Origin of the sequence: Brachyspira hampsonii 30446 (assembly GCF_000316195.1) — a bacterium.
GTDB classification, from domain to species: Bacteria; Spirochaetota; Brachyspiria; order Brachyspirales; family Brachyspiraceae; genus Brachyspira; species Brachyspira hampsonii_C.
The window spans coordinates 851,631-909,301 of sequence record NZ_JH994110.1 but is presented as its reverse complement, the minus strand read 5'-3'; the positions used below and the strand labels follow the sequence as shown (position 1 = coordinate 909,301).

Here is a 57,671-nt window from a genome sequence, read left to right as displayed (position 1 = left end):
ATTAATACCATTATAGTTGTTAAACATTCTAATTCACTGTTTGATTTTATATTATTAACATATTCAGAAGATAATTTAATAGCATTATCAATATTATCTAATTCACTTTCTATTTTTTTACTTATTATTGTTTTATAAACTTCATCACATAAAACATTATAATCTTTTATATCATAATAAAGCATATATTCATTAATTTTTTTATTTACGATCTCTATATCATGAGAATATGGACCATATTTATATGCTTTAAAATCAAAATAATCCTTTCTATAAAAATGATTAAAAAAATAACAACTCTTCTGAAGTCTAATATATGTTTTATCTTTAACATTGTAATATTTTAATAAAGACTCTATTTTACTAACTACATAATGAGATAGTGATAATTTAGGAGCTTTTTTAGGTTTTAAATTAGTTTGTATATTTCCAGCAGGTTCATAAACAACTACTTCAATTTCTTCTGATAAATCATAAAAAGATGACTCTATTTCCTTTCTTACATCTTCCCAATTAAGCCCACCATTTCCAGAACCTAAAGGCGGAATCGCAATAGAATATATTTGTCTTACTATTATTTTATTAATCAAATCTAATAAACCTAATTTAATATATTCCATTTTTGAAGGAAGTCGCCATTTATCTTTTGTAGGAAAATTTGCAATTATTTTATTATCTTCTTCAAATAAAAAGACTTTTCCTATAGCAATCTCACCTGTTTTACATGCTTTTATATATGCTTTTTCATTTGCAGGATATGCTTTTTTAAATTGGTAAGCTAAACCCTTACCCATATAGCCTTCACAATTAACAGTATTAACGATACATTGAGAATCTGTATCTAATATATTGCCTGTTTTATATATAATCATAACTTTAAAACCAACTAGGACTAATATCGACAAAAAAGCTATATTTTTTTAAATTTTTAGTATGAAAACTATATTGATTATCTTTTTTGATAAATCCATATTTTAATAAAATTCCACCTATTTTATTAAAACTTTCATTATTTTTTACTGTAATGGAAGTAATTTCTATTATTGGTATTTTACCATAAAATAGACATTCTGCCATACATGCATTTTTTATATCTTGATTATTATAATCTCTGTTATCACTATCTATTATATCCCATTCTATTAAATCAAATCCATCATCATAATTAAATAAAATATTATCATAATTAGCAAGTTTATTAGATAATGGATGGCATGGTATTATTTTAAAATTATGATTCCTAGCTATTGTTCTTTTTATACATATATAAATAAAATCAGTAGTTTTATATTTCTTTTTTATAGCCCCATCAAATGGTGTATTAATAAAAAAGTGAAATGGTACATAATCTAATAAATTATATTTATTTCTTCCGTTTAATATTTCATTATCAGCAACATCAATATTAGGCTTTATTTTACTTCTAGGAAGTAATCCATTTTTTACTATAGACTCAAAATTATCTATAGCTGTTAAATGATATATAAGTTGTCCTGTTTTAGCACTCATATATAAATAACCTTTCATTCTGTAGATTATATGCAATTATACTATAAATAAAATATATTAAAACTTTATATAATTCATATTATAAAATTTTAATTAAAATTACTCAATATATAGTTCCTATTCTAATAAAAAGGACAGCCATTATTCATAGCCGCCCTTTTAATATTTAAAAATTATGTTATTTTTTATTTAACCGCTTCAGCACATCTAGAACATAACTCTTTATGCTCGCTATCTTCGCCTACACTCTCATAATGTCCCCAGCAGCGAACACATTTTTCATGGCTTGCTTTCTCTGTCTTAACAAATGAAACGCCGCCTTCTATAAATGTATCGTCCTTGCTGTCTGAAATTGTTACTTTACTTACAATAAATACTTCGTTTAAATATTTTTGGTATTTTGTAAGTAAGTCTTTTGATGATGATTCTTTAGTGCATATTGTTATATAAGCCTCTAAAGATTTACCTATAGTATTGTTGTCTCTGGCTCTTTCAAGAGATAATAATACATCATCGCGTACTTTAAGAAGTGAAGTCCATTCTTGTTCTAATTCTAAATCAATCAAACTATCATCAGCTTTAGGATATAATTCCAAATGTACAGAAGAAGCATTTTCTCCTTTGTAGTATCCCCAAACCTCATCAGTTGTGAAAGGAAGTACAGGAGCTATAAGTTTAACTAATACATCTAATATTTTAGCAAGTACAGTCTGAGCACTTCTTCTTGAAATAGAATCTTTTCTGTCGCAGTATAATCTGTCTTTTATAATGTCAAAGTAAGTAGCAGAAAGCTCAACTACACAGTAATTTATAAGTCTTTGATAGAATAAATGAAACTCATAACCCTCGCAGGCCTTATCAGCAACTTTTATAAAGCTATGAAGTCTTGATAATGCATATCTGTCTACAGGAAGTAAATCTTTAACTTCAATCTTTTCTTTGCTGTAATCAAAATCAGAAATATTTCCAAGCAAATATCTGAAAGTGTTTCTTATTTTTCTGTAGTTATCGGCAATAGCTTTCATCATGTTATCTCCAACACGTGCATTGTGAGTAAAGTCTTCACTTATACACCAAAGCCTTAATATATCAGCACCGTATTTATCAATAACTTCTAAAGGCGAAACAACATTACCAGCACTTTTATGCATAGCTCTGCCCTGCTCGTCCAAAGTCCAGCCATGTGTAACAAGCTCTTTGTATGGGGGAATTCCTCTTATAGCCATAGAAGGCCAAATTGCAGCTTGGAACCAGCCTCTGTATTGATCGCCTCCCTCCAAATATATATCAACAGGGAAAACTCCGTCCAAATCTCTATTGGTTTTCTGTGCAGCAAAAGATGATACACCAGAATCAAACCAAACATCCAAAATATCCTCTTCTTTACCAAAGTCAGAAGAACCGCATTCGCATTTAGTACCTTCAGGAAGTAAATCTTTAGGCTCTAATTCAAACCATACATCCATTCCTTTAGTTTTTACTATTTCAGCAAAGTGCTTAGTAGACTCTGCAGTAAGTAAAGTTTTTCCGCAGTTTTTACAGTAGAATGCAGGTATAGGAACACCCCAAGAACGCTGCCTTGATAAACACCAGTCTGGACGATTCTCAAGCATCTTTCTCATTCTGTCATGTCCCCAAGTAGGATACCATTTAATATTATCTAAAGATTTAACAGTTCTCTCATCTATATGATCATGCTTCATATCCATAAACCACTGAGAAGTAGCTCTGAATATCAAAGGATTTTTACATCTCCAACATATAGGATAACTGTGTGTAACTTTCTCTTTATAGAATAATGAGCCGTTATTTTCAAGTATTTCAATTACTTTAGGGTTAGCATCTCTTACTTTCATGCCCTGCATTTCTGGAAACTCACTTGTATATCTTCCAGCTTTATCTACAGGACAATATATATCAAGTCCGTAATTAACACCTGTCTGATAGTCTTCCATACCATGACCTGGAGCAGTGTGAACAACACCTGTACCAGCAGTAGCCTCAACATAATCAGCAAATACAACAGCAGATTTTCTGTCTTTGATAAATGGGTGTGCTATCTCAAGTTTTTCAATCTCTTCTATAGATATAGGAATAATATCTCTGCCTTCTGCTTTCATGTCTTTTTTGCCAAGAACAGTATCAACTAGGCTTTTAGTCATTATTGCATATCTTCCATCTATTTCAACAGCAACATAATCTAAATCTCTATTAAAAGCACAAGCCATATTTGAAGGTAATGTCCAAGGAGTAGTAGTCCATATCATAACATCAACATTGCCGTCTAATTTATCATTGATTTTATTTAATACAGGAAATCTCACATAAACACTTGTAGAAGTATGATTATCATCGTATTCTATTTCAGCAGCAGCCAATGCAGTTTCACAGTCCATACACCAGTGAATAGTTCTAAGTCCTTTATATATATATCCTTTCTCTACAAGTTTAGCAAATACTTCAACTATTTCAGATTCATATTCAGGCGACATAGTAAGGTAAGGATTTTCCCAATCGCCCATAACACCAAGTCTTTTAAACTCTTTTCTTTGAATATCAATATATTTCTGAGCATAAGCACGGCATTTCTTTCTCATTATGAATTTAGAAGTTTCTTTATATTTATCTCCCAAACTCTCCTGCACCTTTAATTCTATAGGCATACCATGACAGTCCCAGCCAGGAACATAAGGAGAATCAAAGCCTTTAGCAGATTTATATCTTACAATAATATCTTTAATAATTTTATTCAATGATGTTCCAATATGAATGTCTCCATTCGCATAAGGCGGTCCATCATGTAAAATACATTTAGGAGCACCTTTTCTTAATTCTCTAAGCTGTTGATAAAGTTTTTCTTCGTCCCATTTTTTTATTATTTTGGGCTCTTTTTCCTTCAAACCTGCTTTCATAGGAAAAGAGGTTTTAGGTAAATTGATAGTAGAACTATAATCCATCTTAATTTTTGCTCCATTAATTAAATTTTCTTAAATAAAATTTTTGTTATTTTATAAAGATATATAATTTTATACTATAAGAAAGAATTTTACAAGTTTTATTTTATTGAATGCGTATATTACAGATTTCTTCTATTGTATATGTATTTAATATATCTATTAGTATTATTTTAGACTTGCACTTTTTGCAGCGGGAAAAAGTTGAATAAAAAAATTACTGACAAAGAATTTTCAGTATTATTGAAAACTTAAAACGCTTCAAAGCCTTGTTTTTGATAGAGGAAATATTAATAAAATAAGTATATAAATGTTTGACAAAGTTTTTATTTAATGAATATATTATCAACTTTTTTTTCGTCACACACACTCTGTGGACTTCGTCAAAGCTGCCAAAAAAGACTTGGGTCTTGAAGGTTTATAATTAATAAAAATTTAGCAGCTTATTCTTATTCATGCAATTTAATTTATTAGCAACTAAAATCTATAACTACAAAATATAAAACTTATATAAACATCAATTATATTTAGAGCTTTATTTATATATTTTGCAAACGCTTCAAAGCCTTGTAATTGGGTAGAAATATTTTTTATAAAATAGTATGAAACAATACTAATATTTAAAACGCTTCAATTCCTTGTATTTGAGGGTGAATATGTTTATAAAAATTAGTATAAAATATTATTTAATATTACATATTCAATAATATTTTATACGCAAAAATATAACAAAAATTACAAAAATCAAATATTATACTTGCTATTTGTTTAAAATAATTTATAATATAATAAATTTAAATATAAATTTAATTTCGTATTATAAATTTAATAATACATTTAAAAATATTTAAACTAAACAGGATATAAATGTCTTTAATGATATTTATAATTAAAAGGAGTTTTACTATGAGTAAAAAAATTTCAGCAATCTTTCTAAGCCTATTTTTAGTAGGAGTTTTATCAGTAAGCTGTTCCAACAAGGACAAAACAGCACCAGATACAAGTACACCAAAAACTATAAACATAAAATATGCTGGTATATGGGAATCTAATAATGGTGATAGTGTAGAAATAGATATGAACGGTAATATATACGAATATCAAAATTCGTCACGCGGAGCAAAAGGTGAAATCATAGAAGCTAATGATCCTAATTACAAAATAAAAATTTATGGTGATGAGTTTACAATAACATTTTCAGATACAAAGAATGCAGCTGTAAATATTAATGGACAAGAGGTTACATATACTAAAACTTCAAAAGACATAGAAGATTATAACGGCAATAAATATGTATCAGAAAATATGGGAGGTAATTATTTGTGGATATCTATAGAAAATGGTCTGGTTGCTATGACTCCTAATACAGATGCTAATACCCCACCTACTTTTTATGGATATATGTCTGGAATGGCTGGTTATGGTACAGATTATAATTTTTGGTCTAGCGATCGTTCTTCAGAAGGTACTTTAAAATTCTCAACTGATGGAAATTCTGTAACAGTTACACTTACAAGAAATGATCCTGCACCTGAAGCAGTAGGACAAGATTTTGTATGTTATAAAAAATAATTAAAAGGAGTTTTACTATGAGTAAAAAAATTTCAACAATCTTTCTAACCCTATTTTTGGTAGGTATCCTATCAGTAAGCTGTTCTAATAAGGACACAACAGACCCAAAAGGCATAGAACAGTATAACGGTAATACTTATGTATCTACAGAAACTTATGACGCTTCAAGTGTATTTCCAAATTTACAAACAGCATATTTATGGGTATCTATAAAAGACGGTCAAGTAGCAACTTTACCTAATGATAATAATAATACTGCACCTACATTTCCTTCAGAGAATTATTTTACTGTAACAGGTTCTGGCACTGATTATAGCTTTTCTGTATACCAGGGACAAGTTGTGGGCACTTTCAAATTTTCTTCTGATGGTTCTTCTGTAACAATTAGATATACAAAAAATACAGTAATGCCTAGTATTGAAAATACAGACATAGTTTGCAATAAAAAATAATAATCAATCATATTTTTAGTTAAAAGGCTTTGCTTGTATTTTCAGGTGAAGCCTTTTATTTTTGTATGGCTTTTTATATTTATACAAAAAATAAAATTCTTAAAAATTATGACAGTTTTTGTCGCAAATATAATATATAATTAAAACATAACGAAATTAAAGGAGGCTTTTTATGGCTCAAAACTTTTACTGCGAATACTGCGGTGCTAAATATTCTTCAATAGCTTCTCTTACTAGCGGTTATTGTCTCAAACACCCTAATGGTCCTAACAAGGGTAAGCATAAACTTTATGAAGGCGGTGAAAAGTCTGAATATTTTTGTAAGTATTGCGGAGCTAAAAACAAATCTTTACAGTCATTAGTAAATGGTTATTGTCTCAAACATCCTAATGGCCCTAACAAAGGAAAGCATGCACCTGCTTTATAATTAGGAGCTATAATGAACTATAAAATAAAAGAATTAAAAAATACTTGGCAATTTCCATTTAATAGATCTAAAGAAATCATAAAAGATACTTTTTCTATAGTACAAAAATATGCTAATAATGATTCACTTCAAAAGTATCATAATTATATCAAGAAAAATACTTTTAATGAAGATTATCCTTTTAATATATTTGAACTTATTTCTGATACATATTATAAAGAAAATTTTCATTCTGATATAATAGCAAAACTTTTAGAGCATGAAACAGTATTAAAACATTTTCTTGATTTTATAAAGATTGATGCTTCTAAATATTTAAATAATGATTATTCGGTTGTAAGAGAAAAAAATAAAATTGATATTTTAATAAAAACTAATACTGATACAAACTGTATAATAATAGAAAATAAACTTAGATGGGCTAAAGATATGAATGAACAATTATCAAGATATTATAATAATTGCCTAGAAAATAATTTAGAAGTTGATAAAATAGTATATTTATCTCCTGATATATTAAAACAGCCTGAATCTCAGTCTATAAAAGATATACCAAAAGAAAAAATCGAAATCATATATGGATATGATGGAGAAAATGAAGACTTTTATACTAAAGTAATAGAAAATAGTTTAAATGATTTTATAGAAAATAATGAAGCTAAAGAATGGATATTATTAGCAGATCATTATTTAAAAATATTAAGAGAAACAGGAGTAACTAAAATGGATAAATTAACACAAGATTTTTATAATGAGATAATAAATAATACTGATGAATACGAAAAAATAAAATTAATAGTAGATATGTATAATAATTTGATTGTAACTCGTATCAATAACTTAGTTTCAAAATTTCAAGGTGCTAATTGTGACAATGAATGTTTTTACAGAGATTTTGAAAGTAAGAAAAGAGGACTCAATTATGCTATAGATATATATATCTATAATGATTATAGTTGTTTTAACTTATTTTCAAGAGGAGAAAATACTGGAGATGATCCAAAATTAATAAAAAAATGGAAGCAGGATAATAAAGATATAGAGGCTTGGCTTAAAAAACATAATTTATTTGATGATACTTTTTATTTTGAAGACAGATGGAAAAAGAAATTTAAGTTTCCTCAGCAGGAAAAGGAGTTGTATGATTTTACTGAAAAAGTTATAAGGCTATTAAAAGAAGATGTTGAAAGCATATGCAGCAAATAATTTATCGCATGGTAAACAAAACTTTAAAATAAAATTAAATGATATTTTATTTTTGTACTAAAATAATTATACTTGTTTCAAAACTAAATTTATAAATTTTTAATTTAATATTTTTAAATTTAGTTGGGGCTTTGCCCTTACGAAGTACACAGCGTGACCGCTCTGCGTGCTTCGCAAAACCCCAGTTCTTTTATGACGTCTGTCCGCCCGCGACCGAAGGAAGTACCGTTAGGTATGGCGTGGTATAAGACACAGCCCTCCGAACTGCATTTTGTAACTTAAACATACAATTTACACAACAAGTAAAACATTTAATTAAACTATAATTAATATTATTTAATTTAACATAAAACAATAAACTTATTAAATTATTTGTCAAGTACTTTTGAAACAAGTCTATTATACAAAATTAATCGTGGTTTAAACAAATTTCTTCAATATAATCGGAACTTGGACGGGTGTGCTTTTACAGTGAGAATATTATAAAAAATAGGCATTAATAAATTATAGTAACGCAATAAAATCTTAGAGAGGGAGTGTAAGTAATTTTTTTGAATTTTATTTTCACTGCACTCATTAGATTTTGTAATTAAATATAAATTATTTAATCTATAATTCTATTTTTTATATATAAAGTTGTTTCAAAAGTACTTGACAAGATTATATATACGAATTTAGTAATTTATCAATTATAAAAATAATGTTTTATATGTTACATAAATTATTATTTTAGTATATAAATATGCAGTCTTTCGCGAAGCGTATCTGAGCTTGTCGAGGATATAGCTTCTCCGCAGAGTGATGCGTACTTTGTATGTGTTACACCGAATGCGGACAGCATCACAAAAGAGGTGCGGTGTGGGCTAGTCCCCACAATTAATAAATAAAATTAGTTTTGAAACAAGTCTAATTAATTAAAAATCAATCATAAAATCATCTCACACAAAATAAAAGCAGATAAAAGATTTATATTCTTCTATCTGCTTTTATCATATTTTAATCAAGTATTTTATTTTGTATTTGAAGCATCAGGCTTAGGCTGTATTATAGCAGAGAGAACTAAAAATACTATTAAGCTTGCAGCTATACCGGGTATTATAGGGTCAACTCCGAATAAATTGATATTTTTATTATATTGGAAGAATATTGTAACAACACTTCCTGCTATCAATGAGCCCATACTAGCAGCTGCAGAAAGTTTTTTATTTGTATAGTTTCCAAATAAATATGGAATGAATACTCCAGCAGCTCTCAAACTAAAAGAGAACATAAGTATTGTTATTAAGTTTGAAGCCTTAAAAGCTATAAACATAGATATAAGTCCGACTGCCACCATGCATACTCTTCCCAAAAAAAGAAGCTGTTTATCAGTAGCATTTTTATTTATATACTTTTTATATATGTCATTTGTTGCTATTACTGACACTGCAAGCATATCAGAGTCAGCTGATGACATAGTAGCAGATATTAATGCAGAAAATAATAATCCCACTATAACAGGAGGCATTGTATTCATAGCAAGCACAGGAAGTATATATCTAGTTCCTTCAGAAGTTAAAAGTTCGGAGGTAAGAAGTCCGTCTTTTACTACGCTTGAAGCTATGAGTCCTAAAAATGCTGGAAATAATGAATATAATATACATACTAATCCGCCTGCTAAAGAACCTAGCATAAGAGATTTAGCATCTCTTGCCGAAAAGAATCTCTGACTTATTTCAGGTCCGACAGAATATGAAGCTATATACATTATAGTAAGTGATATAATTGTAGGCCAACCCATACCTGCAGTAAAAGATTTTTGTGCAGGTGTTAAATTAGATACAACATGTTCAAAACCTCCAGCATAATGCAAAGCAAAAGGTATAGCTGCTAAACTACCTATAAAAACTAAAGAACCTTGAATTAAATCGGTAAAAGCAACGCCCCAAAGTCCTCCCATAGAAGAATATGCTGTAACTACTATCGTTACTATTACTACAGACAATTTATAATTCCATCCTGTCATAACAGTTAAAATACTTGCTGAAGCTATTATCTGAGCTGCAGTTATACCTATCATAGGAAGCCCCATTATTATAGAAGTTACTAAAGCATTAGCCTTTCCGTATCTTTTATAAAAATATTCTGATACTGTTGTAACCATAGCATTTCTAAATCTCTGGGCTAAAAATGCAAGAACCAAATATGCAATAGAAGCTGTTATTACATACCAAACAGCTGAAAGTCCCCATTTACCGTACGCCTGTTCTGCCAAACCTAAAGAAGTACCGCCTCCAATATTTGTAGCAGCTAAAGTTCCTGCCAAAAGTACAGGTCCTAAATTTCTTCCTGCCAATGCAAAATCGTTACTATTATTAACTTTTTTGCTTGAGTATACACCTATAAGAAGCATAGCAGCTAGGTATACAATTACTATAATTATTACTATAGTTCCTCCCATATACAAAACTCCTTAAATATTTTTTGTTTTTTATAAAAAATATGAATAAGTCATTATAATATTTTTTTGATTTAAAAAAGCCATTTCTTTGTAAAAATTAAAAAAAATTATATAGACTAACTAAATTTAATAATATTTGTATCAATTTTTTAATACTATAATAATTAAAAATTGTTTATATATTATTTATTGACATATAATATAATATAATATAATATAATATAATATAATATAATATAATATTATATTATATTAGTATGATGGGAGATATTATGGAATTAAATGATAATGAGAAAGAATATTATTATGATTTGCTTGATGCAATGAAATTAGGTGTTATAGATAGTAATATGAAAGAACATCTTAAAGAATCGAAAATTGACAATAAAATATCTGATGAAAGAGCAAAAGAGCTTGAAAAACTTGCAAGAGATGAACAAATATCTGCTATGGAAGAATTGAAAAATGATTCGGAAAGAAGATATTATAAAGAATATATAAAAATGATGGATGACGGAATAATATCCGAGAGTGAAAGAACTAATTTAAATAATAAAAAAAGTAGATTATCTATAAGCGATAGCAGAGCAAAAGAGATAGAAGAGTTATATAACAACAATAATAAAATAGCAAAATCTGAAAATACTTTAACTACAGTAAATGAAAAAAATATTATTAGTGATAATAAAAATAGTCAGGAAGTTAAAGAAGCTGAAATAGTTGAAAAAGATAAACAAATTGGAATATTAAAAAGATGGAAATACCTAAATAAAACTAAGTTTATTAATTTTCATATATTTAATATACTTATTATATTAGCATTTGAAATATACTTTTTCATAAGATTAAAAGACACATTTAATAATCCTAAACCAGCACCTACAACATCTTTTGAAAAGTTTGCTGATATGATAAAATCAGGAGCTTCGACTATATATGAAGCTATAGTACCAGACAGCATAGTAACAGGAATAGAAATGGCTAACAATATTATATTTAATGTCATTATTGTTGTACTTCTGCTTGTTCTTTTAATTGTACTATTTATTTTATACACTTATTCAGCTAGAATACTTTCTGTTATGATAGCAAAAACATGCAAGCAAGTTGACTTTTTCTATAGAACTATGGCTATATTAATACCAGTATCTATATCTATAACTATGGTTATTTTTACAGAATGGGATCATATGACTGACAGAAGAGCTATAGCAGCATTCAAAAAAGAAAATACTGCTTTGATAAATAAAGAAGATTATTTGAGAGTATTTGATAGGAATAACAATATAGAGAACAATTTGGCACTTATATATGAAAGCAGATATCAGACTACAAAAACTGCAGAGTTTGACAGATTAATAAGCAGTATGATTAATTCATTTGAAAAAAGAAATAAATTAGAAATGAATAATACTAATTTTTCTTATATAATAGGAAATTTAGTTCCCGCTTATAATCAATCTATAAAAAATATTCCGCAGTATGCACAGAGCTATAATAAAATTATAGGAAACGCTGTATCAAATTCATTTAAAAATCGTATAAATTATTTAATAGATAATACAAATTATATAGGTGCTTATATCACAATTTCAAGCATACCTAACATTAATATGATAAGTGAAAAAGAATATTTAAATAATTTTAAACAGTCCGAATATCAAAAACTTTTAGAAAATATAATGAATAATTTTGAAGTTATGATAAATGAAGAAATGAATATTGATAATTATAATTTAATATATAAAGAATTTGTTTTTGTATTTGATAAAACTTTAGGAATAAATCAAAATTTTTGGTATAAAGTAAAAAATACAGATATTAAAGAAGGTATTGAAAATTTTGGTACTAAAGCTGGAGAATTAGTACATTCTATAATACAATCAGTTAAAAATTTTATTGGTGCTTCTAAAGGAGAGGAAAGAAATCTTTATGAAGATAAAGATATATTTGTATTTGATACAAAAGATATTTATTTTGATGAAGTTGGTAAAAACTTTATGATTCAAAGAATGAATGAATTAAGAAAAAGACTCGATATAAAGAGGGATAAATATTTACTTGATTTGGATCACAGATTAATAAATGCATCAATGACTATAGAAGAAATGGAAAAAGCAATTCCTACAATAGTTCATTATTCTGAAGCAAAAAAAGATGATGTTGCAAATTATTATCAATATTGGAATTATATGCGCCATAAACGTGAGCTTGGATTGGATCAGCTTAAATTTGAACTTCCTTATAGAGAAAAATTAAATGCTTTGAAATCAGAATATGATGATTTACTTAAAAAAGATATTGATTACACTAATTATATGTATATAATGGATTATTTAGAAAATGAAATAGTTTATTATTATACCAATTTAAGTGATACTCAATATCGTAGGGATTTACAGAAAGATATAATACTTAATATTGATGAACGTGACAAGAAAAGACATGAATATTTAAAAACATTATCTCAGAATCTTACAAACTCAATTGAAAATAAAACTATAGGAAGAAAAGAAGCTTTAGAGATAGCTAATCAAATAGTTCATTATTCTGATGAGAAAATAGATAAAGATGGGTTAGTTGGTCTTTTACCATCTTTTTTAGGCGGTGATACAACATATTACAAATATTGGAATGATATAAGAAATGATTTAATAAACAAGATAAACCGCAAATTAAATTAACTAATTTTATTCTATGGGCTTTATATAATTTAAAGCTCATAGAAATATTTTTATAATGTTATATTAGAATTCTTCTGCCATTTGTTAGATTTTAAATAATACATACTAAAGAAAGTATTAATTATATAACATATACCCATAGAAATCCATATACCAACAAGTTCAAAATGAGGCGATAAAGCATAAGCTAAAATTGTTCTTAAAATTAATGTTGTTGAAGTGGTGAAAGCCATTATCACAATGGTTTTTCCTGCTCCGTTTATAACACCATTACATACAAACATCACAGAATAAAAAATAAATATTGGCATTATAGTATAAATATAGCTTTTAGCGTATTCAAATACAGAAGCATCATCAGTAAACATTCTTATAAGGAGATAAGGATTAGTAATAGAAAAAATACTCATAACAGAAGAAATTATAAGTCCTATTATGATACCGCTTTTAAAAATCTCTTTTACTCTATCTAATTTTTTAGCTCCAATATTCTGTGCTGACATTGTCATAACGGCATTACCCAAAGCACCTATAGGCATAATAAATAATGATTCAACTCTATTAACAATAGCAACGGTTGCACTTGCTGCCTCTCCAAAACTGCTTATAAGCCTAGTTATAACAAGCCAGCCGAAAGCAACTATAAATTGATTAAATGAAATTGGTATACCTAATTTCATTATTTTTTTAGTCATTTTCAAATCGAATGTGAATATAAAAGGATTAATTTTTATAAAGCTGTTTTTTATTCTAAGGTATGTTGTACTTATCAATACAGAAGTAAATTGTGATATTACTGTAGCAATTGCAGCACCTTTAAGTCCCATTGCCGGTATTATCCAAAAACCTTTTATGAAAATAGGATCTAATATTATATTAAGAACAGAAGATATAATTAAAAATATTAATGGTCTTACAGTGTCGCCTACTGCTCTAAGTATTGAAGATATAAAAAAGTAAGCATAAGCGAATGGAAGTCCTATTATAGATATTCTTAAATAAATAAGTGCCATATCCATAGCATTTTGAGGAGTATTCATTATAGTTAATATAGTTCTTGAAAATATAAGCATAAGGGCTCCAACAGTAAAAAGTATTATAACTCCTAATGTAGTAGATACTTTTATAACATGACTTACAGTATCATAATCTTTAGCCCCATAATATTGAGATACTATAACCCCGTTTGCCATATTAATACCGAAAGCAAAAGAGCCTATTAAAAGCATTATTGGAAAACTCACAGCAACTGCAGAAAGTCCAAGCGGTCCTATAATATTTCCTATCCATATACTATCTACTATATTATATACAACATTAAGAATATTAGATAGAAGTATTGGTATAAGAAGTTTTATTAATGTTGGAACAACTTTTGCTTCTGTGAGATCTGTCCCTATATGATTACCCATTTTTATCATAGCCTTCAAATTAAATTCTAATTAATTATTATAAACTAAATAATAATTAATTGAATAGCAAAAAGGGAAATTATTTTTATATGCTATTTTTTATCAAACGCACGGTTAATAAATTATTTTTTATACTAAAAGTTATAATGATTAATAGACTTTAAAAAGAAAAAACATTTTTCGTGCGTAGTGTAATTTATTAAATTAAAAAAATATAGGGCGGACTTTATAATAACAGTATAAGTTATAAAGAAGTATAATATAAAAATTGCAAATGCTATTGTAAAGCCTAGAGGGCGGGCAATTAGAATAAATTTATTAAATATAAGTCTATTAATTTTTATAATTTTTAAAAAAACTATATATTAACAAAAAGAAAAACATTAATAGATTCTTTAATATCTAATTCTTCTATAATATAAGACTGAGTAAAACCTACATTTATATCATATAATCTAGCATAATAAAAATAACTTTCAAAATTATAAAGTTTTATATTTTTATAAAAAACAATATATTACAGCTTCATTTCAAACCATATTCTTCTTTAAGATATTTTATATTTTCTTTAGCATATTCATTATTAGGATCTAATTTCAAAGCCTTTTTATAATCTTTTAATGCATCTTTATAAAGACCTAAATTTTCTTTAGAATAGCCTCTATTATTATAAGCATCAGCATAATCAGGTTTTAATTCTATAGCCTTGTCAAAATCTTTTATAGCCTCTTCATAAAGACCTAAACTATCCTTAGCATTTCCCCTATTATTATAAGCTGATGCATAATAAGGATTTAATTTTATAGCTTTATCATAATCTTTAATAGATTCTTCATAAAGCTCTAAATTATATTTTGAGTTGCCTCTGTTGTTGTAAATAACCGCATCATCATCTGCTATCTTTATAGCTTTGTTAAAATCTTTTATAGCCTCTTTAAAAAGTCCAAGCTCATTTTCTAATACTCCTTTATTATTATAAGCATCAAACAAATTAGGATCTATTGATAAAGCTTTGTCAAAATCTTTTATAGCTTCCTCTAAAAATCCTAAATCGCTTTTAATAAGTCCTCTGTTATAATAAGCATCTGCATAATCGGGTTTTAATTTTATAGCCTTATCATATTCCTCTATAGCTTCTTTTAAAAGTCCAAGTTTAGCTTTGGAAATACCTTTATTATAATAAGCATCTGCCATATTAGGATTTAACTTTATAGCCTCATCATAATATTTTATAGCTTCTGCATATTCTCCATTGGCACTTTTATGAATACCTTTAGAATTATAATCATGGTAATCAGTAAGATTGTTTAAACTATCAATATCAACTTTTTTATTATTGTCAGCTATATTTGTGAAACTGCCTATAAAATATGTTTTATCTGAAATTATTTTATTTAATTCTTCATTAAAAGTTTTTGCTCTTTCATTAAAATCATCAAAATCAGAATAGTTTTCTGGATCAATATTATTTAAAAAATTATTAAATTCATCTATACATTTGTTTAGTTCTTTTTTGAAATCTGTTAATTTATTTTTACATTCTTTTACATGTTGTATAAATAAAAAATTAGTCATTGTAGCCATATATAAATCCTATGCTTATTTATTTATTAATTATAATACAAAAATAATTTAATACTATTAAAAATTCTAATTAATAAATTTGCTTGTTTTATTTTTTATATTTAGTATTATTGATGTGCAATTATTATTAGTTTAATTATATCGGAGGATTTTTATGACTTATAAAGAGATTATAGAAACAGCAAAAGATTGCATGGGTTTCTGTAAAGCATGCATTATATGTAATGGTAAGGTTTGTAAAAATAGTATGCCAGGACCTGGTGCAAAAGGAATAGGAGATGTTGCCATTAGAAATTATGATAAATGGAGAGAGATAAGACTCAATATGGATACAATATGTTCTAATGAAGATATTGACACTTCTTTTGAACTTTTCGGCAAAAAATTTAAATACCCTATATTTTCAGGTCCTGTTGGTGCAGTTCAGCTTCACTATGGTGATAAATATACAGAAGAAGAATATAATGATATATTGGTAAAATCATGTCATGAAGCAGGCATTACTGCTTTCACAGGAGACGGAACTAATCCTAATGTAATGATTGCTGCTACTGCCATGATAAAAAAACAAAACGGAATAGGAATACCTACTGTTAAGCCTTGGAATATGGATGTTATAAAAGAAAAAATGAAATTAGTTGCCGATTCAAATGCTTTTGCTGTTGCTATGGATGTTGATGCTGCGGGGCTTCCTTTTTTAAAAAATCTTACCCCAAAGGCTGGAAGTAAAACAGTTGATGAATTAAGACAAATAAAAGAGATTGCCCAAAGACCATTTATAATAAAAGGAATAATGACTGCAAAAGGAGCTAAAAAGGCGGTTGAAGCTGGAGCCGATGCTATAATAGTATCAAATCATGGAGGACGCGTACTTGATCAATGTGCATCTACTGCTGAGGTATTGCCTGAAATTGTTGATTCAGTTAAAGGAAAAATAAAAATATTGGTAGACGGCGGAATAAGAAGCGGTGCTGATATATTAAAAGCTCTTGCTATAGGAGCTGACGGAGTTGTTATTGCTAGAACTTTTGTAATAGCTGCATACGGTGGTGGAGAAGAAGGAGTTAAATCTTACGCTGCACAATTAGGGGCTGAACTTGAAGATGCTATGACTATGTGCGGAGTTCACAGCTTAAAAGAAATAACTAGAGAAATTGTAAGACTTTAATTTATTAGACCTGTTGCAATTTTGTATTTTTATACAGTTAAGATTAAAAATATATAGTATAAATTTTATTTATATTAATTTTACATATTGTTTTTTTTGTTTTAAATGTAACATAATCTTATCTAAATAATATATAAATATGCAGTCCTTTTGCTTCTTTGGGTCACCACCGAGTAGGTGCCTATTCGGCAAAAGAAGTGGGGTTTTACGAAGTACGCAGAGCGGGGCACGAATGTGTACTTCGTAGGCAAAGCCCCAATTATTAAAACTATAAATATTATTTTTAAATTTATTATATACTAATATCACTATATGTATGTAAAAAATTGCAACATGTCTATTTAATTTTTGTTAATTTTATTTTTAAAACTCAATATATAATAGTAATTAAAAACTATCTTTATATTGAGTTTATTTTTTATAAATAGACTTAAATAGTTTCATATATTTATTATATTTAGTCTTTTTATTAAAATAATAATAATTCTAAACTTCATTCATTTATAAAAGTTATTAAATAAATAAACAATTAAAGCAGATATTAGAGATATAAATGCACATATAATAATACCTATAAAAAAACCCTTTATATGATGCATGGGATTTTTATATTCTTTAATCATATCTTCAGTGCCCTTTATTATAAAAATATTTGTATTACAAAAAATGATTATATCAAGAATAATCAAATCATATAAATTTACTGCCGAAGTTAAAGCAAATACATATATAAATACAGACTTAAAACTATTATATGATGATAAATATGCTATTATAGAAAATATAACTTGTATAAAAAACATAACTAATAATTTTAATATAATATGATTTTTTTATAATTATTTATACTTCACGAATATAATTTTTCTGCTCTTTCTATTATTTTAGGAGGATAAGACATTATAAGAGTTAATGGATTTTTTATTCCTTTAGCTAATATTAAAATACTAAATATTATACATATAAAAGATGATTGAACCATAAATACATCATATTATTTTTTTCCTATAACAGAATATATAAAACCTTTTAATTGCTTTTTCTCTATTACTTCAAATCCGTTTTTAATCATTCTTTTTGATATACCTTCCTTATTTTCAGTATGACAATCTCCGCTTTTCATTAAGGGAAATAAAATATTATTATCTATCCAAGCAGCTATTCCGCCTACTCCAGTATCTGATAATATGTAAAGTCCTCCTTTTCTCAAAATACGGTACGCTTCTTTCATAGCTTCATCTGGATATGGATAATGATGAAAACTTTGTATGCATACTGCTATATCAAAAGTATTATCATCAAATGGAAGTTTATCTGCTGTGCCTAAAATAAAATGAGAATTTTTTATATTTTTAGATTTAGCAATTTTTAGCATTTCCTCTGATAAATCAAGTCCGTAAAATGAGGCATTATTTTTATTTTTAAGTAAATTTATTAAATAACCAGTTCCGCAGCCTATATCCAGAAGATTATTATAATCAATATCTTTTAAATATTCTGATACATAATTGCAGCTTATTTTTCCAAATTTTGAATAATATACAGTATCTTTTTCATCGTAAATACTTGCCTGTTTATTAAAATGTTCTTTAGATAACTTTTCATAATCTTTCATAATAATATCCTTTATCAAGTATTAATAAAATGTTAGTATATTCTAACATTTAAAAATTTAAAATCAATAGACTTGTTTCAAAAGTAGTTGACAAATAATTTAACAAGTTTATTATTTTATGCTAAATTAAATAATATTAATTATAGTTTAATTAAATATTTTACTTGTTGTGTAAATTGTATGTTTGAGCTAAAAAATGCAGTTCTTTTGGTTCTTTTATACCAATAAAAGAACTGGGGTTTGGAACGAATGTGTGCTTCGCAGCAAATCCCCAACTAAATTTAAAAATATTAAATTAAAAATTTATAAATTTAGTTTTGAAACAAGTCTAATATATTACAATAAATAAAATTAACGATTTTTAGTTCTATTAATTAGAAATAATAGGCCTGTTGTAATTTTGTACATACATATAGTTATATTATTATATAATAAATTTAAAAATAATATTTATAGTTTTAATAATTGTGGATTTGCTGCGAAGCACATATTCGTACTTCTAGAGGACGGCAAAAGAAAGTGGGATGTGAGGCAAATCCCCAACTGTAATGAAAAAAATATTAAATTAAAAAACTACAAGTATTAACAAATTTAGTTCTGAAACAAGTATATTATTTATTATATTACTGTTTTCTTATATAAGTAAAAGCTCCGCCTAAGAAAGTTTTCCAAGCCGGATCTGTTTCATCTAATGCATTAGGTATTATCAATGTCTTAAGTTTATCGCATCCATAAAATATATTTTGACCTATAGTGGTTATATCACTAGGAGTTTTTCCTAAATAAATAAATGTAGTTAATTTCTGAGAAAATGCAAATACCTGCATCCCTATAGACTTTACTGAAGCTGGTATTGTGAGTTCTGTGATATAAATAGTGTCAAAGGCAGCATCTCCTATTGATTCCAATGAAGAAGATAACTTTAATGTTTCTATCGGTGCTCCGCTGAATGCTCCCATTCCTATTGATGTTACAGAATCTGGTATCACTACTTCTTTCAATGAATTATTATATAAAAAAGACATATCTCCTATAGTTTTAAGTCCATTACCTAATGTTAATTTATCTATATTTTGGCAATTATTAAATGCATCATTTTCTATTGAAGTTACAGAATCTGGTAATATTATTTTTCTTATGTTATATAAATTATCAAAAGACATACTTGCTATTATTTTTATCTTATCTTCTGGAAATATAAAATTAAGATTTATAGTATCATCAATAGTTTCACCAGAAAACATACCTGTTTTTATGGTATTATCCTGAAAATCAATATTTCGTATATCAATATCTATATTTTTAGCATTATTAACTTTCATAGCTGATTTTAATGTTAAAATAGAAAGCGATTCTGCTGTGCTTTGAGTATAATCTTTAGGAACACCTGTAAATATTAATCTATATGAACCCATCTCTTCATAATAGGCTTTTAGATTTTCTTCTATCTTTTGCCTTATTACAGCATCGTCCAAACCTATATCTATGCTGTATTTGCTATTAATTCTTCTTCTGCGGGTAATGAAGGCATAGTCGTATCTGCATTATCATTATTAGGTGATACAATTTCTGATGAACAAGATACAAGTACTAATGTCAATATCAATAAAATATTTTTAATCATTATTTATCCTATAAATTAAAGCTACTTATATAATAACAAAAATTATAAAAAAAATACTTTGTTTTAAAAAAATAAAAAAATATAAATTATGATATTATAGATAATTTTATATAATTTATTTTTTGTATTATAAAAAACTACATAAAACCTTATTGTATATATTTTTTTGAATAAACTTTATCTTTTATTTGAAAGAGAACTATCAATTACAAAATAATAAAAAAAACTTATACTGTTTAATTTGCTTAAACAGTATAAGTTACATTATATTTGTTAGTATGGTAATTATAATATATCTTTTATTTCTACGACTTTAGCTTCATCTATAAAGAGATTTATAACTGCTAATTTAATACTTTTTGTTTTATGTTCTAAACTTTCAGCTTCAGCAATATAATAATAATTACAGCCATGATGTATTTGATGACCCAAATAAAGTTCAGCCTCATAGTCAAGACCTAAAACCTTATGCATACCTTTGTCAAATAATTTAAGCAGATTATTAGCTTCTGTAGAATTAATTATTCTTATAGGAGCTTCATCTTCTTTGGAACAGATTATACCTCCGATTGCAGATTCTGAAGCTTTTAATATAGTTTCTCTTCTTACAATACAAGTTTTTCCTGTTTCATTAATATTTATTATTATTAATTCATAATAAGGTAAAGGATTAAGAGTAGCAGGTACGCTTCTAGATATAAATGCATAATTCATGCCATGAACTACTTGTTTTCCTAAATAAAGCATTAATTCTCTGCGAACTCCTAATAAATGAGTTCCTTTCTCAAAAATATCTTTAATCTCCTCAGATATATTATTTTTTTGTTTTACATTGATTTCAAAACCGCCGTATATAGGTATCATAAAAAAACTCCTTAAAAATTTATTCTTTATAAACAATTTCTATATTATGTAAACTAAAATATAGAACTATTAAAATATGTCTTATTTGTTATTATATTAATTTTTTTAATATAATAAGTTTACTGCAATAATTATAATACATCTTTTATTTGTACAACTTTAACTTTATCCATAAAAAGATTAATCACTACTAATTTAATACTTTTTGTTTCAGGTTCTAAACTTTTAGCCTCAGCAAGATAATAATAATTCATTCCTTTAACTGTTTGGTGTCCCAAATAAAGTTCAGCCTCATAGTCAATACCTAAAACCTTATGCATACCTTTATCAAATAATTTAAGAAGATTATTAGCTTCTGTAGAATTAATTATTCTTATAGGAGCTTCATCTTCTTTAGAACATATTATGCCTCCAATTGTAGACGCTGAAGCTTTTAATATAGTTTCTCTTCTTACAATACAAGTTTTTCCTTCTTCATTAACATTTATTATTATTAATTCATAATAAGGTCTAGGATTAGGAATAATAACTTCGCTTCTAGCTACAAATGCATAATTTATACCATGAACTACTTGTTTTCCTAAATAAAGCATTAATTCTCTGCGAACTCCTAATAGATGAGTTCCATTTCTAAAAATATATTCAAGCTCTTTAGATATTTCATTTTTTTGTTTTACATCGATTTCAAAACCGCCGTATGTATGTATCATAAAAAAACTCCTTAAAAATTTATTCTTTATATATCAGTAAAATATGTATGATTTATTGTCATCAAAAACTTATATTTATTAATTACTATTTAATAGTACAATTATAATATATCTTTTATTTCTACAACCTGAACTTTATCCATAAAAAGATTAATTACTACTAATTTAATGCTTTTTGTTTTATTTTCTACACTTTTAGCCTCGGCAAGGTAATAATAATTTCCTCCCCTAACTATTTTTTGTCCCAAATAAAGCTCAGCTTCATAGTCAAGACCTAAAACATTATGCATACCTTTGTCAAATAATTCAATTAAATTACGAGCCTCTGCAGAATCAATTATTCTTATAGCAGCTTCATCTTCTTTAGAGCATGTTACCCCTCCGATTGGAAACTCTGAGGCTTTTAAGATAGTTTCTGTTTCTAAAAGACAAGTTCTTCCTTCTCCATCAACATTTATTATTACTAATTCATAATAGGGTCTAGGATTAGGAATAATAACTTCGCTTCTAGCTACAAATGCATGATTTATACCATTAACTACTTGTTCTCCTAAATAAAGCATTAATTCCCTATGAACTCCTAATAAATTAGTTCCTTCATCAAAAATATCTTTTAATTCCTTAGATATCTTATTTTTTTGTATTACATTTATTTGAAAACTTCCTAGCATTATAAAAACTCCTTAAATTTATTCTTGATTAATTATTATAAGATTATAAAGAGTATATATGTTATGTAAACTATATATAGTTGGTATTAAAAGGAAATATGCAACCGATAACATAAATATGTTTTATATGTAGAAATTGATTTACTAAATATTAGGCTGGATTTAACAGATTTGTTTAAAAACTACTTGACAAGTTTATATAAAAATTTAGTAATTTATCAATTATAAAAACAATTTTTCATAAACTTTTAATAATAAGTATACTATCCTTAGCCTGCTGAAACCTGCCATGTCAAAAAAGAGTTAGGCGGACATGATGTACAATTAATAAATGAAATTAATTTTTAAACAAGTTTAATATAATGAACTAGATGCTGAGTTTTAGATTATAAAAAAACTTATACTGCATTATTTAATTAATACAGTATAAGTTCATTATTTTTGTAGTATTATAATTATAATATATCTTTTATTTCTACAACTTTAGTTCCGCTTGGAGGATTATTAACTGTTACTAATTGAATACCTTTTACTTTAGTTTCTATATTTTGAACTTTTGCTATATAATAATAATCAATACCTGTAACAGGTTTATCTCCTAAGTATAGTTCAACTTCATAATCATATTCTTTAACTTTTTTAACCAATTCCATTTCTTCTTCTGTTCCTTCTTTTATATTTTTAGTATTACCTACAGCAATATTAAATAAGCTTATTAATTCATTAGCATATACTGAATCAATTATTCTTATAATAGCTTCATCAGATTTAGAGCATGTTATTCCTCCAAACATGCCTTTCTCCGCGTTTTTAATTATAGTAGTTGCTTTTAAATCATTGATTTTTCTACTTTCATTATCATAAGTAACATTTACTATTATTAATTCATAATATGCTACAGAATCAGGTACAACAATTTCGCTTCTTGAAATATAAGCATAATTATACCCATGAACCAACTGTCTTCCTAAATAAAGCATTAATTCTCTGCGTACACCTTGCATATTTGTAGCTTCATTAAATATGGATTGTATTTCTTCACTTACTGCATTTTTTTGAAGAACATCTATTTCAAAACTTCCTGCCATCATAAAAAACTCCTTAAATTTATTTTAATATAAAATTATAAAGACTTTTATTTTATAATAAAAAAACTTATGCTATTTAATAAAGTTAAATAACATAAGTTCAATATTTTTTAAATAATAATTATAATATATCTTTTGTTCCTGAAACTTTAATTTTGTCCATAAAAGAATATATTTCTAGTAATTTAATACTATTTTCTCCTTTTTTATCTTTAGCCTCTGCAAGATAATAATATTTACAGCCTTGAACTACTTTATGACCCAAATAAAGATCAGCTTTATAATAAAAATCTGAAACGTTAGAAACAGCTTTCTCAAATAAATCAAGTAAATGTTTAGACTCAGCAGATTCATTTTCTTGTATAGAGGCTTCATATGAACTAGAACAAATTATTCCTCCTACAGTACCAATTTGAGAACTTTCAATTATAGTTTCCCTTCTTCCAATAGAAGCTCTTCCTTCTCTATCAACATATATTATAATTAGTTCATAATAAGGTACAGGATGAAGAGTAGCAGGTGTACATCTTGTTATATATGCATAATTTTTTCCATTAACTAATTGTTCTCCTAAATAAAGCATTAATTCTCTGCCTGCTCCATAGAATCCCTTAATTCCTCTTTCAAAAATACCTACTAATTCATCAGGTATTTCATTTTTTTGTTTTACATTTATTTCAAAACTTCCTTCCATCATAAAAAACTCCTTAAATTTATTCTTGATTAATTATTTAATATTATAAGGAGTAAATATGTTATGTAAACTATATATAGTTGGCATTAAAGCTATATATACAACCGATAATATAAATATGTTTTATTTGTAGAAATTAATTTACTAAATATTAAGATGGATTTAATTAATAATCTCTTTCTATTGTCTCAATCAATTTATTATTAGTATAATCCAAACCAAAGAAATCAACTACTTCAGAGGTTATATTATCATACACTATTATATTAACCCCATTAGTAGTTTTTCTTAAATTGCTCCTGCTTATCATTATTCTGTTTCCGCTATCAACTACTAAATCATTGTATTTATTAAGCTCTTTATGATAAAGATAATTAGTTTTACCCATTGAAGAAAATACTAATTTATTTTTGTCTATGACATAAGAAATATTATTAGTATACATTTCATTAGTAATATTAAAATTGGAATAAATACCTTTTACTACGCTATCATTTGTACTGTATTCTCCAAGCATGTTTATTACTATAGTATAATTATTAAGATTAGTTATTTTTGTTATATAATTATGTATATTGTTTATGTCTCTAAGATTCATGTCATAAACTCTATTGTATTCGTATAAAGCATTTTTCTCCCAAGTATTATAATTACTGTCTCCTCTTCTGTCTGGCAAATCAAAATTGTCTTTTAAATATTTTCCTAAAAATGAAGTATATTTTTCTACGCCTTTATAATTTAAATGTCCTGCATCATTATAATCAGTCCAAAAATCTAAATCATAATCATCATAATAATGATTAAAATTCATAAAAGGAACATCATACTCTTTTGCAATATCACCTACCATATTAAAATGTCTAGCCTCATCATCAGTCATAGGAAAAGGAGAAGCTATCACTACTATAGGTATATTATTAGTTTTTGCAAGCTCTAGTATTTTTCTATAATAAGTTTCCTGCTGTTCTAATAAAGGCAGAGTATCTTTTATATTTTTTATATTAGGCTCTTTAACAGGAAATGTTTTATTATGAAAAGAATAACCTTTAAAATATTTATAATGATTATAATTATTAGCATAAGGAACAAAATCTTCATCTTTTAAATCTTTGTATCTGTTATGATATCTATACATTGGGTTAATAAACTCATCAAATCTATCTGCAGCGGTAATTTTTAAAGAGTTTATTCTGTTTTGAGACCATCTTAATGCATAAGTAGCTGCTACTATCTGATAATCTACAACATTGGTTCTGCTTGCTGCTATGATATAAGACTCTAATGCAATTAATTTTGGCTTTTGATATTTTAATGCTTCAACTAAATAATGATAAGTGCTCCATATAGGCTGGCTTCCAGATGTAAAGTTATAAGCTGCAATTCCGTACTTATTATACAAAGCAGCTGGATTAATATTATAGTGTACATGACTGCTGCCAAGAATAAGTAAATCTATGGTGTTAGTTTTCTGTTCATAAAAACTGTCGCCCTGATATATACCATTCTCATTTTTAAATCTTAATACTCTGCTGGAAGTCCAGAGTAATATAATAAATATAGCTATAAAGCAAATAATTTTTAATGTGTTTTTTATCATATTATAAACAGCCTATTATTTTTATATTTAATCCCAATATATACATAAATCTAATTTGTCAAATATCTGCATGGATTCACAGTCGTGCCACGCTCTGCGTGATTCACAAAACTAAAGTATTTTACAACTGTATTAAGTCCTATGAATTGCCATAAAAAAGTATGCACATTCAGTAATCTCTAACTCTTATATTTTATACTAAATTTAATAGTTTATCATACATATAAAAATAATTAGTACGATTTGATAATAATTTTAATACTTGCACTTTCGCTAAGCGTGCCTCTGGCAGCAACTTTGACGAAGTCCGCCTCGCGAAGCGTGCGGCGGGAAAAAGTTGAACAAAAAATTTATAAACTTAAAATTTTTTTAGTATAAAATATAATTAATAAAACTCTTATATTATACAATACCTCCTAAAACTGAAAATATATAAATTGCTTAGGATCAAAGCCTGCACCGTATTTGCCGTATATGATTATAAAAAATAACAAGAAAAATATTACAGCCCATCTGAAATACAAGCATTGATTTTTTAAAAACTCATAAATAGTTTCTTTCTTTATATATTTTATAATATCTGCCAAAAATAACACTATCAAAGATATTATAAGTATATTCATTTCAAAACTGTCTAATCCCAATTTATATAAAGATCCGTCAAATAAACGCCATAAATCTATTTTAGTAAACATTCTCTCTATATAATAAAAAGCATCATGTATAGTTTCTGCCCTAAAAAATATCCAAGCTAAATCTACTATTATAAATGTGATAATCACCTCAAGAAGTTTAAAGCTGAAACTTTTCACCTTTACACCAAATTTATTTAAAACATTATTTCTAAACTTTGAAGTAATATCTTCTATTAGATAGCATATTCCATGAATAGCACCCCAAGCTATGAAAGTAAAATTAGCTCCATGCCAAAGTCCGCTTACTAAAAATGTCAATAATATATTAAAACTTCTTCTTAATTTTGAGCATCTGTTTCCGCCTAAAGGTATATAAAGATAATCTCTAAACCAAGTAGATAATGATATATGCCATCTGCCCCAAAACTCTTTTATGCTTCTGGAAAAATACGGAGTGTTAAAATTCTCCATTAAATCTATTCCCATAACTTTAGCAGTTCCTATTGCTATAAGTGAGTAGCTAGCAAAATCACAGTATATCTGCACCGCAAAAAGTAATGCTGATAATAATAATTCTGATGAGTTATAAATATAATATCTATTAAAAACAGTATCTACTAGTATTGCCGCTCTGTCTGCTATTACCATTTTCTGAAAATAACCGAAAAGCATTAAAATAAGTCCTTCAGTTATTCTTTGATAATCGAATCTTTTTATTTTATCCATATTCTGAATCTGTCCAAGCAAATGCTTTGAACGCTCTATAGGACCTGCCACTAACTGCGGGAAAAATGATACAAACAATGCATACTTAATAATATTTTTTTCAGATTTTATTTCACCTCTATAAACATCTATAGTGTAGCTTAATGCCTGAAATGTATAAAAAGATATCCCTACAGGTAAAATTATATCAAAAGGTTTTTCTATCAACTCTATATTAAATGCTGATAAAATCATATTTATATTTAATAGTAAAAAGTCAAAATACTTAAAAAATACTAGTATTGCAATATTTATTATAAAACTGAAAGCTACAACTATTCTTTTATATTTTAATTTTTCTATTAATATACCGCTTAAAAAAGTTACTACAGTAGATGTTCCCATTAACAATGCATACTTTGGATTCCAAAACATATAAAATATATAACTAGCTATAAAAAGACATATATATCTTAATTTTTTTGGAAATATCCAATATAAAATAAGCATTATAGGAAAAAATATCAAAAAATCAGTAGAATTAAAAAGCATTTATATAACTCATAATAATATACTAAATTATACAATTATAACTTATAAAACTCTCTATTGTAATATGAATTATATAAAAAACCGATTTTAATTTTACATTTTCATATAAAAAATCAATATTATCTATTAATTGTAGGGTTAATAGCATTACTTTGATACTCTAAATATATATTATCAACTATTTGTTCAGTAAACTTATCATATATAACCATGTTTATGCCATTAGTTGCTTCTATATAATTTGTTCTATTAATAGAGAGCTTTTGACCATTTTGAACAGCCAAATCAGTATAGTTTCCTATCTCTTTATAAAATAAATAATTATTAGAGCCAGAAGATGAATACATAAGTTTATTATTATCTATAACATAAGAAGCATTTTGTAAGTATATATTATTAATATTAAAATTTGTTGCTATACTTTGAACTACAGCATCATTCTTTTGATAATTACCAAGCATAGTAATACCTATAATATAATCATCAGCATTTTTTACTTTTTCTATATATTCATTAAAATTTGTATACTGCTTTAATTCAAAATTATAAATCTCTTTATACTGATATTTAGCATTCATATTCCAAGAATAGTATTTAGGGTCTCCTCTTCTATCTGGCAAATCATAATTCTCTTTTAAATATTTACCTAAATATCTATTAAATTTCATAACTCCTTTATAATTTAAATGTCCTGGATCAACAAAATCTTCATTAAAATTTAAATTATAATTATCATAGTACAAATTAAAATTAATGAAAGGAACATTATATTCTTCTGCTATATCTTTAGCCATATTAAATTTTTTATTATCATCATCCCCAAATGAATATGGTGATATAATAACAATAATAGGAATATCGTTTTCTTTTGATAATAATATTGACTTTCTATAATATTCTTCAACAATTCCCATCAATGGCAGTCTTTCTTCTGTAAAACTATTATTTCTTACAACTTTTTTTACTCCGTATTGAATATATAATCCTTTATAAAATTTAATATAATCAGGTTGAATAAAATCTGACATTAATAAGGATGAATATCTATTATGATAATGATAAAAAGGATTAAAAAATTCATTCAATCTAGTTTTTGGAATATGTAATTTCATTAAATTAATTTTATCTAATGAAAATTTTATACCTAATGTACCCATTAAAAAACTATAATCACTAAAAAAAAGATTATCAAATATCAGCATATATCCTTCTAATATAATTAATTTTGGTTTTTGTATTTTTAATATTTCTTTTAAACGAAGATATGAAAGTAATAAAGTTTGCTCAGATGAAGAGAAGTTATACGATGATATGCCATACTCTTTATATAAAATTGCTGGATCTATATCGCAATAAACATGACTGCTACCTATAAATAATGCATCTATTGAATTTTTAGGTTGCTCATAAAACATATAAGTTTGACTTAAACCTCCATCATTTTTTAATCTCAATACTCTGCTTACAGAATAAAGCAAAATACAAAATATTAATACAAAAGAAATTATCTTTATAACTCTTATTTTCATAAAATACCCACACTATTAGAATTGGAAATATATAAATTGTTTAGGGTCAAAACCTGCTCCATACTTGCCGTAAACAATTATGTAAAAAATCAAAAATAACATCACAAACCATCTGAAGTATAGATTTTGTTTATTTAGAAATTCAAATATACTTTCTTTTCTTATATACTTTACTAAATCAAAAGATATAAGTATAAATAAAGCTATTATTAAAATATTCATCTCAAATATGTTTAAGCCTAAATTATATAAAGTGCCGTCAAACAATGTCCATAAATCTATTCTAGTAAATATTCTTTTTATACAATGTATTGCATCATGTATAGTCTCTGACCTGAAAAATATCCAAGCCAAATCTACTATGATAAAAGTAATTATTATTTCTATGAGGGCAAAACTAAAAGCATTTGTTTTTATTTTGAATCTATTTAAATATTTTTCTTTGATAGGTTTTAGTTGTTCTTCTATTATATGAAATATTCCATGAATAGCACCCCAAGCTATAAATGTAAAATTAGCTCCATGGCATAAACCGCTTACAAGAAAAGTTACTAATATATTAAAACTCTTTCTTATGTTGGAGCATCTGTTTCCGCCTAATGGAATATAAAGATAATCTCTAAACCAAGTGGATAATGATATATGCCATCTGCTCCAAAACTCTTTTACACTTCTGGCAAAATATGGAGTATTGAAATTCTCCATCAAATTAATACCCATAACTTTAGCTGTACCTATAGCTATGAGTGAATAGCTTCCAAAGTCGCAGTATATTTGTACTGCAAAAAATACAGCTGCCAAAATTAAAGCCATGCTGTTATATTCATAGTATCCATTAAAAACTGTGTCTACTAATATAGCCGCCCTGTCTGCTATTACCATTTTCTGAAAATAACCAAAAAGCATTAAAGTAAGTCCTTCGGTTATTCTATCATAGTCGAACCTTTTTACTTTTTCTAAATTCTATATTTGAATAAGCAAATTTTTAGAACGCTCTATTGGACCAGCTACCAATTGAGGAAAAAATGATACAAACAAAGCATATTTGATGATATTTTTTTCTGACTTTATCTCGCCTCTGTAAACATCTATAGTATAACTTAATGCCTGAAAAGTATAAAAAGATATTCCTACTGGAAGTATTATATCAAAAGGCTTATTTATTAATTGAATATTTAGTGCTGATAAAACTATATTAATATTCTGGAGCAGAAAATCAAAATATTTGAAAAATACGAGTATTGCAAGATTTATTGTAAAACTAAGTGATACAACAGTCCTTTTATATTTTAATTTTTCTATTAGTATGCCGCTTAAAAAAGTTACTACAGTGGAAGTACCCATTAGCAATGCGTACTTAAGATTCCAAAACATATAAAATGTATAACTTGCTATAAATAAACATATATATCTATATTTTTTTGGGAATATCCAATATAAGATTAATGTTATTGGAAAAAATATCATAAACTCTGTGGAATTAAATAACATTATTTAACTCCCAGAAAAAATGCAAAAGTATTCTATTTGGTTTGGTTTGGTTTGGTTTGGTTTGGTTTGGTTTGGTTTGGTTTGGTTTGGTTTGGTTTAAATAAACAAATACTTATCATAAAAAAGTATTATATAGCATAACAAATAAAAATCAATAATTAATAACATGAAAAATATAAAAATATATATAATCAATTAAAAACACTTGATTTTTTTTATTTATTATGTACATTATGATTTAATACTTTCAAGGACTTATTTATGAAAAATAAAAAAAAATTTTTATTTTTATATTACCTCTGATTTTTATGATAATATTACTATTAGCTTTAATAATAATAGGAAATATTAATAGAATAGGATATTTAAACAATATATCATTAATTGAAGATAATACTTATAGTTTTAGAATAAGCTATTATGATAAAGTTTTTAGAAATAGCGATATTTATGGTGTATATTTAGACATAGAAAAAACTATTAATGATTATGATTTTATAAAAGATATTAAAATGGGTAAATATGGAAGTCCATACGGTGATTTAATAACAGATAAAGCTATAGATATAGAAAAAATTTATAATATAAAATATACTCTAAAAATAAAGAGTATAATATATTTTTATGCTTTTATAATATATATTTTAATTGTTATCTTTTTGTATTTTTTTAAAGAAATAAAAAATGTAATAAATATACCTATGCTAATTAACTTTCTCATAATAAATAAAAAAACATCAGTGCCTATATTATCAATATTATTTATATTTATAATCTTATTATTATCTATAATTGTACTAGGCAATATTCCTAGAACAGGATATTTAGATAATATATCATTGATTGCTGATAATACTTACCGTTTTAGAATAAACTATTATGATAAAGTTTTTAGAAATAGTGATATTTATGATGTATATTTAGATATTCAAAAAACAATTAATGATAACAACTTTATCAAAGATATTAGAATAGATAAGAAGGGAAGTCCTTTTGGTACTTTAATAACTGATAAAGCTATAGAGACAGAAAAAATTGACAATATAAAATATTATCTAAAAATAAAAAATATTGTATATTTATACGCACTTATAATATATTTATTTTCCATATTTTTATTTTATTGTATTTCAATAGTAAAAGAAAATAAACTTATCTTAGTATCAGCATCTTTATTAATTATAATACAAATATTTATATATTTCTCACTATATAATTATTTTAGATTAATTTAACAAATTATTATTATATAAGTATTGATAAAAAAACAAAAATACTGTATCATTTTTACATAACTTGGGGAGCTTAAAAAGGCTGAGAGGAAGTTTACATAATTTCATTTTCAAAAACTTCGACCCTTATAACCTGTTTGGGTAATGCCAGCGTAGGGAATTATCTCTTTTTTTTAATTTCTTAAAATTAATAAAATGAGACCTTTTCTAAAGTTGGTCTTGTTTTATTAAAAAATATCAAGCAAGACTAAAATTTCAATAAAACAAAACAAACGGTGTTATAAAAATCTCTATTTTTTAATACAAGGAGCTTTTTATGACTTCAATACAAAAATTTATTATTATATTATTAATATTTGTTTCATTCATATCTTGTAAAAAACAAACGAAAAACTCCATAAGAGATGAAATCACTGTAAATTTGGGCTATGAACTAAATACCATAGACCCAACTTTAAATGATGAAACTTACGGATATATTTATATTAATCATGCATTTGAGGGACTTCTTAATAAAGATATAAACGGTAATATAATAGGAGGCACTGCCGAAAAATGGGATATAAGCGATGACAAACTAACATATACATTTCATTTAAGAGATAATGCTAAATGGAGCGACGGAAAAAAAGTAACAGCTGATGATTTTGTTTATTCCTATAGAAGAGCAGCAACCCCAAAAACAGCTTCACCATTGAGCTATTTAATAGAATATATAAAAAATGCAAAAGATATAATAAGAGGAAAACAAAGCGTAGAAAATCTAGGAGTTAGGGCAATAAATGAAAATACATTAGTGATAGAACTTGAAGAGCCTACAATATATTTTATGGATTTACTTGCTTCAGGCGGAGTGTATATGCCTGTAAGAAAAGATATAATAGAAAAATACGGTGATGATTGGACTTGGAAACCTGATACCTATATAGGTAACGGTGCTTATAAAATGACAGAAAGAAAACCTGATGAGAAAATAGTTTTTGAAATTAATACTAATTATTGGAATTATACAAATCAAATTGCTAAAAAAATTAACTTTGTTTTGATAGCCGATGAATATATTTCACTTAATGCTGTAAGAACAGGAGATGTTGACTTTTCTATAAATGCCCCTCCTATTGGAGAGATAGAAAAACTTATAAAAGAAAATCTAATGGCAGTAAGCGATATCATAGGCACTTATTATATAGACTTAAATACTAAAGATAAAACACTATCTGATAAAAGAGTTAGAAAAGCATTATCACTAGCAATAGACAGAAACTATATAGTATCAAATATAGGATATGGAAAATTAATAGCAGCAGAGGCATTCGTACCTCCAGCAGTAAAAGGACTTGAAAAATCATTCAGAGAAGAAAGCAGTAATTATATAATAGCAAATAATTATAATAAAAATGTTGAAGAGGCAAGAAAATTATTAGCTGAGGCAGGATACCCAAACGGAGAAAACTTTCCTATATTGGAATTAAAAGTATCATCAGGTTTTTATACTACAGTTATGGAAGCAGTTCAGCAAATGTGGAAAGAAGCACTTAATATAGAAGCAGCTGTAAGAACAGAAGAATCAAAAATAACTCTGCCTTTTAGAGAATCTGGAAATTATCAAATGGCTAGAACAAGCTGGACAGGCGATTATAATGATCCTCTTACTATGCTTCAAATTATGACAAGCGACAGTGATATCAATTACGGAGGCTTTTCAAATGAAAGATACGATTCTTTAATAGATTTTGCCATTACAGCAACAAATGCTAAAGAGAGAATGGAGGCATTAAAAGAAGCAGAATCTATACTTTTTGAAGAAGTACCTATTATACCTTTTATATATAGGACTGATTTTTTGGTAGTTAATCCTAAATTAAAAAATTATATTGATGAGCCTTTGGGCAGATACAAATTTAATTATGCATATATAGAAGAATAGCATAATAAGATAAGAATAATATTATTTAAATAAAAAATTTAATAATTAATAATTTATCACAAAAGGAGAATAAAATGAAATTTTCAGAAATGGTTTGGAAAAAAAATGAAGAGCTATATAAAAAAATAATTGATATGCCCTTTAATAAAGAGCTTATGGAAGGTACTTTAGATAAAGAAAAATTTGCCTACTATATAGAACAAGACAGCTTGTATCTAAAATACTATTCTAAAGTATTAGCCACAATATCTTCAAAAATAAATAATAATGCAGATTATGCTATTGCTTTTTTAAAATCATCTATGAATGCATATATAGTAGAAGAAGAAATTGTACATAAATATTTCAGAGACACTTTTCAATTAAAAAATACAAATAAAATTACAACTGCCAATTTAGGTTATACAAGTTTTTTAATAAACACAGCTCATACTGAGGCTTTTGAGGCTTCTGCTGCTTCTATACTCCCATGCTTTTGGATATATAATGAAATAGGAAAATACATAAAAGAAAATGCAAAAATAGAAAATAATCCATACAAAACTTGGATTGATGCTTATGCTGATGAAGAGTTTTCAAAATCAACAGAAAATATGATTAAAATTATTGATGATTTATATAATAATGCTTCTGATTATGTTAAAGAAAAAATGATAATTGCTTTTGACATAGCATTTGTTTGGGAGTACAGATTTTGGAATGATGCTTATAATTTAGATGATTTCTATAATGTGTGAAATTTATTTAAATAAATTAAGCTAACTAATTGAAATTTACTTCCCCGTATGTTATAATACTATTATACATACAGGGGGTATATAATGAATAATACTTTAACTCTAATAATAGGATTAATAATAACATTTATAGTATTAAGCTTTGTGAGAAAAATTATATTTAATATAATGAGCAAGGGTAAGTTTAAAAATATCAATATAAATGAAGCAGCATCATTATACAAAAATAATAAAAATATAGGCTTAATAGATGTAAGAAGCTACGCAGAAGTACAGCAAAGCGGATATATAAAAAACAGTGTAAACATACCATTAGATGACAGCAAATTTAATGAAAAAATGTCAAAACTCGATAAAAACAAAGAATATATAGTGTACTGTGCAAGCGGCAGCCGTTCTGGAATGGCTTCTATGCGTATGTATAAATTAGGTTTTACTAATATTAATAATCTTAGAGGGGCTGGATATTTTCAGCTTTCATCATATTTAAAATGAATTTTAATTTGTAAAAAATCTTCCCTTTATTAAAAATTTTAATATATAAAAAAGCGAAGCTAATGAAAATTAACTTCGCTTTTGAATATTATAAATATTAAGATATTAGTGTTTAAAATGTCTTATTCCTGTAAATACCATAGCAATACCATGTTCATTACAAGCATCTATTGATTCCTGATCTCTCATAGATCCGCCTGGCTGAATTATAGCTTTGATATTATATTTAGCACAAGCATCTACAACATCTCTGAATGGGAAAAACGCATCAGACGCCATTACAACTCCGTCTACGGCACGTTCCAAAGCATCTTCGCAAGCCCATATTCTATTAGTTTGTCCGCTTCCTATACCTTTAGCCATAAAGTCTTTTATTACAACTATAGCATTTGATTTAGCATATTTTACAACCTTCATACCAAATATTAAATTTTTCATCTCTTCTTCAGTAGGTTTTTTATCAGTTACAACTTTATAATCTTCAACTAAAACACTGTCCTCATCCTGTACAAGTAATCCTCCGTCAACTTTAACAAGATTAATTTTATCGCTTGTATTAGTTTTATATTTTATAACTCTTAAATTCTTTTTACTTTTTAATACTTCCAAAGCCTCTTTAGTAAAGTCTTTAGCAATAACAATTTCTAAAAATATTTTAACAAGTTCTTTTGCTGTTTCATCATCTACTGTACTATTAAAAGCAACAATACCTCCGAATATAGAAGTAGGATCACAATTATAAGTTCTAGTATAAGCCTCAAGTACATTAGAACCCAAAGCAGCACCGCAAGGAGTAGAGTGTTTTATTGCTGAACAAGCATATTCATTTTTAGCTTCATCAAACTCTAATACTATTTTTAAAGCTATATCCATATCTCTGATATTATTAAATGAAAGCTCTTTTCCGTTTAACTGTTCAAAATCTTTCATAGAACCTTTATCTGTAGTTGATACATAGTAGCTTGCTCCCTGATGAGGATTCTCTCCGTATCTTAATTTCTCCTCTAATGCATAAGACATATTCAAATAATTAAGTTTTTTATCTTCCTTATTTTCTAATGAATTAAACATAAACTCTGACACTGCCGCATCATAAGCAGAAGTTAAATTAAATACTTTAGAAGCTAAATATTTTTTAGTTTCAAAACTCACTTCTCCTTTTTCCATCTCATTTTTAACTAAATCATAATCTTTAACATCACTTATAACAACAACATCTTTGAAAGATTTAGCAGCAGAACGAAGCATTGTAGGTCCGCCTATATCTATAAACTCTATTTTTTCTTCAAACTTCAAATTGTCATCTTGTACCTTTTCAAAGAAAGGATAAAGATTAACTATCACCATATCAATAGGAGTAATTCCTCTCTCTTTAATAGTTTCCATATGAGTTGGATTATCTCTTATAGCAAGTATTGCTCCATGTATTTTAGGGTCTAAAGTTTTAACTCTGCCGTCAAGCATTTCTTTAGCACCTGTAACTTCAGCAACCTCTATAACATTTATGCCATTCTCTTTTAAATATTTATAAGTTCCTCCTGTAGAAACTATTTCCACATTTTTTGAAGCTAAAAACTTAGCGAACTCCAATATTCCGTCTTTATAAAATACGGATATCAATGCTCTTTTAATCATTACAGCAACTCCTAATAATAGTTTTTTAATAATTTTTATTATTTTGAAAAATAAAAACAATAATACATTATAATACAAAATGTGTTATTGTAAAGGTTATTCATTGAAAGTCTATTAATTTTATAATAAATAACTTTTAATCGCAAGCACCAATACTGAATCCAACCCGCCCGCCCCAATTTTTTTTCTGCGTAAGCATTTATATATAGTTATCATAATTGTAATTTTATGTTAACTATGATATAATAAATTCCTATATATATTATTAATCTTAATATAATATTCCATTAAAAGTAAGGGTTAGTTTATGAAACATTTCTTATATTTTTCTTTTGTCTCTGTTATTCTCATAAGTAATGCATATGCCGATGTTACAGTAGATTTCAGATTATTTACAAGTTCTTATGCCTATAATGCTGAAAACACATTGTGGCAGGATACTAGAACAACATTAACATACTTTGAAAACTTCACAGAAGGAGCATTTGATATAAAATTTAATGATTTTATTAGCTTAAGAGTTGGGGCTTCAATATTTTTTCCATTTACATTTGAATTTCCTCAGGGTATAAGAGTTTTTCCTGTAGTTACAACACAATTATCTAATGAATATATTTCTCTTAGAATAGGCACAATGACAGGAGGACATAATTTACCCTCACCTATAAGAGATCCTCTAATGGATATGACACCTGTTGTGAGATCTACTCCAGATAATACATTAATAGCAAAGGGACCTGAAGAATATAAATATAATGAACCTTTCACTCATGGTTATTATGAATACGGAGCTTCTTTTGAATGGTTTAAAGGAGGAAGAGGAGAAGTATATATGAATTGGCAAATACAACATAATGCCAAACATAGAGAAAGATTCGATGTAGGATTAATATATGCTATGGATTTTGCTCATGATATAGCAACACCATATGTGGCAGTACACTATTGGCATAATGGAGGGCATGAATATCCGTTTGTAGAAGGTTCGCCTGCTATTACAGAAAATTATGTTGGAGCTATTGGTATTAACAGTTATTATTTATCTATACTTTATATGGCTTCTTACAATATTCCTGACAGAGACAATGAACCTGGAGTATTCGGACATGGACTTTTCTTAAGAGGAACAATACCTGTTATGACTTGGTTTGAAATAGAGCCTATAATATTCGTTTCTGGGTGGTATATAGATAAAAGGCATAAATTTATAAGTGTCGAAGGTGATCCTTTCTATAGAGTACCTTTCTATTTCGGACTTAATTTGAAAAAAGATTTCGTATTTGATAATGGTATAGTATTAGGACTTGCTCTAGTTAATGGCTTATTCTTAAACGAAAAAAATGAAATAGGAATAAGATACGATCAAAGTTTGCAGTTTGATTTTACATATTTAGTACCGGTAAAACAGTAATTCATAATTTCGATCATTGACAGCGATGAACTAGAATATATTCAGTTTATCGCTGTTATTATAATATATCAAAACTACATTGACTAATGCTTATCATTAATATTATTAAATTATAGTTTAGCTTAATTACTAAATATACTTATTTAATAGCACTATAGAAAAAATTTATTCTTTTTATAATACCATGAATATTATAAATAAAAATGATTTGTAATAGTGAAAAATAATATAAAATATTTTATTAATGCATATTGCTTCATTAATAAGAAGCACACATAAGCATTTTTTTAATTTTTAGTATTAACAGCACGCGGTAAATAAATTTTAATTTATAGTGTGAATTTTGATTATTTACTAGATTTATTTTTTATGGCAAGTTTAACGCGTGTTGAATTAGCCATAATTATCAAAATCATATAAATATTTATTCATAATGAAGCAGCTATAATTTTTTATACCTCAAATATAATTTTTAGCATTCTAACAATTTTTAATTTTAATTTTTCAATATTTATTATATAATAGCTTTAGAATATTAAATAACTAAATATAAAAATATCTGCAATATGATAGCATTATATAGTATTTTACTGAGCAAATTTTATTATAAGTAATAATAAAAAATAATTTTAAGGAGCAATGTTTATATGAAAGAAGATATCTTATTTACAAGAAGAAGCATAAGAAAATATATTAAAGGCAAACAAGTTGAAGATGAAAAAATAGAATATATGCTTAAAGCGGCAATGTATGCTCCTTCTGCTAACAATAGAAGAAATTGGGAGTTTATAGTAGTAAAAAATAGAGAAACACTAGATAAAATTATGAACTTTCACCCTTATGCTAAAATGCTTGATACAGCTACTTTAGCTATAGTTGTATGCGGGGATTTATCTGATGAATCTGGAAAACTTTATTGGCAGCAAAACTGTTCTGCAGCTTTAGAAAATCTAATGCTTGCCGCAAAGGCTAAAGATTTAGGAAGTGTATGGATAGGCATTGCCCCTCGTGAAGAGAGAATGAATGAAATTATAAAACTTTTTAATCTACCTGAACATATAAAGCCTTTAGGACTTGTTGTTATAGGATATCCAGATGGAGAGCCTCAAATGCCTGATAGATTTGAACCAAATAAAATACATTATGAAAAGTATTGATTATTAATAATTAAAAAACAATTAATATAATATGATAAAAAAATAAAAACAAAATTAATTATTAGGAGATTATTTATGAAAAAACTTTTTATTATATTATTTATGATTTTTGCAGTATCATACATCAATGAAAATTATGCTCAGAACAATACTAAAAAAGTTAATATAAGTTTTGATTATACAAAAAGACCAGGATTTGCAAGTAATCAAATAGCTGTTTGGGCTGAAGATAATAATGGAAACTATATAGCTACAATATACATTACAGATTTTACAGGCAGAAGAGAAGGCTGGAAAAAAAGACCTTTATCATTGAATAATTGGCAGAAAAAAGCTAATGCATCAAGCATGGATAAAAAAATAGTTGATGCAGTATCTAAATCCACACCTAAACAGGGAAAAGTCAATATAGTTTGGGATTGCAAAGATAATCAAGGAAATATTGTAAAAGATGGTGCTTATAGAATAGTTGTTGAAGCTACTATATATCAGGATAATAATGTGCTTTATACTTCTGTGATTAATATAGGAAATCAAGCTAATTCACAAAGAGCATCATCAAAATATTCAAAGCCTGAAGCTGAAAATATGGATATAATAAAAAATGTGAATGTAAGTTTTATTCCTTAAATACTAATTTATCATTTTATTGACATATATGTTACTATAGTATATATTAGGTTAATTTCAAAACTATTTATAATTACGGATACTAGGTATACAAAGCAGACTTCGTTAACACCCGCTTATTTTGCATTAGGCATGTGAAAGACTGTGTATTTATATGATAAAAAATAATAAGCTATACCAATATATAAAACATTATTTTATAATTGACAATTACTAAATTTTTTATATATAATATTGTCAAAGAATTTTGAAAAAAGTCTATTATTAATTGGAGATTTATGAAAATGAAAAAAACTATTAGCAGAATAATTATCTCTTTTATTTTATTAATAATATCATCTCTCTTTTTATACTCAGAGGAATATGATACTAATTTCTATAAAAAACTTTTTGATGCAATGTTTGTAAATGAAGATGAATTAAAAGAAATGGGAAAAGACCCTAAAGAATATATGGAAAACTTGCTAAAAAAGGAAGAAGAAAAAGCATTAAAAGAGAAAATGGAACTTTATAAAAAATATAATGTTATAGAAATAGATAGTTTAGAAGATGAATATAAACGTACTGCAGAAGGTTATGGTGATTTAGAAGATGTTAAGAAGTTTGTACAAAAATATGATATAAACGGAGTATATGACGGCTATACTTTGCTTTATACTTATTCAGGATATAGGGGCGAAACTGATATAATAGAGTTCTTAATTGAAAATAATGCTGATATTTATAAAAAATCTATTAATGGTAAAAAACCTCTTTACAGTGCTGTAGACGATTATTTTCATGATGCTGTTGAAATTATTTTGAAACATTATAAAGACAATGATGATGTAAATGATGAGTTTTTGTTAGCTGTTAATAATGAAAATGAGTTTATATTAAAAAGTCTATTAAAAAAGAAATTTTTATTCTTTGGAAATAAATTCAAAATGAATTTAGACAAAGGGCTTGAAATAGCACTTGATAAAGGCAATAAAGATATAGCGGCTGAATTAGTTTTAAGCGGTGCTAAAACTGATAATTTTTTATTTTATTTTAAATTGGTATTTGGTAAATATTTAATTCTTATAGCTATTATGATTGCTTTATTTGCTTCTTTTATTTATGTATATAAAAGAAGATATATTCCTAATATTTATGAAGAGAGTACAATGTTTATAACTTTTAAAGATAAGGTAAACAATATGTATATTTACTGTTATACTTATTATTCTTTCGGACTATTATCTACAATGCTGGGTTTTTTTGGAAATATATTTATAAATAATAATAAGCTAAAAGGATATTATAATATAAACAGTAATTTTTCGGGGAATGATATTGCTGTTTATGATTTGTATGATAATAAAAAAAATGATAAGGAATATTTTAGCTGGTATGATGTTGACATAGAAGCAAATGAAAAAGCTATAATAAAATTCGATTGTTCTCTTTATGATTTTATAAAGAGTGATAAAAATGAAATTGAGTATATTGCGGAAATAGCTGACTCTAAAATTATGAATGGAGTTTTTGAAGTAAATAGAAATACTAATATTAATGTAGAATATTCTAGATTAATGTTTAAAAAGGCTTCAAAAGGTAATCGTTTTATAGGGATGCTTTCCTATTTCTTTAATCTATATCATTTCAATATAAAGAATAAAGATAAAATTAATGCATATATAAACGGAGATAATAAATCGTATTCTAATAAAAAAAATGAATTGGAGATAAATGTTGAACAGATTTTAAAGAAACATGAGAGTATGTCATTAAACGATATTAAAACTAAATATTATGATAAACTTAAAGATTTTTATAATGCTGATAATATAGTGTATTTAGATGATAAAACAATATGTTTATATAAAAGATTTGCTAAAATAGAAGCTAATAATAATCTTACAGTAAATAATATATCTCTCATAATTGATTTATATAATGAAAAATTAATAAGTCCTTATTTTAAAGATTTTGTTAATAATGCTGATGAGATATTAAAAAGATATAATAGTAATTTTTCTAATAATATAGATAATTTAATTTTTCTTATAACAGAAGCTGGCATTATATTGATGAAAGATAAAGGGCATAAAAAAATATTTATTCCTTTAGATGATATAAAAGAACATGTTAATAAAGAGCATTATTTGTCCTATTTATTTGATTAAATTTTTATAAATAAAAATATTAATAACTTATTGCTTATATTTTTTACTATTGGAAAACTAATAATAAGGAGTTATGAGTTATATGATAGAATTAATAATTATAGCGGGAGTGATATTGGCAGCTCTTGTCTTTATTGGTATACTGACAAATGATGCTAAAAATAATCCTGTTAAATTTTATAAAAATGGTTTTTTTATGCTTAAAGATAAAATAAACAATATATATGTTTATATTTATGAATATAAAAAAAATGATATTGAAAGTTATAATTATTTATATAAAAATTACTCTAACAATAAAGGAAGAATATATATAAATAATAATAATGAATTTATTATAAATGAGGCTAATGTAAAATCTGAAAAAATAGAAGTTTATAATTATTATGATAGATATAACAATAATTTGATAAGAACTTTTGCTGAAATAAAATTCAAAACAAAATTAGATGATACATCAGAATCAAAAATAGAATATATTATTGAGTTTGATCCTTATACAAATGTTATAGATTCTACTGCAGATAAACTTAAAAACACTTTTAGAGAGACTGTAAAAATAGAAGGTGTTTTTGAAATCATAAGAAAGCCTGAAGCGGAAGTAATAAGTTTGTATAATTCAGAAATATCACCATTAAAGAAAGCTGAGGAAAGATTCGTTTATAATGTATTTAATTTTAATTATTTTTTTATAAATGGAAAAGAAAAAATCAATTCATTTATTAATGGAGCTGAAGAGTTTTCAGATGAGTTTGTTAAAGAAAAAATAGAAGAAAATAATAGTATAATTGGATCGTATGTAAAAGAATATAATAAAAAAGATTGGCAGTCATTATTTGATGATAGTATATTATCTTATATAGGCGATTATAATAATATTTATGATGAACTTAAAGAGTTTAAAAGTTTTAATATATTATACTATGATGATAAAACAATATGTATATATAAAAGATTTTCAAAATTAGAAGATATTAAACTTGTTGAAATAAATAATCTCTTTGCTATATTTGAGTTAGACAGTCAAATATTAATAAGCTCTTACCTTAGAGACTTAGTAAAAGATCCTGAAGAATTATTGAAAAAACATAATGTCAACAGTGATTTTTATTCTAATATAGATAATTTAGTTTTCGGTATAACTGATTCATTTATTGTAATAATGAAAGAAAAAGGATATGGAAAAATATTTATTGATAATAAGAATATAAAAGATTATATAAAGAAAGATCATTATTTGGCTTATTTATTTAATTAATTAATATAAATGAAAATTTGATATAGTAAGTGATTGTTAAGTAATAATTATGACAGTTAAAGAAGAATTAATAAATATTATAGTCAGTATGCCTGAAGAAAGTTTAACAAAAATTATTGATATAATAAAAGAACAGCAGTATCTTAATGAAGATATAGATATGGAAACTAATGGAAAAGTTATAGAAGAACTCGAAGAGCTTGAAAAATGAAAATATTACAAAAAAGATTTATATTCAAGAAGAATTAATTTATAGTATAGATTAGTTTATCATATAGAAAATAATAACCATTCAGCAAATATCATTATAGTAAAAAATAATTATTATTTAGTATGATTTAATACTATATTTTATAAAGTAAATATAGTTTCTAATTAAGCCGAATAAATAACATCACATTTTTATATAAAAACAAATTTTTATTGACATAATTAGAAAATGTATTTATAATTATATATAAGAGGAGGTTTTATGAAAGGTGGAATTTTAAATTTTTCATTCTTTTTATTAATTTCAAGTTTTTTATTCATTAATATTTCATGTTCTAAGAAAACAGAAGAAAACACAAATATCCCTGAAGACCTATACGGGCAATATTTTATGTCTACAGATGAAACATATATGAAATCGGTTTATGTAACTGTAGGTTATGAGGGATTAGAAATTGACTATCCTAATGATGAATCTACAATAGAAGCTGTAAAAAAGTGTGTGGATGTTGTACTAGAAAGCGACAGAGCTGTAAAAGGATCTATAGGTAATGATGATTTATCAAAAGTATCAGATAATCATTATAAAACTATATCTGCAAATGATGCTCATATGGAGTTTAAATTTACTAATGGATTACTTGAAATGTCTGTTTATGAAGGCACACAGAAACTTAAATCAATTAATTTGCCTAAATTAGGAAAAAAATATTGAAAAATATCTTAATATGAATAAAACTATAACTAAAACACATAAGGGGGTTATATGAAAAATCGTATTTTAAAATTTTTATTTGTTTTATTAGTTCCAAGTTTTTTAGTGATGAATTTATCTGCATATCCCAAAGAATCAGGTGTAATATCTCCTAAATGGTACGGCACTTATGTTGGAGATCCTAATAATTCTGAAGAGAAAATAAGAAAAATGATTGTAACAGTAGGTTCTGAAGGTATAAGAATTATGATAAGGGGAGAAAATTATGAAGGCGGTATGCTAAATGAACAATTATTGAAAGTGTCAGATAATTATTATAAAACTGAAGATGAAGGCGGCAATTATGCAGAATTTAAATTTACTGATACATCACTTGAACTTATTTATAATATTAGCGGAGAAGAACCCATTATAATCACTGTAATAAAACAAAAAAATAATTTTTAAAGTTATAAGTTTTAAAAATTATTAGGGTCAAATGGTATAACATTTTGCCAATAATTTTTAAATATTAGAAAGCTAAACATAAAAATTGTGAGCATCTAGCAAATTCGCTGAATGCGGCTAGATACAATTAGCAAACAATTTTTACAGCGATAAATGATTATATTAAGCAAGTTTATCGCTGGCAATAATAAAAAGCGAGCATAACAATTAAAATAAGTGAGCCGAAGCCAGCTAGTGAGTTTACTCACTAGCTTATTATAGGCGAGGCGAACATAACAATAATAGGAGTTATTTATGGATATTGAACTTATCATAGGTATTTTAGTTTTTATTGTATTTCTGGGTCCTCTGGTATTATATCTTAATATTGGTAAAATTCTACCGTCGCTAAAGAAATGGTATTCTAAAAATAAAATATGGTTAAATGAAAAAGAATTATTTATGCTTAAAGATAAAATAAATAATATATATATTAATTGCTATAAAATTAAATATGATGAACATTATTATTCATACGGTGCATCCTGCCGTAAGTTGAGAGATGTATCTCCTTCATTAGATTTCGATTTGTGGGCACATGAATATTTTGACTCTTTTTCAGGGCAAATATTTATAAATAACAGCGATGAATTAATTATTCGTGAAACTAGTGCGTTATACATAGATCAAATTATGGTTTATCATGATTATGATGTTAAATATTTTAAAGAAATATATTTCAAACAAAATCATTCAGCTATACGAGAGAGAGATAAATTTGAGTCAAAAGAAGGGATAAGAGGTAAATTGACAAGAATAACATTCAGAAAAGAATTAGATTATGAAAAAGCATCAAAAATTGAATATACTATGGATATTGAAAATAAAAGAATAGAAGGAGTTTTTGAAGTTATTAGAAAGCCTGAAATAGAAATAAAAGAATTTTTTCTTCCAATTGAACAGATAGATTCATATGATACAGCTTGGTCTGACATGAATAACATGATGACTAATTATTTGTTTAATTTCAATTTTCCTTTTATTAAAGGAAAAGAAAGAATAAATAAGGCTATTAGCGGAGCTTATAATTATGATGAAAAATTTAAACAAGAAAAAGGAAAAGAGCTTGAAGAGAAATTGAAGCATAAAGATGAGCTTTTAGAAGATAAATTCTGTCTTGATGATAAAACTTGTATTGCATATTATAATAAACTTAGTAATTTTAGATGCCTTGATATATTATACTATGATGATGAAGTAATATGCGTATACAAAAGAACTGTAGAAGTAGAAGCACCTAAAGAAATTATATTAAAGAATCATTCTCTTATATTTGAATTGGATAGCGAAAGAAGTATAAGTTCTTATTTAAGAGATTTAGTTTCTAATAGTAAGGAATTATTATCTAATTATGAACTTACCGATAATTTTTATAATAATATAGATAATGTAATATTTCTTTTAACAGATACAGGAATTATAGTAATGCCTGAATACCCAAATATGGAGCTTAATGATAGAGATATAAATTTAGGAAATACTGCAGAAAGAATATTTATACCTACAGATCATTTAAAAAATTATTTAAATGAAAGTCATTACTTATTTAAATTTTTTAATAGGAGATAATTAATTTTTATATATACCTAAATAATTATAATTTATCAATTTTTAGTTATTTATAAATGAATTATAATTTATCAATAATATAAAGTATTATTAATTATTAAAAAAATAAGTTTTAAATGTATGATATTGTCTGTATTTTATTAAAAATGCAGTCTTTTTGCTTCTTTGGGTCACCAAAAGAAGTGGGGGCGTGGGGGCAAAGCCACCACAAACAATAAATTTGAAAAACTAACTTTTGACAAACTTAGAAATTTTAAGTATATATTAAGCGAGTTTATTGCTAGCAATAATAAAAGGCGAGCATAACAATTAAAAAGTGAGCCGAAGCCTTTCCCACAGGGACACAGGCGTGTAACTTAATTTATTAAGTCAAACCTTTAGGCGAACCAAGTAGGTACACTTCGTGTGGGCTAACATAACAATAAAAAATAATTTTTAAAGCAATAAACGAGCAGCTGGCAACTTTAGTTGTCATCTAATATTAAGCGAGTTTATTGCTAGCAATAAAATGCAAACATAATAAAATATTAGAAAGCTAAACATAAAAATTATTGGCGTCTGACATTCGTAAGAATGGCAGAGCCTATAAGCCAATAATTTTTATTAGCAATAATAAAAGGCGAACATAGCAACTAAAAAGCGAGCCAAAGCCAGCTAGTGAGTTTACTCACTAGCTTATATAGGGCGTCGGCGAGCAATAACAAAAATAAGCGAGCCGAAGCAGCTGACAACTTTAGTTGGCAGCTTATACTAAGCTGAGGCGAACATAGCAACAATAGGAGTATTTATGATATCATTTGGAATATTGGAACCATTAAGACTTTTTCTTATTAGTGACTATTTCTGGCCTATTTTGTTTGGAGCAATTGCCATTTTTCTAGCTGTATTTTTTCTAATTGAGAAGAAAGCAAAAAAATGGTATGCTAAAAATAAAATATTGGTATATGAAAAAAGTTTTTTCATGCTGAAAGATAAAGTAAATAATATATATATTAATTGCTATAAATATAAAGATAATAATTATGATGAATGGTACAAAAAATACCACGGTAAAATTAAGTATGTACTTAAATCAAAATTTGACAATTTCGCACGTGAATATTTTGCTTCTTTTACAGGTCAAATGTTCATAAATAGCGAAAATAAATTAATGATTCGTGAAACTAATGAATTAAATAATAATCAAATTAATGTTTACCGTGATTATGATACAGCTTATTTTGAAAGACTAGAGGAAAAGCAATTTAAATACGATGATCCTTATAGAAAGTCATGGAAAGAAGCACGTAAATTTGGCAGTTGGAGTTCAAAAGAAAACAATAGAGAAATTTTGTTAAAAATAAAATTCAAAAGAGAATTCAATTATGAAAGAACATCAGAAATTGAATATACTATGGATATTGAAGGCGGAAGAGTAGAAGGAGTTTTTGAGGTTATTAGAAAGCCTGAAATTGAAATAAGAGAGTTTTATATCCCAGTAGAACAGACTACTTTTACTAATGATAAATATTCAGCTTATCTTGGTATGGACGAAGTAAGAAAAATGCTCACTAATTATTTATTTAATTTCAATTATCCTTTTATTAGAGGTAAAGAGAGAATAAATATGGCTATCAGCGGAGCCTATAATTTTGATGAAAGATTCAAAGAAGAAAAAGGAAGAGAGCTTGAAGAAGAATTAAAAAATAAAGAACTTATTATAGAAAAATTCCATCATTATGATCAAAATAAGGCCTATTACGCTGATAAAATTGGTATTATATATTATAAGAAACTTAAAGACTTCAGATGCTTTGATATATTATACTATGATGATGAATTAATATGCATGTATAAAAGAACTGTAAAGGCAGATGAGAGAAGAGATGAAGCTATAGTAAAAAATCATTCTTTTATATTTGAATTAAACGGAGAAAAAAGTATAAGCTCCTATTTAAAAGATTTAGTTATTGATAGTAAAGAGTTATTATCTAAATATATAGTTGCCGACTATTTTTATGAGAATATAGATAATTTAATATTTCTTTTAACAGATACAGGAATTATAGTGATGCCTGAATATACAAATCTAATTCTTAGCGATGAAGATTATGATTTGGAAAATACAAATGAAAAAAATGCTGATAGAATATTTATTTCTTCTGATGATTTAAAAAATTATTTAAATAGAAGTCATTCTTTATTTAGTTTTTTTGATAGGAAATAATTGACTTCATAATTAATTTTTATATAATGAGGGTATAATATATAAAGTTGTATATATACTAGATTTTTTAAGTTCGTCAATTTTCTTATTCAACTTTTTTTCGCCGCACAATACCAACTGTACTCCTTTCGTCCGTATACTTACATACTCATAAATAACCGTGGATTTATGACGCCTGCTGCAAGGTGTACTTCTTATTCAACGCATAGCATGACTTTCTGCTTATCGGTCTAGCCCCACAAAAAATTAGTTTTTGAAACAAGTCTAATAAATCTCAAATAAATATACAAATTTACATATATGCAGATTTAAATATCTAAGAACTAATAACAGATGATTAAATATAACAATTTTTAATCATTTATTTGATTTTTATTATGCAAAATTAAGGAAGTAAAAGAAACAAAAATATCTCAGCTAATTATTAATTATCAGCTGAGATACAATATTTTAACAATTAATTTATTATTCAGCTACAACTGAAATAGTTTTCTTTCCGAATTTATTAGTATGGAACTTAACATAACCAGAAGCAGTAGCAAATATAGTATGATCGCGACCTATATCAACATTTCTTCCAGCATGGAATTGAGTACCGCGTTGTCTAACTATAATATTGCCTGATATAACTTTCTGACCGCCGTAAACTTTAACACCTAAACGTTTAGATTGACTATCGCGTCCGTTTTTAGAACTTCCGCCGCCTTTTTTATGTGCCATTTTTATACTCCTCTTTATATTTTATAAAATCAGGATACTCTTTAATTAAAGATTTTATACCTATCAAATATCCATTACTAACTATTTTATACTCTATTTTTTTATTATTTTCAAGTTTATCAAAATTAACAAGTTCTAAACTTAAAAATCCATCATTTATTTTGTATTTTAAGAACTTATTTCCTACTATAGATAATAAAGCCCTATACATAGCCTGTGTTAATGTACTCAAAGCTATACAAACTTCATAACCTTCACCAGACTTTTTAATACCGGCATGCCCATCAACTGTTATGCTTTGTATAATAGATTCTATATTATATACTACATTAACAGATGAAGCCATTAAACAGCTATATCTTCAATAGTTATTTTATGATATTTATGTCTATGACCTGTTTTTCTTCTATAGTCTTTTCTTCTTTTATGTTTACCAATAACTACTTTATCGCCTTTCATCATCTCTACTATTTTAGAACTTACTTTAACGCCATCAACATAAGGTGTACCTACTAAAACACTTTCATCATCTTTTTTAAGAAGAAGAGTTTTAATTTCAGGAGCTTCTTTAGCATCATCGCCTAGATATTCTACTAAAATATCCTGACCTTTTTCCACCTTGTATTGCTTACCTTTTACTTCTACGATTGCATACATTATTGCTTATCTCCAATTTATATATATTTTATTTTATACAATACTATGAGTACTCTATATTACTATATTAAATTATTTTTGTCAAGCATAAAAATAAAAAACTATCAATGAGTAAAAAATAAATTAATGTTTTAAATAAATAGATTTTTTTATAAAAATATTGTAATATATAGTTCAATGAATAAAAAAATTTTAGAAAAAATTAAAGAACTGCATAATCAGGACAAGCATCAGAAAATCATAGAAATTATTTATTCTATAGAAGAAGATAAAAGAGATTATGAAATAATTCTTCTGTTTGCCAGAGCTTTAAACAATGTGCAAAATTATGATGAAGCATTGGATAATCTTATGTATATAAGAGAAGAAGGGGTATTTGATCCTGTATGGTATTACAGAACAGGATATGCTTATTATCATAAAAATGAGAAAGATACTGCTAAGCAATATTTCAGTAAGGCTATAGAATTATTTGAAAATTATGACAAAAAAAATATAGAAAATTTTGAAGACATATCAAAGAATATAAAAAATTTATATTCTTTATGCTTTGAAGACAATGGATTAAGTTTTACTCAAAGAATAAAATCATTTTGGAAATGGTTTGAAGATAATGAAGCAGAAATTGATAATATAATGAAAAATAAAAATAAAGATATAGTTCATTTTTTATCCGATGGAGTAAAGATAATATCTGATAATTTAGCTTTCAATATAGGCAGGAATTATAATTTTACTTTTAATATAGACGGCAAAAACTATCTGTTTTATCTAACTCCAAGAATAATATCTGATATGCCGGAAAAGTTAAAAGAAAAATGGACTTTTATGCCTTTTATACCTAGTTCTAATGGTGTAAACTTTACTATTGAAATACATAATAAAAGAATAGAAACTCAGGATGTTTTTGTAAAAATAGAATTCGATGATGAAAATGACAAATTTGATTTAGTATTCTATAATAAAGATTTAAATGATTTTGATAAAGAAGAAGCATATAATATATTTTTCTTAATTATGGAAAACTCTATAGGAGAAGGTTTGTCAAGGGTATATATAAGATATGCTGATATAAGTAATAGAAAATTAAATAACATGCTGCCTCTTGTAGAATTAGAAAAATATATAAAAAAAACATTATCATTCCATAGAAAAAAAATTATCACTAATCCTATAAATCAATATTTAGCATACACTTCAGAACCTAGACAATCCGATGCATTAAGATATGATATAATAGCAGGAACTACATCATACTATGAAACAGTAAATGATTATTACAATGAAAACACAGATGATATAATAGAAATTTCTAAATGCGGAGCTAGGGCAATATTTTTATATTATACATATAATTACAAGAATGATGATGAATCAAGAAAAGAAATATTAAATGAGAGATATGAAATACAGGAAAGATTAGAAAAAGAAGTTCTTGCAAGCGGAGATAAAGAAGCTGATATAGGAATTGTACTTGGCGGAGCTATGGGAGTATACAATATTTATATAGATTTGATTATTTATGATGAAAATGAATTTATCAAAAGAGCTAAAATACTGCTTGCTGAATATGAAAGAAATTTCTATATATCAAAATTAAGAAAAAATTCAGATATAAAAAACATATTTGATTTATAAATTATTTAGCAACTGAAGTACTAATCATTCTGTCATTAAATTTCTTTTTTATCCTATCAAATTTTTCTCTTGTTCTTATTATAGCAGAACTCATTTTATTAATAGCTCTTTGATTTGCTGCATACAATGCTAATGATTTTCTAGCATATTGTACCATCTCATTTTTTTTATCCGGATATAAATTTATTAATTTTACTATTGTATTATAATATCCCTCATTGGCAGCTATCATTCTATAATGCCTCATTTCAATATCATTAATTTTATTTTCACTTTCTTCTACATTATTATTCACTAATGAAGAAAAATTATCGTTATCATCATTATTTTTATACGGTATATCTTCCATTGCCGACATCAAGTTTTCTATAGTATACATATAATCTTCTCTTGATGCCTCCTCTCCCCTATTCAAAAATACTATAGGATCGCTGTCAGAACTTTGACTTACAACTTTAGATTTATCATCTATTGTATTTATATAAGCATTCTTAGGATTGAGAACTTCTTTGTCATTGTCCGTAACAACATCAACAACCCCTTCATCAAGAACAACTATAGTAGAACCATCTTCTGCAAAAGCAACCTCAAAACTCGTACCCCTCACCACAGAAGTAGTAGTTGCTGTATGTACTTCAACCAAAGCTCCGGCATTTTTATTTATATCAACTTTAATATATCCTTCTAATAAAGACAAAGAAACTCTATTATCATCTTTTGAAATAGGTTTATTAACGAGAATTATGCTATTCTGAGGAACTACAATAGAACCTATTTTATCTCCTCTTCTGTTTAAAGTAAGCTCAACTTGAGTATCAGCTGATGTTCTTAATCTATATTCACTATGTACTTCACTTCCTCTGAAAGCCCTCAATGATTTATTTATATCTGTTTTTTCTATAAAAGCTATACCAGATATACCTGTAACTTTAAAAGATATATCCTGTGATAATAAAATATTGCCTAATGAAAAAGCAAACAATATTGCTAATAAAAATATTCTATTAAGCATAAATATACTCCTTAGTTTTAATAAATAATATCACTAAGTAATATAAGTGTATAATTTAGAATAAAAAAAGTCAATAGTCATAAAATTCAAAATTACATATTTATATTAATATTCGGCAATGTAGGATAAGCAAATAACATATTTAAATTAAAATCCTGAATATTCAAATCAACATCATTTTTTGTATCAAAACATACACTTATTATATATGAATCATCAAGTATAAAAGAAGCAAAAAATAAATTATCAGCATTTCTCACTTCTCTATTAAGCAAATCAACTTCTATAGAATTTTTTATATCAAAAATAGTTCTTCCAAGCATTTTTATGTATGCTTCTTTTATTGTCCATATAGTAAAAAAATCTATTTCTAATTTATGAGTATTTTTAAGATATTCAATTTCACTTTTATAAAAATATTCTTCTGCAATAGCAAAATAATCCCTATCCCTTATATTTTCGGCATCTATTCCAACATTATATTCATCACTCATAACAGCAGCAAATAACTCGGAAGTATGCGTTCCATTAAAATATATACTATTTTCATTTTTGAAATATGGCTTTTTATTTTCTTCTCTATCTATAATTAAATTATTTTTATTATAATGAGATTCTACCATAGAGAGTATTAAATTTTCTAATGTTTTTCTTGCCTCTGCCCTATTAGTATTATCACTGAAACTGTACTCTAAATAAGTCATAAATATTAACCTATTAAATAAACTTCCCTATCAATGTATGGCTTTTTATCTCTGTAACTTCAGCATTAAAAATATCGCCCATATTAAGTTCTTTATCTTTTTTTACAAGTATTATCCTATTTTCTTTGCTTCTGCATAAATAGTGCATATTATCTTTGGCTATATCATCTACCATAACAGATGTTTTTTTACCAACCTGATTAGCTAATAGTTTCTGAGCTAATTCTCTTTGATAATTCACGAGATTAGTAAGTCTTCTCGCACCTGCTGCTTTATCATACTGTATTTTTTTTCTATGTGCTATAGTACCTTCTCTCTCTGAATATTTATAAAGATATGCCTCTTCAAAACCTATATTTTCAAGTAATTCTAATGTTTCATTATATTCATCTTCTGTTTCATCAGCATATCCTACTATTACATCAGTAGATACAGGAAAATCTTCAGCATAATCTCTTAGATAATATACTTTTTTTATATATTCTTCTTTTGTATATTTTCTGTTCATAAGATTTAATATTCTGTCTGAGCCGCTTTGAAAAGGAAGATGTATATGTTTGCATAAACTATTTAGATTCCATATAGCATCGGCTAAATCTTTATCAAAATCTTTAGGGTGAGAAGTTAAAAACCTTATCCAAACCCTGTCTTTAGCCTTTTCATCAACAACTTTGTCTAATTTATATAATAATTCTGTAAAATTAATCTCATTGTCAATATCAAGCCCATAAGAATTAACATTCTGCCCAAGTAATGTTATCTCTTTAGCCCCTTCATCTATTAATCTTTTCAACTCTTCTGCTATTTCGCCTGACTTTCTGCTTACCATCTTACCGCGTGTATGAGGCACTATACAGTAAGTACACCAATTATTGCAGCCATGCGATATAGGTATAAATGCTTTATGAGGCTTATCTTCATCTACATAAGATTTATTAAATATATAGTTGTCATTAAATTTTTTTACAAAAACTTCCTCATCTTTAAGATAATCTATAATATTAACTTCATTGTATACATCAAATATCTTATCAGCTCCTAATTTCTCAAGATGCTCTTTTGAAGTTTGAGCCATACAGCCCATAATTATTATTTTACTGTCTTTTTTATTCTTCTTTCTATTTGCATTGAATAGTTTAACTCTTGAAAATACTCTTTCTTCAGCATGTGCCCTCACACTACATGTATTTATTATAATATTATCAGCATTTTCATGATTTTCCGTCTGTATAAAGCCTTCCTGCATAAGCGAATTTATTAAACTATTTGAATCCGCCTTATTCATTTGGCATCCGTAATTTTCTAGGTAAAAATTCTTCATGTTATAATCTTTTTATTATTATTTTTTTATGAATTTGGATCTTATATCTTCAACTATTATTTCCGGCACCAATCCGTCTATAGGTCCATTAAATTTAAGTATTTCTTTTATTAAAGAAGAACTTACATAAGCATAATGTTCTGATGTATGTAAAAATATAGTATCCATTTCTGGATATAATAATTTATTCATTCTGGACATTCTTAATTCATAGTACAAATCTTCACTGTCTCTTATACCTCTGGCTAATACTTTTATATCATTTTGCTTCATATATTCTGTAACAAGCCCAGATATAGATACAATTTCTATGGCATCATTATCCCCTATTACCTTTTTTATCATATTTTTTCTTTCTTCTATTGTGAAAGTAGGAGATTTTTCCAAATTAAGTGCTACAGATATATAAACTTTATTAAATATATCAGCAAGCCTATAGAGAACATCGAGATGTCCCAATGTAAAAGGGTCAAAAGTACCCGGAAATATCACTTTTCCATTTTTCATAATGATAAAGTATATACAAAATTAATATAATATCAATATAAAAAATAAGATTTATTATAATACTTAAGCAATTTAATATATTTTTTCAAAACTGATTGATAGATTAAGTATAAAATTATATGATTTATTATCTTAATGTATTAATATACAGTTTATTTTTATAGAAAGAGTGCTTCTCAGTCTAGTACCTGAAATCATAAATAAAATTAGTTTTGAAGCGAGTATATATAAAAAATATAAAAAAATAAATATTTTTTTATTTATATGTTATAATTTAAAGAATAATTATTCATTAGGAGTTATTTATGGCTCATGTTAATAGAACTGAAATAAGAGTAATATATGCTGATACTGATCAAATGGGGGTAGTTTATCATTCAAATTATTTAAGATATTTTGAGATAGGAAGGACGGAGCTTTTAAGAGAGTTAGGCATTTCCTACAAAGATATGGAAGAAAAATATAATATAATGCTTCCTGTAAAAGAGGCTTTTGTAGATTATAAAATTTCTATAAGATATGATGAAGTTATAGTAGTTTATACTAGTGTTGAAAAACTAAAAAATGCATCATTAAAGCTAAAATATGAAATAAGAAGCAAAGAAAACGAAAAAATATTATATAGTACAGGTTATACGCTTCACCCTTTTGTAAATAAAAAAGGACAAATAGTAAAACCAGATGAATATCTATACAGTATAATGTCCAAGGGTAAATAATATATGAGTTGGCTTAATGTTATATTAACTGTTCTATCTTCTGCTAATATGGTTGGTGATTTGGTAAAAACAACAACTATGGAAAATAGAACAAAAAAACTATATAATAAATTAGATGAAAAGGAAAAGGAAATAATAGAAAAAGTAGAATCCAAAACTAGAAAAGAATTTCAATATATATATTCAGAAATAAATTCTTTAAAAATAGTTGTAAGATTTTTATTCTTTATTTCACTGATACTATTAATTTTATTTATAATTTCATTGATATTTATAATTTTTGTTTTAAAATATAAAAATATAATTTAATTTTGAGGGTTTTATATGGCTACTGCAGCAAAAAAAAATAAAAAGGCTTTAACTTGCTCTGTAATTACTAGAATTGGACCTATGTTGAGATCCATAAAAATAGATCATGTAGAGATACCTTCGCATGACGGATATGTTTCAATATATCTGGATCATTGCCCGTATATAGTAAGAATAGGTTACGGCGAACTCAAAATATATAATGAAGATAATAAACTTATAAATATGTATGTAGAAGATGGTATAGCTGAAGTTACAAACAATGTTATAGGAATATTAGTAGAAACTGCTTTATATCCGAAAGATATAGATGCTGCTATATTAAAAGATGAAATAAATAAATTATCTAGTCAAATGACTATAAATCCCGAAGAAGCAAGAAGAAACAATGAAAAAATAGCTAAACTTAATAAACAAATAGAAATTTCTTCTAAATAATATGCTATTGTAATTTTAGTATTATCCGATAATTTAGTTGACATATTTTTATAGCTTAATTATAATAAATATGTTAACTAAAAAATTTATATTAGATGATTGAATATGCCTAAAATAGAAGATTTAGAAAGATTAGGAAGTATTGCTTTTTTAATAGGAAATAAAGCATTACCAAAAGAAATATCAAAAAGCGACTATGACAGTTTTAAGTCAGTTTTTACAGACGAACACATGGCTAGTTCTATGCCGTCAGAGGATAATGGTCTGCCTTCTATTGATGATTTAGATAGTTTAGATCTTCCTGAAGACTCTGATGATGATAAAGTATCCGCAGATATTGATGATTTAAAATTGCCTGAAGATTTAGATGATGATAAAGTATCTGCAGATATTGATGATTTACAACTGCCTGAAGATTTAGATGATGATAAAGTATCTGCAGATATTGATGATTTACAACTGCCTGAAGATTTAGATGATGATAAAGTATCTGATAATATAGACGATTTAGGATTACCTGAAGATTTAGATAATGACAAAGTTTCTGCTGATATAGATAATTTAGATCTTCCTGAAGACTCTGATAATGACAAAGTTTCTGCCGATATAGATAATTTGGATCTTCCTGAAGACTCTGATAATGAT

52 protein-coding genes, 1 pseudogene and 1 riboswitch (1 of these 54 only partly in view) are annotated in these 57,671 nt (G+C 26.1%); of the genes and pseudogenes, 25 read left to right on the top strand and 28 right to left on the bottom strand.

Annotation, left to right across the window (positions count from 1 at the left end; genetic code table 11):
- From darG to ileS, 3 genes are all read right to left on the bottom strand, one after another.
- A protein-coding gene (gene darG, locus A966_RS04065) for a type II toxin-antitoxin system antitoxin DNA ADP-ribosyl glycohydrolase DarG (protein ID WP_008722837.1) crosses the window boundary here: on the bottom strand, positions 1-872 show its 5' portion. Its footprint begins 178 nt before the window's first position; the window shows 872 of its 1,050 coding nt (coding positions 1-872); it begins with the start codon at positions 870-872; the stop codon falls past the left edge of the window.
- 4 nt (positions 873-876) lie between these two features.
- Positions 877-1,509, bottom strand: coding sequence for a DarT ssDNA thymidine ADP-ribosyltransferase family protein (locus A966_RS04060; RefSeq protein WP_008722833.1), 633 nt, complete (start codon positions 1,507-1,509; stop codon positions 877-879).
- A gap of 185 nt (positions 1,510-1,694) precedes the next feature.
- Positions 1,695-4,466, bottom strand: coding sequence for an isoleucine--tRNA ligase (ileS, locus tag A966_RS04055; protein WP_008722830.1), 2,772 nt, complete (start codon positions 4,464-4,466; stop codon positions 1,695-1,697).
- Between the two features lie 903 nt (positions 4,467-5,369).
- Between ileS and A966_RS04050 the strand changes: the two genes are divergently transcribed.
- From A966_RS04050 to A966_RS04035, 4 genes are all read left to right on the top strand, one after another.
- Positions 5,370-6,035, top strand: coding sequence for a hypothetical protein (locus A966_RS04050; protein WP_008722821.1), 666 nt, complete (start codon positions 5,370-5,372; stop codon positions 6,033-6,035).
- A 17-nt stretch (positions 6,036-6,052) separates the two neighbouring features.
- The gene (locus A966_RS04045) at positions 6,053-6,487 is read left to right on the top strand and encodes a hypothetical protein (protein WP_008722817.1); all 435 of its coding nucleotides are present in this window, start codon (positions 6,053-6,055) and stop codon (positions 6,485-6,487) included.
- 172 nt (positions 6,488-6,659) lie between these two features.
- Positions 6,660-6,914, top strand: a complete 255-nt coding sequence (locus A966_RS04040) for a hypothetical protein (RefSeq protein WP_008722815.1) — start codon at positions 6,660-6,662, stop codon at positions 6,912-6,914.
- A 12-nt stretch (positions 6,915-6,926) separates the two neighbouring features.
- Entirely contained in the window at positions 6,927-8,120 is a 1,194-nt protein-coding gene (locus A966_RS04035; RefSeq protein ID WP_008722814.1) for a PDDEXK-like family protein, read from the top strand.
- A 1,009-nt stretch (positions 8,121-9,129) separates the two neighbouring features.
- Here the strand turns inward: A966_RS04035 and A966_RS04030 are convergent.
- The gene (locus A966_RS04030) at positions 9,130-10,560 is read right to left on the bottom strand and encodes a sodium:solute symporter family protein (protein WP_008722813.1); all 1,431 of its coding nucleotides are present in this window, start codon (positions 10,558-10,560) and stop codon (positions 9,130-9,132) included.
- Positions 10,561-10,832: 272 nt separating this feature from the next.
- Between A966_RS04030 and A966_RS04025 the strand changes: the two genes are divergently transcribed.
- On the top strand, positions 10,833-13,244 hold the full coding sequence (locus A966_RS04025; RefSeq protein ID WP_008722812.1) for a hypothetical protein: 2,412 nt from the start codon (positions 10,833-10,835) through the stop codon (positions 13,242-13,244).
- Between the two features lie 50 nt (positions 13,245-13,294).
- Here A966_RS04025 and A966_RS04020 read toward each other — a convergent pair whose 3' ends face one another.
- Both A966_RS04020 and A966_RS04015 read right to left on the bottom strand, forming a co-directional pair.
- Entirely contained in the window at positions 13,295-14,656 is a 1,362-nt protein-coding gene (locus A966_RS04020) for an MATE family efflux transporter (protein ID WP_008722808.1), read from the bottom strand.
- Between the two features lie 525 nt (positions 14,657-15,181).
- Complete coding sequence (locus tag A966_RS04015) at positions 15,182-16,240, bottom strand: tetratricopeptide repeat protein (protein WP_008722801.1); 1,059 nt, start codon at positions 16,238-16,240, stop codon at positions 15,182-15,184.
- 154 nt (positions 16,241-16,394) lie between these two features.
- Here A966_RS04015 and A966_RS04010 point away from each other — a divergent pair, with 154 nt between their 5' ends.
- Positions 16,395-17,408 carry an alpha-hydroxy-acid oxidizing protein gene (locus tag A966_RS04010; RefSeq protein WP_008722799.1) on the top strand — a complete coding sequence of 338 codons (1,014 nt, stop codon included), beginning with the start codon at positions 16,395-16,397 and terminating at the stop codon, positions 17,406-17,408.
- Between the two features lie 850 nt (positions 17,409-18,258).
- Here the strand turns inward: A966_RS04010 and A966_RS13930 are convergent.
- The 14 genes from A966_RS13930 to A966_RS13720 all read right to left on the bottom strand — a co-directional run bounded on the left by A966_RS13930 (position 18,259) and on the right by A966_RS13720 (position 31,183).
- Positions 18,259-18,390, bottom strand: a complete 132-nt coding sequence (locus A966_RS13930; RefSeq protein ID WP_256093378.1) for a hypothetical protein — start codon at positions 18,388-18,390, stop codon at positions 18,259-18,261.
- Between the two features lie 12 nt (positions 18,391-18,402).
- Positions 18,403-19,023, bottom strand: coding sequence for a class I SAM-dependent methyltransferase (locus A966_RS04000; RefSeq protein ID WP_008722794.1), 621 nt, complete (start codon positions 19,021-19,023; stop codon positions 18,403-18,405).
- A 623-nt stretch (positions 19,024-19,646) separates the two neighbouring features.
- Positions 19,647-20,498 carry a leucine-rich repeat domain-containing protein gene (locus A966_RS03995; protein ID WP_008722792.1) on the bottom strand — a complete coding sequence of 284 codons (852 nt, stop codon included), beginning with the start codon at positions 20,496-20,498 and terminating at the stop codon, positions 19,647-19,649.
- 8 nt (positions 20,499-20,506) lie between these two features.
- The gene (locus A966_RS13730) at positions 20,507-20,647 is read right to left on the bottom strand and encodes a hypothetical protein (protein WP_232817739.1); all 141 of its coding nucleotides are present in this window, start codon (positions 20,645-20,647) and stop codon (positions 20,507-20,509) included.
- Positions 20,648-20,932: 285 nt separating this feature from the next.
- Positions 20,933-21,511 carry a hypothetical protein gene (locus A966_RS03990; protein WP_008722789.1) on the bottom strand — a complete coding sequence of 193 codons (579 nt, stop codon included), beginning with the start codon at positions 21,509-21,511 and terminating at the stop codon, positions 20,933-20,935.
- 131 nt (positions 21,512-21,642) lie between these two features.
- The gene (locus A966_RS03985; protein ID WP_008722788.1) at positions 21,643-22,221 is read right to left on the bottom strand and encodes a hypothetical protein; all 579 of its coding nucleotides are present in this window, start codon (positions 22,219-22,221) and stop codon (positions 21,643-21,645) included.
- A 101-nt stretch (positions 22,222-22,322) separates the two neighbouring features.
- Complete coding sequence (locus A966_RS03980; protein WP_008722786.1) at positions 22,323-22,892, bottom strand: hypothetical protein; 570 nt, start codon at positions 22,890-22,892, stop codon at positions 22,323-22,325.
- Positions 22,893-23,347: 455 nt separating this feature from the next.
- Positions 23,348-23,983: a hypothetical protein gene (locus A966_RS03975; RefSeq protein ID WP_008722783.1), complete on the bottom strand. Its 636-nt coding sequence runs from the start codon at positions 23,981-23,983 to the stop codon at positions 23,348-23,350.
- Positions 23,984-24,101: 118 nt separating this feature from the next.
- Positions 24,102-24,677 (bottom strand): hypothetical protein, encoded by a 576-nt coding sequence (locus A966_RS03970; protein ID WP_258022207.1) that lies wholly within the window; start codon positions 24,675-24,677, stop codon positions 24,102-24,104.
- A 163-nt stretch (positions 24,678-24,840) separates the two neighbouring features.
- Entirely contained in the window at positions 24,841-26,271 is a 1,431-nt protein-coding gene (locus A966_RS03965; RefSeq protein ID WP_008722780.1) for an SGNH/GDSL hydrolase family protein, read from the bottom strand.
- A 416-nt stretch (positions 26,272-26,687) separates the two neighbouring features.
- A complete protein-coding gene (locus A966_RS03960; RefSeq protein ID WP_008722778.1) occupies positions 26,688-28,163 on the bottom strand; it encodes an MBOAT family O-acyltransferase in 1,476 nt (491 codons plus the stop codon).
- Between the two features lie 119 nt (positions 28,164-28,282).
- The gene (locus A966_RS03955; protein ID WP_008722776.1) at positions 28,283-29,692 is read right to left on the bottom strand and encodes a hypothetical protein; all 1,410 of its coding nucleotides are present in this window, start codon (positions 29,690-29,692) and stop codon (positions 28,283-28,285) included.
- A 15-nt stretch (positions 29,693-29,707) separates the two neighbouring features.
- The gene (locus tag A966_RS13725) at positions 29,708-30,598 is read right to left on the bottom strand and encodes an MBOAT family O-acyltransferase (protein ID WP_232817738.1); all 891 of its coding nucleotides are present in this window, start codon (positions 30,596-30,598) and stop codon (positions 29,708-29,710) included.
- Positions 30,599-30,655: 57 nt separating this feature from the next.
- Positions 30,656-31,183, bottom strand: coding sequence for an MBOAT family O-acyltransferase (locus A966_RS13720; RefSeq protein ID WP_232817737.1), 528 nt, complete (start codon positions 31,181-31,183; stop codon positions 30,656-30,658).
- Positions 31,184-31,491: 308 nt separating this feature from the next.
- On the opposite strand from A966_RS13720, the gene A966_RS03945 reads away from it, so the two are divergent.
- The 4 genes from A966_RS03945 to A966_RS03930 all read left to right on the top strand — a co-directional run bounded on the left by A966_RS03945 (position 31,492) and on the right by A966_RS03930 (position 35,574).
- Entirely contained in the window at positions 31,492-32,418 is a 927-nt protein-coding gene (locus tag A966_RS03945) for a hypothetical protein (protein ID WP_008722774.1), read from the top strand.
- Between the two features lie 52 nt (positions 32,419-32,470).
- A riboswitch (TPP riboswitch) is annotated at positions 32,471-32,591 on the top strand.
- Between the two features lie 140 nt (positions 32,592-32,731).
- On the top strand, positions 32,732-34,342 hold the full coding sequence (locus A966_RS03940) for a peptide ABC transporter substrate-binding protein (RefSeq protein WP_008722773.1): 1,611 nt from the start codon (positions 32,732-32,734) through the stop codon (positions 34,340-34,342).
- A gap of 74 nt (positions 34,343-34,416) precedes the next feature.
- On the top strand, positions 34,417-35,079 hold the full coding sequence (locus tag A966_RS03935; RefSeq protein WP_008722772.1) for a TenA family protein: 663 nt from the start codon (positions 34,417-34,419) through the stop codon (positions 35,077-35,079).
- Between the two features lie 84 nt (positions 35,080-35,163).
- Positions 35,164-35,574: a rhodanese-like domain-containing protein gene (locus tag A966_RS03930; RefSeq protein WP_008722771.1), complete on the top strand. Its 411-nt coding sequence runs from the start codon at positions 35,164-35,166 to the stop codon at positions 35,572-35,574.
- A 105-nt stretch (positions 35,575-35,679) separates the two neighbouring features.
- On the opposite strand, the gene purH is transcribed toward A966_RS03930, so the two are convergent.
- The gene (purH, locus tag A966_RS03925) at positions 35,680-37,209 is read right to left on the bottom strand and encodes a bifunctional phosphoribosylaminoimidazolecarboxamide formyltransferase/IMP cyclohydrolase (protein ID WP_008722769.1); all 1,530 of its coding nucleotides are present in this window, start codon (positions 37,207-37,209) and stop codon (positions 35,680-35,682) included.
- 307 nt (positions 37,210-37,516) lie between these two features.
- Between purH and A966_RS03920 the strand changes: the two genes are divergently transcribed.
- From A966_RS03920 to A966_RS03880, 10 genes are all read left to right on the top strand, one after another.
- Complete coding sequence (locus tag A966_RS03920) at positions 37,517-38,620, top strand: hypothetical protein (RefSeq protein WP_008722767.1); 1,104 nt, start codon at positions 37,517-37,519, stop codon at positions 38,618-38,620.
- A gap of 647 nt (positions 38,621-39,267) precedes the next feature.
- The gene (locus tag A966_RS03915; protein ID WP_008722765.1) at positions 39,268-39,777 is read left to right on the top strand and encodes a nitroreductase family protein; all 510 of its coding nucleotides are present in this window, start codon (positions 39,268-39,270) and stop codon (positions 39,775-39,777) included.
- A gap of 75 nt (positions 39,778-39,852) precedes the next feature.
- Positions 39,853-40,407, top strand: a complete 555-nt coding sequence (locus tag A966_RS03910; protein ID WP_008722763.1) for a DUF2271 domain-containing protein — start codon at positions 39,853-39,855, stop codon at positions 40,405-40,407.
- Between the two features lie 284 nt (positions 40,408-40,691).
- The gene (locus A966_RS03905) at positions 40,692-42,557 is read left to right on the top strand and encodes an ankyrin repeat domain-containing protein (RefSeq protein WP_008722761.1); all 1,866 of its coding nucleotides are present in this window, start codon (positions 40,692-40,694) and stop codon (positions 42,555-42,557) included.
- Between the two features lie 82 nt (positions 42,558-42,639).
- On the top strand, positions 42,640-43,815 hold the full coding sequence (locus A966_RS03900) for a hypothetical protein (protein WP_008722760.1): 1,176 nt from the start codon (positions 42,640-42,642) through the stop codon (positions 43,813-43,815).
- A 49-nt stretch (positions 43,816-43,864) separates the two neighbouring features.
- Positions 43,865-44,026 (top strand): hypothetical protein, encoded by a 162-nt coding sequence (locus A966_RS13540; RefSeq protein ID WP_008722759.1) that lies wholly within the window; start codon positions 43,865-43,867, stop codon positions 44,024-44,026.
- 261 nt (positions 44,027-44,287) lie between these two features.
- Positions 44,288-44,740 (top strand): hypothetical protein, encoded by a 453-nt coding sequence (locus tag A966_RS03895; protein ID WP_008722758.1) that lies wholly within the window; start codon positions 44,288-44,290, stop codon positions 44,738-44,740.
- Positions 44,741-44,791: 51 nt separating this feature from the next.
- Positions 44,792-45,187, top strand: a complete 396-nt coding sequence (locus A966_RS03890; RefSeq protein ID WP_008722756.1) for a hypothetical protein — start codon at positions 44,792-44,794, stop codon at positions 45,185-45,187.
- Between the two features lie 294 nt (positions 45,188-45,481).
- Positions 45,482-46,795, top strand: a complete 1,314-nt coding sequence (locus A966_RS03885) for a hypothetical protein (RefSeq protein ID WP_008722754.1) — start codon at positions 45,482-45,484, stop codon at positions 46,793-46,795.
- A gap of 787 nt (positions 46,796-47,582) precedes the next feature.
- Positions 47,583-49,001 (top strand): hypothetical protein, encoded by a 1,419-nt coding sequence (locus A966_RS03880; RefSeq protein ID WP_008722753.1) that lies wholly within the window; start codon positions 47,583-47,585, stop codon positions 48,999-49,001.
- A 465-nt stretch (positions 49,002-49,466) separates the two neighbouring features.
- Here A966_RS03880 and rpmA read toward each other — a convergent pair whose 3' ends face one another.
- From rpmA to rplU, 3 genes are read right to left on the bottom strand one after another with little or no spacing between them, the layout of a single operon-like run.
- The gene (gene rpmA / locus A966_RS03875; protein ID WP_008722752.1) at positions 49,467-49,721 is read right to left on the bottom strand and encodes a 50S ribosomal protein L27; all 255 of its coding nucleotides are present in this window, start codon (positions 49,719-49,721) and stop codon (positions 49,467-49,469) included.
- The gene (locus A966_RS03870; protein WP_008722751.1) at positions 49,711-50,067 is read right to left on the bottom strand and encodes a ribosomal-processing cysteine protease Prp; all 357 of its coding nucleotides are present in this window, start codon (positions 50,065-50,067) and stop codon (positions 49,711-49,713) included. Before A966_RS03870 ends, rpmA begins: the two co-directional genes overlap by 11 nt.
- Entirely contained in the window at positions 50,067-50,378 is a 312-nt protein-coding gene (rplU, locus tag A966_RS03865; protein ID WP_008722750.1) for a 50S ribosomal protein L21, read from the bottom strand. The genes A966_RS03870 and rplU overlap by 1 nt, the downstream gene beginning before the upstream one ends.
- Before the next feature lie 177 nt (positions 50,379-50,555).
- Between rplU and A966_RS03860 the strand changes: the two genes are divergently transcribed.
- Positions 50,556-52,016: a tetratricopeptide repeat protein gene (locus tag A966_RS03860; protein ID WP_008722749.1), complete on the top strand. Its 1,461-nt coding sequence runs from the start codon at positions 50,556-50,558 to the stop codon at positions 52,014-52,016.
- 1 nt (position 52,017) lies between these two features.
- Here the strand turns inward: A966_RS03860 and A966_RS03855 are convergent, their stop codons facing one another.
- The 4 genes from A966_RS03855 to coaD form a co-directional block, all read right to left on the bottom strand.
- A complete protein-coding gene (locus A966_RS03855; protein ID WP_008722748.1) occupies positions 52,018-53,028 on the bottom strand; it encodes a FecR family protein in 1,011 nt (336 codons plus the stop codon).
- Positions 53,029-53,120: 92 nt separating this feature from the next.
- Positions 53,121-53,732, bottom strand: coding sequence for a 4'-phosphopantetheinyl transferase family protein (locus A966_RS03850; protein WP_008722743.1), 612 nt, complete (start codon positions 53,730-53,732; stop codon positions 53,121-53,123).
- A gap of 13 nt (positions 53,733-53,745) precedes the next feature.
- Positions 53,746-55,053, bottom strand: a complete 1,308-nt coding sequence (gene miaB / locus A966_RS03845; protein WP_039955453.1) for a tRNA (N6-isopentenyl adenosine(37)-C2)-methylthiotransferase MiaB — start codon at positions 55,051-55,053, stop codon at positions 53,746-53,748.
- Positions 55,054-55,071: 18 nt separating this feature from the next.
- Positions 55,072-55,560, bottom strand: coding sequence for a pantetheine-phosphate adenylyltransferase (coaD, locus tag A966_RS03840; RefSeq protein WP_008722741.1), 489 nt, complete (start codon positions 55,558-55,560; stop codon positions 55,072-55,074).
- Positions 55,561-55,865: 305 nt separating this feature from the next.
- On the opposite strand from coaD, the gene A966_RS03835 reads away from it, so the two are divergent.
- The 4 genes and pseudogenes from A966_RS03835 to A966_RS13535 form a co-directional block, all read left to right on the top strand.
- On the top strand, positions 55,866-56,279 hold the full coding sequence (locus tag A966_RS03835) for an acyl-CoA thioesterase (RefSeq protein WP_008722737.1): 414 nt from the start codon (positions 55,866-55,868) through the stop codon (positions 56,277-56,279).
- A 3-nt stretch (positions 56,280-56,282) separates the two neighbouring features.
- On the top strand, positions 56,283-56,588 hold the full coding sequence (locus A966_RS03830; RefSeq protein ID WP_008722735.1) for a hypothetical protein: 306 nt from the start codon (positions 56,283-56,285) through the stop codon (positions 56,586-56,588).
- 15 nt (positions 56,589-56,603) lie between these two features.
- Positions 56,604-57,026, top strand: a complete 423-nt coding sequence (locus A966_RS03825) for a F0F1 ATP synthase subunit epsilon (RefSeq protein ID WP_008722733.1) — start codon at positions 56,604-56,606, stop codon at positions 57,024-57,026.
- Positions 57,027-57,131: 105 nt separating this feature from the next.
- Positions 57,132-57,671 (top strand): annotated as a pseudogene (locus A966_RS13535) (periplasmic flagellar collar protein FlcA); the annotation flags it as partial.

Excerpts from the sequence above, each read along its gene's own strand:
- A966_RS04060 (WP_008722833.1), bottom strand. The coding sequence starts at position 1,509 with ATGAGTGCTAAAACAGGACAACTTATATATCATTTAACAGCTATAGAT.
- ileS (WP_008722830.1), bottom strand. The coding sequence starts at position 4,466 with ATGGATTATAGTTCTACTATCAATTTACCTAAAACCTCTTTTCCTATG.
- A966_RS04050 (WP_008722821.1), top strand. The coding sequence starts at position 5,370 with ATGAGTAAAAAAATTTCAGCAATCTTTCTAAGCCTATTTTTAGTAGGA.
- A966_RS04045 (WP_008722817.1), top strand. The coding sequence starts at position 6,053 with ATGAGTAAAAAAATTTCAACAATCTTTCTAACCCTATTTTTGGTAGGT.
- A966_RS04040 (WP_008722815.1), top strand. The coding sequence starts at position 6,660 with ATGGCTCAAAACTTTTACTGCGAATACTGCGGTGCTAAATATTCTTCA.
- A966_RS04035 (WP_008722814.1), top strand. The coding sequence starts at position 6,927 with ATGAACTATAAAATAAAAGAATTAAAAAATACTTGGCAATTTCCATTT.
- A966_RS04030 (WP_008722813.1), bottom strand. The coding sequence starts at position 10,560 with ATGGGAGGAACTATAGTAATAATTATAGTAATTGTATACCTAGCTGCT.
- A966_RS04025 (WP_008722812.1), top strand. The coding sequence starts at position 10,833 with ATGGAATTAAATGATAATGAGAAAGAATATTATTATGATTTGCTTGAT.
- A966_RS04020 (WP_008722808.1), bottom strand. The coding sequence starts at position 14,656 with ATGGGTAATCATATAGGGACAGATCTCACAGAAGCAAAAGTTGTTCCA.
- A966_RS04015 (WP_008722801.1), bottom strand. The coding sequence starts at position 16,240 with ATGGCTACAATGACTAATTTTTTATTTATACAACATGTAAAAGAATGT.
- A966_RS04010 (WP_008722799.1), top strand. The coding sequence starts at position 16,395 with ATGACTTATAAAGAGATTATAGAAACAGCAAAAGATTGCATGGGTTTC.
- A966_RS13930 (WP_256093378.1), bottom strand. The coding sequence starts at position 18,390 with ATGGTTCAATCATCTTTTATATGTATAATATTTAGTATTTTAATATTA.
- A966_RS04000 (WP_008722794.1), bottom strand. The coding sequence starts at position 19,023 with ATGAAAGATTATGAAAAGTTATCTAAAGAACATTTTAATAAACAGGCA.
- A966_RS13730 (WP_232817739.1), bottom strand. The coding sequence starts at position 20,647 with ATGATTAAAAATATTTTATTGATATTGACATTAGTACTTGTATCTTGT.
- A966_RS03990 (WP_008722789.1), bottom strand. The coding sequence starts at position 21,511 with ATGATACCTATATACGGCGGTTTTGAAATCAATGTAAAACAAAAAAAT.
- A966_RS03985 (WP_008722788.1), bottom strand. The coding sequence starts at position 22,221 with ATGATACATACATACGGCGGTTTTGAAATCGATGTAAAACAAAAAAAT.
- A966_RS03980 (WP_008722786.1), bottom strand. The coding sequence starts at position 22,892 with ATGCTAGGAAGTTTTCAAATAAATGTAATACAAAAAAATAAGATATCT.
- A966_RS03975 (WP_008722783.1), bottom strand. The coding sequence starts at position 23,983 with ATGATGGCAGGAAGTTTTGAAATAGATGTTCTTCAAAAAAATGCAGTA.
- A966_RS03970 (WP_258022207.1), bottom strand. The coding sequence starts at position 24,677 with ATGATGGAAGGAAGTTTTGAAATAAATGTAAAACAAAAAAATGAAATA.
- A966_RS03965 (WP_008722780.1), bottom strand. The coding sequence starts at position 26,271 with ATGATAAAAAACACATTAAAAATTATTTGCTTTATAGCTATATTTATT.
- A966_RS03960 (WP_008722778.1), bottom strand. The coding sequence starts at position 28,163 with ATGCTTTTTAATTCTACTGATTTTTTGATATTTTTTCCTATAATGCTT.
- A966_RS03955 (WP_008722776.1), bottom strand. The coding sequence starts at position 29,692 with ATGAAAATAAGAGTTATAAAGATAATTTCTTTTGTATTAATATTTTGT.
- A966_RS13725 (WP_232817738.1), bottom strand. The coding sequence starts at position 30,598 with ATGCTTTTTGGTTATTTTCAGAAAATGGTAATAGCAGACAGGGCGGCT.
- A966_RS13720 (WP_232817737.1), bottom strand. The coding sequence starts at position 31,183 with ATGTTATTTAATTCCACAGAGTTTATGATATTTTTTCCAATAACATTA.
- A966_RS03945 (WP_008722774.1), top strand. The coding sequence starts at position 31,492 with ATGATAATATTACTATTAGCTTTAATAATAATAGGAAATATTAATAGA.
- A966_RS03940 (WP_008722773.1), top strand. The coding sequence starts at position 32,732 with ATGACTTCAATACAAAAATTTATTATTATATTATTAATATTTGTTTCA.
- A966_RS03935 (WP_008722772.1), top strand. The coding sequence starts at position 34,417 with ATGAAATTTTCAGAAATGGTTTGGAAAAAAAATGAAGAGCTATATAAA.
- A966_RS03930 (WP_008722771.1), top strand. The coding sequence starts at position 35,164 with ATGAATAATACTTTAACTCTAATAATAGGATTAATAATAACATTTATA.
- purH (WP_008722769.1), bottom strand. The coding sequence starts at position 37,209 with ATGATTAAAAGAGCATTGATATCCGTATTTTATAAAGACGGAATATTG.
- A966_RS03920 (WP_008722767.1), top strand. The coding sequence starts at position 37,517 with ATGAAACATTTCTTATATTTTTCTTTTGTCTCTGTTATTCTCATAAGT.
- A966_RS03915 (WP_008722765.1), top strand. The coding sequence starts at position 39,268 with ATGAAAGAAGATATCTTATTTACAAGAAGAAGCATAAGAAAATATATT.
- A966_RS03910 (WP_008722763.1), top strand. The coding sequence starts at position 39,853 with ATGAAAAAACTTTTTATTATATTATTTATGATTTTTGCAGTATCATAC.
- A966_RS03905 (WP_008722761.1), top strand. The coding sequence starts at position 40,692 with ATGAAAAAAACTATTAGCAGAATAATTATCTCTTTTATTTTATTAATA.
- A966_RS03900 (WP_008722760.1), top strand. The coding sequence starts at position 42,640 with ATGATAGAATTAATAATTATAGCGGGAGTGATATTGGCAGCTCTTGTC.
- A966_RS13540 (WP_008722759.1), top strand. The coding sequence starts at position 43,865 with ATGACAGTTAAAGAAGAATTAATAAATATTATAGTCAGTATGCCTGAA.
- A966_RS03895 (WP_008722758.1), top strand. The coding sequence starts at position 44,288 with ATGAAAGGTGGAATTTTAAATTTTTCATTCTTTTTATTAATTTCAAGT.
- A966_RS03890 (WP_008722756.1), top strand. The coding sequence starts at position 44,792 with ATGAAAAATCGTATTTTAAAATTTTTATTTGTTTTATTAGTTCCAAGT.
- A966_RS03885 (WP_008722754.1), top strand. The coding sequence starts at position 45,482 with ATGGATATTGAACTTATCATAGGTATTTTAGTTTTTATTGTATTTCTG.
- A966_RS03880 (WP_008722753.1), top strand. The coding sequence starts at position 47,583 with ATGATATCATTTGGAATATTGGAACCATTAAGACTTTTTCTTATTAGT.
- rpmA (WP_008722752.1), bottom strand. The coding sequence starts at position 49,721 with ATGGCACATAAAAAAGGCGGCGGAAGTTCTAAAAACGGACGCGATAGT.
- A966_RS03870 (WP_008722751.1), bottom strand. The coding sequence starts at position 50,067 with ATGGCTTCATCTGTTAATGTAGTATATAATATAGAATCTATTATACAA.
- rplU (WP_008722750.1), bottom strand. The coding sequence starts at position 50,378 with ATGTATGCAATCGTAGAAGTAAAAGGTAAGCAATACAAGGTGGAAAAA.
- A966_RS03860 (WP_008722749.1), top strand. The coding sequence starts at position 50,556 with ATGAATAAAAAAATTTTAGAAAAAATTAAAGAACTGCATAATCAGGAC.
- A966_RS03855 (WP_008722748.1), bottom strand. The coding sequence starts at position 53,028 with ATGCTTAATAGAATATTTTTATTAGCAATATTGTTTGCTTTTTCATTA.
- A966_RS03850 (WP_008722743.1), bottom strand. The coding sequence starts at position 53,732 with ATGACTTATTTAGAGTACAGTTTCAGTGATAATACTAATAGGGCAGAG.
- miaB (WP_039955453.1), bottom strand. The coding sequence starts at position 55,053 with ATGAAGAATTTTTACCTAGAAAATTACGGATGCCAAATGAATAAGGCG.
- coaD (WP_008722741.1), bottom strand. The coding sequence starts at position 55,560 with ATGAAAAATGGAAAAGTGATATTTCCGGGTACTTTTGACCCTTTTACA.
- A966_RS03835 (WP_008722737.1), top strand. The coding sequence starts at position 55,866 with ATGGCTCATGTTAATAGAACTGAAATAAGAGTAATATATGCTGATACT.
- A966_RS03830 (WP_008722735.1), top strand. The coding sequence starts at position 56,283 with ATGAGTTGGCTTAATGTTATATTAACTGTTCTATCTTCTGCTAATATG.
- A966_RS03825 (WP_008722733.1), top strand. The coding sequence starts at position 56,604 with ATGGCTACTGCAGCAAAAAAAAATAAAAAGGCTTTAACTTGCTCTGTA.